We start from the raw sequence: 57,671 nt of genomic DNA, 5'->3' as shown, positions 1-57,671 counted from the left end.
CTTTGGTCAGCCCGCGTCGAGCAGGCTGATGCGCGGGCTGGGGTCGAGCATCTTTCCACGCAACGTCGATTACAGCGCCTTCAATGAAGTGCACTGGGTTGCCCCCGCCGAAGCGGTCTGGGCCTGCCGGTCCATGGCCGCTACCCACTACGCCAGCGGCGGATGGAGCGTCGGAGCGGTCGCCCTGGTCGCCGGATGGGCCGCGCGCACCTTGCCGTCGGACATCACTATCGCCGCGGTGTTTCCCGACGGTCCCCAGCGCTACTTCGACACGGTTTATAACGACGACTACTGCAACGAGCACGGGCTGCTTGGTCAGCGACCCGCGACTGAGCCGGAGGTGATCGCCTCACCCTCGGCCGCGGTGGTGCAACGTTGGACGCGTAGCGCGACGGTGATCGACCCGACCCAGGTAGCGGCGTGATGGGCTTCCTGGCGCAGTTCCGCAGCTTCAACCGGCCCAGCCGGGTGCTGATGATCAACCAGTTCGGCATCAACGTCGGCTTCTATATGTTGATGCCATACCTGGCCGACTACCTGGCGGGACCGCTCGGTCTGGCCGCATGGGCGGTGGGTTTGGTGATGGGCGTGCGCAACTTCTCCCAGCAGGGCATGTTCTTTGTGGGTGGGACGCTCGCCGACCGGTTCGGCTACAAGCCGCTGATCGTTGCCGGTTGTTTGATCCGTACCGGTGGGTTTGCGCTACTGGTGGTCGCGCACTCGCTGCCCAGTGTGCTGATTGCCTCGGCGGCAACGGGTTTCGCCGGAGCGCTGTTCAACCCCGCGGTGCGTGCCTATGTGGCCGCGGACTCCGGTGATCGCAAGCTCGAAGCGTTTGCGATGTTCAACATCTTTTATCAGGCCGGGATCCTGCTGGGCCCGCTGGTGGGGCTGGCCTTGCTGACGCTCGATTTCCGGATAACGGTGCTGGGGGCCTCGGTCGTCTTTGCGGTCTTGACCGCCGCTCAGCTGATGGCGTTGCCCCAGCATCTGGCCGACCCTGACACCAAGAACGAGTCGATTCTGCAGGGCTGGAAGGCGATTGTGCGCAACCGCTCGTTCCTGGGCTTCGTGGCCGCCATGACGGGTGCCTACGTGCTGTCGTTCCAGGTCTACCTCGCCCTGCCCATACAGGCATCGTTGCTGGCGCCTGGCCACTAATCAGTTTTGGTAGCGGCCATGTTCGCGGTATCCGGGCTGATCGCGATCGCCGGCCAGCTACGCATCACCCGCTGGTTCGCCGCGCACTGGAGGGTAAGTCGCAGCCTGGTGTTCGGGGCCGCGATCTTGGCCATGGCGTTCGTGCCGCTCGCGATGGTGCCTAACGCGCAACGTTTCGGCACCGGGGCCGCGGTCGCGGCGCTGTTGGTATCGGCGAGTTTGCTCGCTGTCGCTTCGGCGGCGTTGTTTCCCTTCGAAATGCGCACCGTGGTGGTGCTGGCCGAAGACAAACTCGTGGCGACACACTATGGCTTCTACAGCACGATAGTCGGCGTCGGAATCCTGGTCGGCAACCTTGCGGTGGGCTCGCTGATGAGCGTGGCACACCGTTTTGGCGCCGATGAACTCGTCTGGGGTGGATTGATTCTGATCGGTCTCGCTGCGGTGGTCGGCCTGTATCAGCTGGACCGGCAGGCGACGCGCGCCGAGCGACTGAGCCGCCGTCATCCACCGGCGCAGCTCTGCCAACAGGCGGCTAGGGCGTGTCTGCTTAATGTGAATGGTGTTTTGGCTGATGCTGTTTGGGTGATGCGGACGCATGCGATTTCTGATGATTTGTGGTCGCTGATCGTGGCGGTGTTGCCTGCGGGGCGGCGGCGTGGCCGGCCGTGGAACGATCATCGACGTACTCTGGAGGGCATTATCTGGCGTTACCGTACGGGATCTCCGTGGTGTGACCTGCCCGAGCACTTCGGTCCCTGGCAATCGGTGGCCGAGAGGCATCTACGCTGGTCGGTCGATGGCATCTACGCGCGGATCTTCGCGGCGATCGCCTCTGACCTCGACGCCGAGGACGCCGACCTGGGCGCACTGTTGTCGGTCGATTCGACCAGTGTGCGCGCCCACCGACACGCAGCCGGAGCGCGCTCCGGGCGCCGCACAGGGGGATCTGTCGAATTACAAGAAATATCTCGATGAGCCCGATGACCACGCCATTGGGCGTTCCCGCGGCGGGCTGACTACCAAGATCCACGCCTTGACCGACCAGCTGTGCAGTCCGGTCACCCTGGCACTGTCGGCCGGTCAAGCCGGTGATAATCCGATGCTTTGGCCACTGCTGGCCGCCCGGTGCAGCAACTCATACGCCCCGTTTCGCCTGCTGGCGGACAAGGCGTACTCCCATGACTCGACGCGGGCACAGCTGCGCCGGCTCAAGATCGCCCATACCATCCCCGAGCGCAGCGACCAGATCACCCGCCGCAAAGCCAAAGGCCGCAACAGAGGACGGCCTCCGGGGTTCTCAGGCCGAATCTACAAGCACCGCAACACCGTCGAGCGAAGCTTCAACCGGCTCAAACACTGGCGCGCGGTCGCCACCTGCTACGACAAATACGCCCTGACCTACCTCGGCGGTGTCACCCTGGCCGCCATCATCACCTACCACCGCGTCCGCAATTAGCAGACAGGACCTAGTCGCGCGCAGGAACCCCGAGTCGGCCCCGCCGCAGTGGCCTAGTGCGCTGGGCTAGCCCGCGGCCAGCCAGTCACTGAAGTGGGTGGGGTAGATGGTCACATCCTCGCCGTCGGTGGGGACGATGCTGTGCTCATCGAGCACTGCGCCGAAGTAGCGGGCGTTGGGATCGGTGCGTACCTGGCGGGAATCGCCATGTGCGGCAAGCCCCATTCGGACGAAGTCGTCCATGCCGAACTTGTCCGGGCCGGCGATGTTGGTGATCCCGTTGAGCGGATTGCTGATCGCAGCTCGAGTGACGCCGGTTGCCACATCGCTGGCCGCGATAGGCTGGATGGCCGCGGTGTGTGACAGGCGCACGGTGTCGCCATCGGTAGCCGAATCGGCAATTCCGATCACGAATTCGAAGAACTGGGTAGCCCGCACAATGGAATACGGCAGATCCGATTCCTCGATCAGCTTCTCCTGGGCGCACTTGGCCCGCAAGTAGCCGCTGTTGGGCACCCGGTCGGTGCCCACGATGGACAGCGCGACGTGGTGGCGCACACCCGCTGTTTGCTCCGCCGCGAGCAGGTTCTTGGTCGATGTGGTGAAGAAATGGAGTACGTCGTCGTCGGCAAAGGAGGGGGAATTGGACACGTCGACCACTGCGTCGGCTCCGGCAACGGCATCGGCCAGCCCCTCGCCGGTGAGCGTGTTGACGCCCGAGCGCGGCGATGCAGCGACGGCCTGGTGCGCTAGCCCGGTCAACTGGGCGACGACTTGCGATCCGATCAGCCCGCTGCCGCCGATAACCAGAATCTTCAGGGTCAAGCCCCTCCCGGTCCGCGTGATGGAATTGCTCAATCCAGCATCCTCCGTTTTCGGGCCGATGAAACAGGGAAAGTCCGTGGTTTTGGCGGGTCGCCGGGTGGCGTCAGGGTGATGACGGCTCCGTGTGACAGCAATGGAAACTAAATCAACTGCTTGACTTAACCTGGCGAGCGCGGATTAACTCGTTCTGTGGTCGACGAATTGGCCGGCAAAGTAGCGATCGTCACCGGCGGGGCCTCCGGTATCGGGCGCGCCACGGTGGCGCGGTTTATCGCCGAGGGTGCGCGGGTTGTGATCGCCGACGTCGAAGCGGAGCGTGGTGAGTCCTTGGCGGCCGCGCTGGGCGCCGATGCCATGTTCTGTCGGACCGACGTCTCCCAACCCGAACAGGTCGCGGCGGTGGTGGCGGCCGCCGTCGACAACTTCGGCGGCTTGCACGTGATGGTGAACAATGCCGGTGTCTCCGGCGCCATGCACCGCAGATTCCTCGATGACGACCTGGCCGATTTTCACCGCGTGATGACGGTCAACGTGCTGGGAGTGATGGCCGGCACCCGTGATGCCGCCCGGCAGATGGCCGCCCACGGCGGAGGATCGATCGTCAATCTCACCTCCATCGGCGGGATTCAGGCAGGCGGGGGAGTGATGACGTATCGGGCCTCGAAGGCGGCGGTGATTCAATTCACCAAATCGGCGGCGATCGAGCTGGCGCACTACGAGATTCGGGTCAATGCGATCGCGCCGGGCAACATCCCCACCCCGCTGTTGGCGTCGTCGGCGGCGGGAATGGATCAAGAGCAAGTCGAGCGGTTCACCGCGCAGATTCGCCAGACCATGCGTGAGGACCGGCCACTGAAGCGCGAGGGCACGCCCGAGGACATCGCCGAAGCGGCGTTGTACTTCGCCGGTGAACGGTCGCGATATGTCACCGGGACCGTTCTTCCCGTGGACGGCGGGACGTTGGCGGGCAAGGTGATTCGCCGCAGCAGGTAGGGCGGCCCGCCGCTCAGCGGGAGGATTCTCGGGTCGCCTCTTAGGCGAGTTTCACCCGGGAGGTGACCCCAAGCTTGGTGTACACGTGGGTCAGATGGGATTGGACCGTGCGCGGTGAAACGAAAAGCCTGGCGGCGATGTCGTTATTGCTGAGCCCGTCGCTGACCAGCCTGACCACGTCGCGCTCCGTGGGTGTCAGCGATGCCCAGCCGGTGGCGGGGCGTTTGTGCGCGCCGCGGCCGCGTTGGGCGTAGGCGATTGCCTCCTCATCCGACAGCCCGGCGCCCTCGGCCCAAAGAGCCGCAAAGTCGTCTTCCTCCAGAGCGTTACGCAGGGTTCGTAGCGACGAATCGTAGTGGGAGTCGTAGATCTTGAACCGTACCGATCCCATCCGTTCTCGCATTGCCGCTGCCGCGCCGAAGAACCGGGCCGCTTCGCGGTGGTTGTCGAACTCAGTGGCCACATCCGCGAGGAATTCCAAGATGTCGGGGACGCCCAAATAGGCGCGAACGCCGCAAGCGTGTATGAGTGCCTGGTGAACGTCCCGCTCAGCCCGGTCGTGCTCGCCCAACGCAAGCGCCACGCGTGCGCGCGTCGTGCGCGCCTCCATCGCGTAGAACGGACGAGACGCGGTTGCCGAGACCGCTTCATCTGCGCGACGTCGTGCCGTGTCGAAGTCCTCGGATGCCACGGCTGCTTGCGCGATTTGGTTGAAGAAGACCGCGGCCGTATCAGGCTGGACACTCGCGTGACGAAGCGCGGCCTCACCGGCATCCCGTGCCGTCGCGAGATCGCCGGCCGCCAGGGCCGCAGCGGAGAGCGCTCCATAGCCAATGCCCTGGTACAGGCCCCCGAGACTTTGGCCGGCTTCGATGGCCGCGCCGGCTGAGATGCGAGCCGCATCGGTATCTCCGCGATGGGCGAGTGACCAGCCGGCGATCGTCTGGCCGAGCACCTTCGAGATCTCGTCGTGAGCTGCCTCGGACTCGGAAACCACTTTCGCGCACTGCCTGGCGGCCGCGTCGAGTTCGCCGTTCCAGAGCTGTGCCCAGCCAAGCCACAAGCGGCATTCCCGCGAATGGAATCGGTCACCGATGGAGTCGGCGAAGTCGCGGCCTTCTTCGGCGGCGGTGCGGGCTTGGATGGGATCTCCGCTGATGATCCCGGAATAGGCTTGCGCGCCCAGGATCTGGCTCAACCTCCATCGGTCGTCCGTTGCGCGGGCTAGCTCGACCGCCTCGGCGAAGTATGGCCTGGCCAACTCGGGGTGATAGCTGGCGATTACCGAACAGGCGGCCAGTGCCCGCGTCAGCAGCGCCGGGTCGTCGAAATCGCGCGCGATCGATAGCGCTTGCCTAGCGTCGTCCATGCTGTCGGTGGCGCCCACCCATGCGTTGAGCACGGCCTTGTCCGCCAGGGCTCTGATCCGCACCGGCGTCGTAATGTCGACGTGTCGCGTGTCGAGATCGGCAAGTGCAGAGTTGAACCAGGTCAACCCTTCCTGGATGCGGCCGCGGGTGAGCCACAACGGCTGCAGCGACGCGGTCAATGTTAAAGCCTCATCGGGATTGGAGTTTTCGCGGCTCCAGGCGAATGTGGCGCGCAGGTTGTCGATCTCAATCTCGGCTTGTTCGAGGCGCTGCTCATGGTCGGTGTGCTTCGGCGAGTCGAGTCGCGCGGCCATTGTCGTGTAATGGTCGCGGTGGCGGGTCCGTACCGAATCGGCCTCGCCGGACTCGGCGAGCTTTTCCAAAGCATACTGGCGCACCGTTTCCAGTATTCGGTATCGTGCTCGGTCAATGAGGTTTTCGGCCACCACAAGCGATTTGTCGACCAGTAGGGTGAGTTGATCCAGCACCTGGAAGTGCTGCACGTCGGTGGTTCCAGCCACGGCCTGGGCTGCCTCGAGATCGAACCCGCCCAAGAAAACGGCCAGCTGGCGGAACAGGATCCGTTCTGGCTCACTGAGTAAGGCGTGTGACCAGTCCACGGATGCGTGCAACGTCTGTTGGCGTCGCACCGCGGTTCGTGCACCGCCGGTCAGCAATCGGAACCGGTCGTGCAGACCCACCACGATCTCAGGCAAGGACAGCGCCCGTACCCGCGCCGCCGCCAGCTCGATCGCCAACGGTATTCCGTCGAGGCGACGGCAGATTTCCGCGACCGCAGGAGCCGTATTGTCGTTGCTCGCGAAATCGGGTGCCACTCGACGCGCCCGATCGACAAACAGCTCCATGGCTTCGTCGGCCAACTACAGCGAAGGCACCCGCCAGGTCACCTCACCGGGAACCCCGATGGGCTCCCGGCTAGGTGGCAAGCAAGGTGAAGCTGCTGGAAGCGCCGAGCAGCGGGAGGACCGACTCCGCAATGGTGTCGAGCAGATGCTCACAATTGTCGAGCACGATGAGCATTTGGCGACCGGCGACGAACCGCAGCAGCGTGTCCACCGTCGAGCGGCCCGGCTGGTTCGGCAGGCCAAGTGCGCGGGTCATCGAAATCGGCACCGCGTCTGGGTCGGTGACCGATGCCAGATCGACCCACCAGACACCGCCGTCGTACTCGCCTGCGACCTCGCCCGCGATCTGCACCGCCAGCCGGGTCTTGCCAACCCCGCCGGCCCCGGTCAAGGTCACCAACCGCTGCTCGGCCAGCAGTTGGCGGACATGGGCCATCCCCGCATCACGGCCCACGAAATTCGTCAGCTGCACCGGTAGACCATGGGTGGCGGCGGCCTTCGACAGTCGTAAGGCTGGGAACTCATTGCACAGGTCTGGATGACACAGTTGCACCACGCGTTCAGGGCGAGGTAAATCCCGCAGCGGGTGGGTGCCCAGATCGCTTAACCAGGCTCCGGCCGGGAGCTGGTCCAAGACCAACTGTTCGGTGGCACCGGAAAGTACGGTTTGGCTGCCGTGCGCCAATTCGCGCAACCGTGCGGTTCGGTTGATGGTCGGGCCGATGTAGTTGGTCGGATCGTTTGGGTCACGCATCCGAACCTCGCTGGTGTGCAGTCCGATGCGTAGCCGGATCGGGGCCAGCGGGGCGCGCTGCAGCGCCAGGGCACAAGCCACGGCATCACTGGCGCGGGCGAACGCGACCACGAAGCTATCGCCCTCGCCCTGCTCGACCGGCCGTACTCCGTCGTGAGCCGCAATCACCTCGGCCAGAATCTGATCGAGCTGGGTGATTGCGGCTGCGGCTTGGTCGGGCTGGTTGTCCCATAGTCGGGTCGAGCCCTCGATGTCGGCCAGCAGCAACGTCACCGTTCCCGTCGGCAAACCGTTCATGCCTAGGTCGCTCCAATTCAGCTGCGGCGTGTCTGCTCGCGCTTCGATGTGGTCATGCTTACCAGCATGGATCGGTGGTCCGCCGCAAAACATCAGTAGAAATGCGCAGAGTGCGGAGGCCGGGTCGGGTAGCGCCACGGCGCAACCGGCCGATACGTCGCTGTGGCCCCTTCAGTCGCACCGGCCACAGCGGCTCTGTGCCGGGCTTTCGCGTTTTAAATCAATCGCTTGACTTAATACTTCGGTGCGCGGTTGACTAGGTGTCATGACCGCCGTTGGCAGGGCCGTTCGCGGTGAACGGGCCAGTTCCACGCAAGAGGCGATCCTGGTCGCGGCCGAGCGGCTGTTTGCCGAGCACGGTGTGTTCGCGGTCTCCAACCGCCAGGTCAGCGAGGCGGCGGGGCAGGGCAACAACGCCGCGGTGGGGTATCACTTCGGCACCAAGACCGATCTGGTTCGCGCTATCGAGCAGAAGCATCGCGTGCCGGTCGAACGGCTTCGCGAGCAAATGGTGGCAGCGGCCGCCGCCAAGGGTGCGGCCGCGACGATGCGGGATTGGGTGGCGTGTTTGGTGTGCCCGCTCACCGAACACCTTGCGGTCCTGGGTAATCCGACTTGGTACGCACGGTTTGCCGCGCAGGCGATGACCGATCCCGCCCACCACAACATCATCGTCAAAGATGCGCTGAGTTCGCCGTCGCTGGTTCAGGTCATCGACGGCATCAACAGCTGTCTACCGGATCTGTCCGTCGACGTGCGCTACGAACGCAACCTGATGGCGCGAAACCTTTTGATGCACACCTGTGCTGATCTCGAACGTGCGCTTGCCGCGGGCACCTCGGTGCCGCGACCCTCCTGGCGCGGGGCCGCGACCGGACTGATCGACGCGATAACCGGCCTATGGCTGGCGCCTGTGACAGCGCGCGAGTGAGAGGGGGGCAGATGAAAGTGATTGTCGATGAAAACGTCTGCGCATCGTCGGGCAACTGCGTGATGAATGCACCCGAGATATTCGACCAGCGTGACGAGGACGGTGTGGTCGTCCTGCTCAACGAGAATCCGCCCGCTGAGCTCGCCGAGGGTGCCCGCAGGGCGGCCGCGTCCTGCCCGGCGATGGCAATCAAGATCGAGGAGTGACCGTGTCCGACACGCTCGCAAGCCCCAGCCCCGAGACGGCGGCGGGAATCCCGGACTATCCGATGTCGCGGTCCGCGGGCTGTCCGTTCGCCCCGCCGCCAGGAGTCATGGCCCTGGCGGCAGCTAGGCCGCTAACCAGGGTGCGCATCTGGGACGACAGCACACCGTGGCTCATCACGGGATATGAGCAAGTGCGCGAGCTGTTTTCCGACTCACGGGTAAGCGTTGATGATCGGCTGCCGGGCTTCCCGCACTGGAATGCGGGCATGTTGTCGACCGTTCACAAGCGTCCCCGCTCGGTGTTCACCGCCGACGGCGAAGAGCACACCCGATTTCGGCGGATGCTGTCGAAACCGTTCACCTTCAAGAGGGTGGAAGCACTACGCCCCACCATCCAGCAGATCACCGACGAGCACATCGATGCGATGCTGGCCGGCCCGCAGCCAGCCGACCTTGTTGCCAAACTGGCCCTGCCGGTGCCGTCGTTGGTGATCAGTCAACTGCTGGGGGTGCCCTACGAGGACGCCGAGATGTTTCAGCACCACGCCAATGTCGGGCTGGCCCGGTAGGCGACCGGTGCGGACACCGTCAAAGGCGCGATGAGCCTGCACAAGTATCTGGCTGAGCTGGTCGAAGCCAAAATGGCGAGCCCGGCCGAAGACGCGGTTTCCGATCTGGCCGAGCGGGCCAAGGCCGGTGAGCTCAGCGTCAAGGAGGCCGCCCAGTTGGGCACCGGCTTGCTGATCGCCGGACACGAGACCACCGCAAACATGATCGGTCTTGGCGTGCTCGCGTTGCTGGTGAACCCCGACCAGGCTGGGATTCTGCGGAATGCCCACGACCCCAAGATCGTCGCGAATGCGGTCGAGGAACTGCTGCGCTACCTCAGCATCATTCAAAACGGCCAGCGCCGGGTCGCCCACGAAGACATTCACATTGGCGGAGAAACCATCCGCGCCGGCGAAGGCATCATCATCGATCTCGCTCCGGCGAACTGGGATGCGCACGCGTTCACCGAACCGGATCGGCTATATCTGCACCGCGCGGGCGCCGAGCGCAACGTCGCCTTCGGCTACGGCAGGCACCAGTGCGTCGGCCAACAGCTCGCCCGCGCCGAGTTGCAGATTGTCTACCGCACTCTCTTGCAGCGCATCCCCACGCTGACGCTGGCCACTGCGCTCGAAGACGTCCCGTTCAAAGACGACCGCCTGGCCTATGGGGTCTACGAACTACCCGTGACCTGGTGACCACTGTCTCAACCCGGATCCGAATGGAGGATCAATGATGTCGGCCCCCACCAGCTCCGTCTCGCTCTACCCGCCGGAAGGCTTTGGAGCACCGAAGAATCGCCGGGGACATGCCAGCGGCATCAATGTGGGGCTGCCCGAGGGCACGGTGGTGTTCTCGGCCGACAATCACATATCGCTGGCCGCCGACATCTTCTATGAGCGCTTCCCGGACGATCTGAAGGACAAGGCACCGCGTATCTGTTACGAAGACGGTGCTATTCAGGTCGGGCGCAAGGGCCAGTCGTTCCTTCCGGGCGACTTCAGCGCGGTCCTCATGCAATACGACGACCTGCCCGGGGCCGCCAGCACCAACATCGAGGCGAGGATCCAGGAACTTCGTGAGGACGGGGTCGACAAGGAGCTCGCCTTTCCCAACGCGGTGCTCGCCCTCTTTCACTACCCGGACAAGATGCTTCGGGAACTCGCATTCCGCATCTACAACGAGTACATCGCCGAACTACAGGAGCGCTCCGCCGGTCACTTCTACGGTGCCGGGCTGATCAACTGGTGGGACCCCGACGGAACTCGCCGCACCCTAGAGGAACTGAAATCGCTTGGACTCAAGACTTTTTTGATGCCGCTAAACCCGGGCAAGGACGACGACGGCAACCCTATCGACTACGCGAGCACGACCATGCGGCCAGTCTGGGATGAGATCGAGGCTTCCGGCATGCCGATCACCCACCACATCGGCGAGACCCCGCCCAAGAGCCCCTGTGAGTTCAACAGCGTCGTCGTCGGGATGATGATCAATATCGACGGATTCCGGGAGACGTTTTCCAAGTACATCTTCGGCGGCATCCTCGACCAGCATCCGGGTTTGCGGGTCGGCTGGTTCGAAGGCGGCATCGCCTGGGTGCCCTGGGCACTACAGGAGGCTGAGCATTTGGTGGCGTCCTATCAGCACATGTTCAACCGGCTACTCTAGCATGACGTTCGCTACTACTGGGACAAGCACATGAGCGCATCGTTCATGGTTGACCCGCTGGGACTGGAACTGATCGATCGCATCGGGGTCGGCAAGGTCATGTGGTCCTCGGACTATCCGCACAATGAGAGCACCTACGGCTATTCGGAGAAGTCGCTGGCCGCTGTCGTCGACGCGGTCGGGCCGCAGCATGCCGCCCGGATAGTCAGCGGCAACATCACCGAATTCCTAGGACTCTGAGGAGTTCTGATGACGACGTTCGCGCGGCCGCCCTCGCCTGAGATGCAGATTCCGGAGCGGCCGGACCTGACCCGGATGCGGCGCGAAACGGGGTCCAGGCTCCGCCGCGCGATGGCCGATCGCGGCGTCGACGCGATGATCTTGTTGGGCAACAGCGCCGTCGTCTACGCCACCGGCGCCAGTTGGCCGCTGGGAGACGCCGGGCTGTCCTACGTCGAGCGCCCGGTGGCGGTGGTGCTGGCCGGCGACCAGTGGCCGCACCTGTTTCTGCCGTTTCGGGAGGGCGCATCCCAGGAGTCGGAGTTGCCCGCCGATCACCTGCACGGTCCGGTCTACCTCGAATTCGACGAAGGAGTAGAGAATTTCGCGCGCCTGCTGTCGGAGCTGATCCCACCGGCAGCCACCATCGCGGTCGACGAGTTGACCGGTACCATGGCACGAGCCGCAAAGCTGCTGTTCCCCAGCGGTGCCCCCGTCGATGCGAGCGCCGTCGTGAGTGCCGCCAAGGTGATCAAGACCTCAGATGAACTCGCGTGCATCCGCAACGCCGTCCGAATCACCGATGCGGCGGTGGTGCAAGTGCACGAGGCGCTGGCGCCCGGGATTCGGCAGATCGAGCTATCCGCGCGCTTTCTGCGCCGGGCCTTCGAACTGGGCGCCACCGCCAGCATGCTCGAACCGATCTGGCAGGTCATGCCGGCAAGCAGGGCCGAGGGTGTGTGGACCACCCACGGCGACTTGGCGCTGCCGCTGCTGAGCACCGAGCGAGAACTCGCCGCAGGCGACGTGCTGTGGACCGACGTGAGCATCACCTACCAGGGCTACTGCTCAGACTTCGGGCGGACCTGGATCGTGGGGCGTGACCCGCAGCCACGGCAGCAGCAACAGTTCGACAGGTGGCGCGAGATCATGAGCGCCGTGGTCGGCGTGGCCCGCGCCGGCGCGACGGCAGCCGAGTTGGCCAGGGCCGCAACGGCGGCCAACGGCGGTGCTCGGCCCTGGTTGCCGCACTTCTATCTGGGCCACGGAATCGGTGTAAACGCGGCCGAAATGCCGATGATCGGAACCGATCTCGGCGACGAGTTCGATGAGAACTTCGTGCTGGATCCGGGCATGGTGCTGGTGCTCGAGCCAGTTGTGTGGGAAGACGGTACCGGAGGCTACCGCAGTGAAGAGGTTCTGGTGATCACCGAGGAGGGCTCGACGCGCTTGACCGACTACCCGTATGACCCTTATGTCGACTGAAGTACTGCCCGACAATAGAGCGCTGCGGTGCGGGCGCCGGCAACGTGCGCTCGAGCAGATGGCGGCCCACGATCTCGATCTCCTGGTTCTCGGTAGGCAGGCCAACGTCCGCTATGTCTCGGGCACTCCACAACTTTGGGTCGCCGGTACCAGGCCGTTCGGCCCCACCTGCGTCCTGGTCCGCGCGACAGGTGCCATTCATCTTCTCAGCACCTGGGATGAAGGCGTTCCCGATGACATCCCGCACGAGAACCTCTATGGCATCTCGTGGAACCCGATGAACACCATTTCGGTGCTCGAGCGCATCGACGACGCCGCCACCGCCCGGCGGGTGGGGACCGACGCGCTGTCACCGGTCTTCGCCCAGCTGCTGCCGCAGGCATTTCCCAACGCGGAGCTGGTCGACGGCGAGCTCGCGATGCGCGCCGCCCGGCGGATCAAGACGGACGAGGAGGTGGTCGCGCTGCGGGCAGCCATCGCGGTCGCCGAGTCCGGGCTGGCGGCGGCGGTAGCCGAGCTGCGAACCGGGGTCGGTGAACAGCTGCTGGCCGGCGTGCTGGTGGAAGCGGTGGCGGCCGGCGGCGTCAGCACTCCCTCCAATCAGGATGTGGCGTGGGTGACTTCGCGCGAGCACCCGTGGCGGCGGGCCAGCGGCGATCGCACCGTTCGGTCCGGGGACTTGGTGGCCTTCTCCGCGGGGGTCCTGGCCGGCGGATACATCGGCGAGGTGGGCCGAACCTGGCCCGCAGACGGTGTTGCGGGCGCCGCGCCGCTGTACCAACGATGGGCGAAGCTGTGGGAGGGGCTGCTTTTAGCGTGCCAGCCGGGTGCGGGGGCCGGCGAATTGCTGAATGCCTAACGGCAGGCCGGAGAACCGGCGCCGCCGATGCCGGTAGCGCGGGGCCTGGGAATGGGCTTTGACCCGCCGGTCATCTCCGCCCAGCTGCCCGCGACGGCGGCCAATGACCGATTGGAGCCGGGAATGGTTCTTGCCGTGACGGGTTACGTGTGGGAGGCCGGGGTGGGCGCCGTGTTTGGCCGCGAAGCGGTATTGGTCAACGCCGATGGACCCGAGGTGTTAACCGCCAGCCCGATGTGGCAGGCCTAGCCATGCCAAAATCGGAGCCGCCGGTGGACAAGGTGATCCGGTATGACAAGGACCCCGAGAGCCGAATCGCCACCATCACCTTCGATCGCCCAGGCCATCTGAATGCGCCGACGATAGCCGCGCGACTGCGCTACGCCGACCTGCTGCACCGGGCCAGCATCGATGACGAGGTCAAGGTACTGGTGATTCGCGGCGAGGGAGAGGATCTGGGCTCGGGTGCGGATCTCGAAGAGTTCATGGAGGTGATGAACTCTCCGGATCAGGGCCCGCGGCTTGCCGAATTCCGGGTCGGCGCTGAGGAAGTCAAGTATCCGCCGTTGGGCTCTTTTCGTCATGGCGCATCGGTCAGCCAGTGGTATGCCAATCCGAACGCCGGGATTCGTGGCCTGCAGGATTTCAAGAAGATCTCCATCCTGGAGGTCAAGGGTTACTGCTATGGCTGGCACTTCTATCAGGCGGCCGACGCTGATCTGGTGATCTCCAGCGATGATGCGCTCTTCGGGCATCCGTCATTCCGCTACTACGGCTGGGGTCCGCGGCTGTGGTGGTGGGCGCAGACCATGGGCATCCGCAAGTTTCAAGAAATGGTCTTCACCGGAAGGGCTTTCACCGCCGCGGAGATGCAGGACTGCAACTTTCTCAACAGCGTGGTACCGCGCGAGGAACTCGAAGCCGAGGTGGCCAAGTATGCGTTGGCCTGTGCGCGCAACCGGCCTAACGACACGGTGTTCATGCAGAAGGTCTTCTTCGAAATCATGAAACAGTTCCAGGGCGAGTACATGGGCAGCCTGCTCAGTGGCTTCTTCGAGTCGATGGGCAGCGGTGTGCGGGCCGACACCGATGACCTCATGCTCGATGACGCCATCGAGCAGGGTCTGGGCGATGCGGTCAAGGACAATGACAGCCGGTTCCCACCGGAGTGGCGCCTGAGCAAGAAATCGCGGGCCAAAGACGGCACCGGCAAGCCTGCCAAGCAGAAGAAGAAAAAAGGTTAGTGGAGGCCACACCGTCAGCTCAGCCGCCCCTGGCCGGTTACCGGGTGGTGGATCTGTCCACCGGTATCGCGGGCGCATATTGCACCAAACTGCTCGCCGACGGCGGTGCTGACATCGTCAAAGTCGAGCCACCAGAGGGTGATCCGTTGCGCTGGTGGTCGGCTTCGGGCACCGCCATACCCGAGGGCAACGACGGCGCCCTGTTCAACTTCCTGGCCGGTAGCCAGCACAGCGTCGTCGCGGCACCCGAATCCGATCGCGACCTGGCGTTGGTCGAGGCGCTCCTGGCCGCCGCCGACGCGGTGGTGGGTCGCCAGGTTCCAGAGTCGCTGAGCACCCGCGCCTTGGACCGCAAGAGCTGCACCGGCGCCATCCGCAGCTCACGGTCACGTCGATAACCCCGTTCGGGCTGGAGGGGCCCTGGCACGACCGGCCGACGACCGAGTTCACCCTGCAAGCGTGGTCAGGCGCAATCATCGGGCTCGGACGTGGCCTCGCCGATCGCGCGCCGGTCTTCGTCGGCGGGCAAGTCGGCGAATACCTGGCCGGAGCATATGCCAGCGTGGCCACCCTGGCCTCCCGGCACCGCCGGCTCAGCGATGGATGGGGAGAACTGATCGACCTATCCATGCAGGAGAACCAAATTCTCAGCCAGACTTACTATCCCGTCACCTATTTCGAAATGTTCGGCCGGCCATGGCGTGACGCTCGGCGGTTGACCGTACCGGGGGTGGCGTGTGCCCAAGACGGGCTGGTCGATCTGGGATGTGGAACCGCGCAGCAGTGGTTCGACCTGTGCGCGATGGTCGGTCACCCGGAGTGGATCGACGAGCAATCGCCGTTGTCGATCACCGAACAAGCCAACCTCCATGCCGAGGAGATCTACGACTGGCTGCGCAGCCATCCGTCCGACGAGATCCGGGAACTCGCGACGGCGTTCCGGATTCCCAACGCGCCGGTGGCCAATGGGGCCAACATCGCCTCGCTCGACCATTTTCAGGCGCGAGGTTCCTTTGTCCGCAACCCCCGCGACGGGTTCCTGCAACCGGCCCATCCGTACCGGATCAGTTCGGTGCACCTGCGCCGCCCCGGTCCGGCGCCGCGGCTCGGGGAACATGCGACCACTACCGGACGGCCGAACTGAAGCCCAGGCCGGTACCGACGCCGCAGGTTCTGACGCGACTGCCGCTGAGTGGCATTCGCGTGCTCGACCTGACCACATTCTGGGCGGGACCGTCGTGCACGCACCTGTTGGCCATGCTCGGCGCCGAGGTGATCCACGTCGAATCGACCCGCCGTCCCGACGGTACCCGGCTGATTGCCGGCGTACCCGTGACCGAAGACCAATGGTGGGAGAAGTCGCCCATTTTCGTGGCGCTGAACACCAACAAGAAGGGTGTGACGCTGGACCTGGGGGATTCGCGGGGCCGGGAAGTATTGCACCGGTTGATCGCAACCTGTGACGTGATAGCCGAGAACTTCACTCCGCGCGTCCTGGACCAGCTGGGTCTGGATTTCACCACGGTGCAGTCGATTCGGTCTGATGCCATCCTGCTACGCATGCCTGGATTCGGCCTGGACGGGCCGTGGCGCGACAATCCGGCGTTTGCTTATGTCATCGAGTCCGCGGCCGGAATAAGCTGGATGACGGGCTATCCCGACCTCACACCGTATGAGCCGTATTCGGTCGGCGACCCCAATGCGGGTGTGCATGCGGCCAATGCGCTGCTGCTGGCGCTCGAGCACCGGCGGCGCACCGGTCGGGGTGTGCTGGTGGAAGCGGCGATGGTGGACGCCGCGCTGAACATCGCTGCGGAGCAGGTCATCGAATACAGCGCGTACGGGCGGCTGCTGAAGCGCGCGGGCAACCGCGGCCCCGCCGCTGTGCCGCAAAACCTCTACCGCAGCTCTGACATCGACGAGTTCGGCCACCTGGACAGCTGGGTTGCCATTGCGGTCTCGACTGACCAGCACTGGCAGCAGCTGGGTGCTGCGCTCGGATCACCCTCTTGGGCAGCCGAACCACGCCTGGCCACAGCGCCCGGCCGGCGCACCCACGAAGACGTCATTGACGACCACTTGGCGGCGTGGTGCGGGCAGCGGGGCAGCGACGAGATCGTGGCCACCCTATGGCAAGCCGGTGTACCGGTGGCCAAGGTGATGCAACCGCATCGGCAGTCGGAGTTGGCCCAGTTGGCTTCGCGCGGCTTCTTCGAGGTGGTGGATCATCCGGTGAACGGCCCGGCCAGGCTCAGCACGGTGCCGATGCGGCTGTCCGGTTGGCCAGGACGATTTCACACCGAACCAGCGCCCCTGTTGGGTCAGCACAACCGTGAGTTGCTGACCGAGCTGGGCCTGACCGCGGCGGAGATATCCGAGCTGGAATCTGACGGTGTTGTCGGGGCGGCCCCGGCAATGTACTCGGCAACCTGAACAGCACCATGGCAATTGATCCCGCGGATGTCCTGCTCAACGGCCGGGTGGCGGTGGTGACCGGCGCGGGATCGGGGATTGGTCGTGGCGTCGCCGCTGGCCTTGCGGCGTTCGGTGCCTCGGTGGCGATATGGGAGCGGGACCCGCAAACCTGCGCGCAGGCCGCAGCCGAGGTTGGTGGCCTGGGCATCGCCATCGATGTACGCAGCGGCGACCAGGTGGACGCCGCCCTGCAGCGAACCCAGGCCGAACTGGGCGAGGTAACCATCCTGGTCAACAACGTGGGCGGGGTGTTCTGGTCGCCGCTGCTGCAGACCAGTGAGAAGGGCTGGGATGCGCTCTACCGCAGCAACTTAGGTCATGTGCTGCTGTGTACCCAGCGGGTGGCCCGGCGGCTGGTTGCCTCGGGGCTACCGGGCAGCATCATGGCGATCACCTCGATCGAGGGAGTGCGGGCCGCGCCTGGTTACGCGGCGTACGCCGCCGCCAAGGCGGGCGTTGTCAACTACACCAAGACCGCGGCACTGGAGCTGGCGCACCACGGCATTCGGGTGAATGCGATCGCACCCGATATCACGATGACCGAGGGGCTGGCGCAGCTGGGCGGCGCCGCGGCATTGGAGCACATAGGAAGTCTGGTCCCGTTGGGGCGCCCCGGTGATGTCGATGAGATAGCAAGTGTCGCCGTGTTTCTCGCCTCTGACATGGCGCGCTACGTCACCGGCCAGACAATTCACGTCGACGGTGGCACCCACGCCGCGGCGGGCTGGTACCGCGATCCGCAGACTGGCGAATACTGGCTGGGTCCGGGCTAGTGCCGCCAGCCTTCGGCGGCTTGCTCGTCGAATGTGCGGTCAATGCGGGCAAACCTGCGTTGAATCGAGGTGCGGGCGCCCTCGTGTGGCAGCACGTAGAGGCGGTTGGCCAGGATGGCGACGGCCGTCAGGCGTGCCAGCTCGTCGACGCGCAGGCTATCGTCCTGTGTCGGCAGGGAGCCCATGTCCCCGGTTACCTGCGGTGCGGATGACAGTCCGTAGTCCGCGCCGCGGATCCGCTCCGAGTTGGAGACCAGCCGGGTCTCGACGACCATCGGGCACAACACCGTTACCCCGACTCCGCGGTCTTTCATTTCGCGGGAGAGGGTTTCGGCCAATCCGACGACGCCGTATTTGGCTACGCCGTAGGCGCCGAGGCCGGCGTTGGGCACCAGTCCGGCAAAGGACGCCGTGAAGGCGATGTGTCCACCGTGTTCCAGCAGCTTCGGCAGGAACGCCTCGACGGTATGAATTGAGCCCCACAGATCGATGTCGATCACCCACCGCCAGTCGTCGTGCGTCATGTCGGCGATCGGACCCGCGACGACAATGCCGGCATTGCTGAACACCACGTCGATTTGCCCCAGCAGGCGGGCGGATTCGGCGGCGAGATGGTTGACCTCGCTCAGATGGCGGACGTCACACATCACGCCGTGCGCATCGAAACCCTTCCCGCGCAGATGTTCGACGGACCGCTCCAGTCCCGGCTTGTCGATGTCGGCCAGCACCACCTTGGCCCCGCGCCGAGCGAACTCGGTAGCCGTGGCCAAGCCGATGCCGCTCGCCCCACCCGTTATGACCGCCCCGCGTCCCGCAAATCCGTCCATGTGACGGAACCCTATTTCAGGCAGCCACCTGCATCGACGGGCAGGGTGACACCGGTTATGTAGCGGGACTCGTCGGAGGCCAGGAACAGTACGGCGTTGCTGATGTCTTCGGCCTCGACCCACGGAATCGGCAGGGTGTGGAAGAGCTGGCAGATCGGTGCCATGTCGTCGGGACCGGGATTATCCAGGTCCGGGCGAAACATCTTGAAGGTGCCCTCGTTGTGCAGCATGGGAGTCCGGACATGCGTTGCGTGTACCGAATTGACCCGAATCATGTGTTGCCCCAACTCAACTGTAAAGGACCGCATCAGGCCTACGACGCCGTGCTTGGCCGCCACGTAATTGCCGCAGTGCGGGTACGCCTTCATTCCGCCGACCGAACTGGTCAAGACGATCGAGCCCCCGTTGCCCCCGGCAATCAGATGCGGCACCGCGGCTTTGACGGATTTCCAGACCCCGGACAGGTTGACGTCGATCATCTCCTGCCAGTCGTGTTCACTGGTCTTGTCCAGCGTGGCGCCGCCGTTGCCGATGTCCGCGTTGGCCACGATGATGTCCAGCCGGCCCAGTTCGTCCACTCCGGCGTCCACCGCGGCTTTCAGCGCGTCGTAGTCACGCACATCGGCCTCGTCGGTGAAGATCCGGCGGTTGTGTCCCTTGACCAGATCGGCCGTCTCGGCCAGGTCCTCCGGGGTGGACGCCGGGATGGTGGTGTTCTCCACGATGGGTTTACACACGTCGACAGCGATGATGTCGGCACCCTCCTGCGCCAGACGTACCGCATGGCTGCGGCCCTGGCCGCGAGCCGCTCCGGTGATGAACGCGACTTTTCCCGCGACCCGCCCGCCAAGCTGCTCAGTCATGGATACCTCACTTCCTCAGGTGGGGGTGGCTCAATCGAAGACGGCCGGCAGGCTCTCCCAGCCTCGTACGGTGGAGGTCGGGGAGAGCTTGGCGTTACCAAGGTCGACATCCCATTCGGGGAAGCGCTTGAGGATCTCCTCGAGCGCGATCCGGCCTTCCAGCCGTGCCAGCGCCGAGCCCAGGCAGTAGTGGGTTCCGACGCTGAAGGTCAAGTGTTGGTGTGGCTCGCGCCGGATATCGAAAACGTCACCGTCCGGCGGGAATTGGCGATGATCGCGGTTGGCCGCCCCGATCAGCATCATCATGATGCTGCCTTCGGGCACCGATTGGCCGTAGTACCGCAGATCGCGGGTCACGTACCGGGCCACGTGTGGTGCGGGTGCCTCGTAGCGCAGCAGTTCCTCAACCGCCTGCGGAATCAGCGACGGGTCCTCGACCAGTGCTCGGCGCTGATCTGGATGCTCAGCCAACACCTTGCCGGCCCAACCGATCAGCCGGGTGGTGGTCTCGTTGCCCGCTCCGGACACCACACTGACATAGGTGAGAAGTTGATCGCGTCTGAGTCGACGCACGGTCCCGGTCTCGTCCTCGAATTCGGCGTTGAGAAGTTCGGTCATGATGTCGCTGGAGGGATGCTCGGCGCGCCAATCGATGTAGTGGGCGAAGAAGTCGCCGCTGACCATGCCGTCGGCGGAGGCCTTCATCGGTTTGCCGGCCTCGGTGCGCAGCTGGGCAGTGGCGAAATCGCGGGCGGCTTCCTGGTCCTCCTCTGGGACGCCCAGCAGCATGCCGATGACGCGCATCGGCATCTGGGCGCCGAGATCGGCGACGAAGTCGAACCTGCCGCTGCCCATCAGGGGGTCCAAACTGCGCGCGCAGAATTCGCGAATCTTGGGTTCTAGATCATTGATCTTGCGCGGGGTGAACATGCGCGACAACAACTTACGGTGAACGTCGTGGACCGGCGGATCCTCGAAGACGAGTACGCCCGCGGGGATGTCGATGTTGGCCTTGATGATCTCGAGGATTGCCCCCCTGGCCGAACTGAACGTTTGATAGTCGACGATGGCCCGGTCGACATCGGCGAACCTGCTCAGCGCGTAGAAGCCGTGCTGCGCGTTGTAGTACAGCGGCGCCTCTTCGCGGAGCCGGCGGAACATCGGGTAGGGGTCCGCGTTGAGCTCTACGTCGTACGGGTCGAAGTAGACGTCACTCGCTGCGGTCACTGTCACCCATGTCGCCTCTCGAAGGAACGTGCTTGCCCGTTCGCCCGTGCAACACGAGTCGTGCTGCACCTGAACTCTGTCATCACCCGCCAACGAGTGTCAACGAGGAATCCGTTTTAGCTAATCATAGTTCTTATATAGAGAGAATAGCGTTTTCGTTAGGCTGATTCAACGCGCGCGGGCATTATCACCGGCGGACGAAGCGGGCCGGTGACTCGGGCAGGCCTGTTCGGGTGGTGTTAGGAGGCGGCGAATCCGCGTGAACAGAAATCCCATACTTCATCTGCGGTGATGGGGTGGCTCGTCGCGTCGTCGGTGCCGCCGCTGGACTGCGCGATGAACATGACCGTCTGCATGGTCATGGCGGCTATCCGTCTTGGGTTGAGGTCTTCTCGCAGTTCGCCGGCCTCGGCCGCGGCCTCCATCAGCTCGGTGAGTAACGCCACCAGCGGCGCGTGCGCGACTTTGACCTCGGCTGGGTGGCTTACCAACAGGCGCGGCGCGAAGTCGGTAAACAGTGGTCGCTTGGCTGTCGGGTCGGGGCGCGACGCCTCATACAAGAGCTCGACCGCCACTTTCAGTCGCTCCAGCGGATCCGCGTGGGTTTCGGTGGCGGCGCGGATCTGGTCGGCGGACCGGCTCAGTGCGTCCTCGAAGAGCGCCAGCAATAGCTCGTGTTTGCCGTCGAACTGCAGGTAGAAGCTGCGCAATGACTGCCGTGACCGGTCCACGACTTCCTGCACGGTGAAGTCTGTGCTGCCCTTTTCGATGATGATGGCCTGTGCGGCGTCCAGGAAACGCTGAACGCGCTGCGCCGCTCGCAGTTTCGCGGTCTTGATCGACCGCTCGACGGCGCGCTGCTTCCAGGCGGGTTCTTCGCTCGGGTTCGTCACGGGCGGCTCAGATGATTGCCGCGAGGAGAAAACATGGTTGGACTGTACCGGAGAACGCCGTGCCATCGCTGCGCTCGACCTCCTCACAGACGGTGTACGAGAGATTGCAACTTCCTGAAAATGAGAATACTATTCTCTTGCGCACGTGTTTGGGAAGCAGAATCAACTTCAGTGGGCGGCGAGGAGTTCTGTGCAGCTGACCTTTGATGCCGACGTCGAGGCCTTCCGCGACGAATTCATCTCGTTTCTGGACCGGAATTTGCCCGATCAGGCGGCCGGGATGGAGCGGCCGCGGTCCTGCTCGCACGTGCCGGAGTGGGCGCGGCGTTGGCAACGCTTGTTGTTCGACAACGGGTGGTTGATCCCGGGCAATCCGCCGGAGTTCGGTGGTCGCAATGCCTCACTGCTGCAGCAGTACGTACATCTGCAGGAGTTGGCCCGGCGCCGCCTTTATCGCAGTTTCAACCCACAAGGCGTGGGCATCATTGCGGAGTCGCTGCTGTCGTTCGGAACGCCGGAGCAGAAGCGGCGCTGGGCAGTGCCGATCCTGCGGGCGGAGATGAACGCGTCGTTGGGTATGAGCGAGCCGGGCGCGGGCTCGGATCTGGCGTCGTTGAAGACGCGAGCAGTGCGCTACCGCGACGGCGAGGGGGACCGTTTTGTGGTCAATGGGCAGAAGGTGTGGACATCAGGTGCCCATGACGCCGATGTGCTGCTGACGTTCGTGCGTACCGATCCTGACGCCCCAAAGCACAAGGGAATCAGCGCTTTGCTGATTCCGACTGACACTCCCGGCGTGGTGCGGCGGCCATTCGCGTCGGTGTGCGACCACGACGATGTCGACTTCAATGAGGTGTTTTTCACCGACGCAGCGGTGCCGGCCGAGAACCTGGTGGGTGAGCTCAACGGAGGGTGGCGGGTGGCGACCGGCTCCCTTGGGCACGAACGCACGATGCTGTGGCTGGGATATGCCAACCTGTTGGGCGAATTGGCAACCGATTTCAATCCAGCGGGCGTGCTGCAACGGGATCGCTACGCCACGTTGGTGATGGATACCCAGGCGATGCGACTGCTCGGGTCCGCGACACTGGCCTCGGCGGCGCGTGGACAGGAGGATGTGCCCGCGCAGTCGGTGCTCAAGCTGCTGGGCTCGGAGGCTTTGCAGCGTGCCTGCGGAGATGCGCTCGACTCGGCAGGCGGCGACGGTCTGGTGCACCCCTCGATCACGGCACCCATCGCTGCGTTGAACCTGGACAACCACTATGGCAGCTGGTTCGACCGCTACGCGCGTAGCTTCGCCGGCACCATCGCCGGAGGCACCTCTGAAATTCAGCGCAACATCATCGCTGAACGGATACTCGGCCTGCCGCGCGGTTAGGCGGTATCGGCTCGCCTTACATCGGCATGCCGGAATTCATGGCTACGTTTGTCCCGAAAATGACTGTTTATGAACCGATTTAGCCGCCGACCCGGTGGCTGGGCTGGATCTGGTGGCGCCGTGATCTGGCCCACGAAATTCCAACTCTCCCCTCGGGAAAGGGTAGGATCCAGTCCGGCAGTGGGCCGATCCGAGTCATCTCGGACGGTCGTCCGCATTGGTGCGTCGACGCGTCTGCCGCCCAAATCGATCTTCGCGCCGCGCCGGGCCCTTGGCTACGCGCGAGCTGAACGGAGTGCTTTGTCTTCCCAACAGGTTTCGGCTGTCCCAACGATTCGCGAGGCGGGCGATCCCAGTACCGCGGTGCTGGCCGCACTGCGTTCGCCGACTCGTCTGCGGACCGAGGTGCTCGCCGGTTTGGTGGTTGCTCTGGCGCTGATCCCTGAAGCAATCTCCTTTTCGATCATCGCCGGGGTGGACCCTCGGGTGGGGCTTTTCGCCTCTTTCACCATGGCGGTGACCGTCGCTGTGGTGGGCGGGCGCCCGGCCATGATTTCCGCGGCCACCGGCGCCATTGCGTTGGTGATCGCGCCGCTGGCGCGTGAACACGGGGCCGACTACTTCATCGCCGCGGTGATCTTGGCGGGCCTTTTGCAGATCACGCTCAGCTTGCTGGGGGTCGCTCGGTTGATGCGGTTCATCCCACGCAGCGTGATGGTCGGCTTCGTCAATGCGCTCGCGATCTTGATATTCCTCTCACAGCTGCCCCACCTACTGGGGGTGCCGGCGGTGGTCTATCCGTTTGTCATCGTTGGTTTGCTGTTGATGGTGTTCCTGCCAAAACTGACCACGGTTGTCCCAGCTCCTTTGGTCGCGATCGTGGTCTTGACGGCCGCCGCGGTCGCGTTCTCCGTCGAGATTCCCAACGTCGGCGACGAAGGCCAGTTGCCGTCCAGCCTGCCGACCCTATTGGTGCCCCACGTCCCGTTCGCACTGGAAACCCTGTCCATCATCGGCCCGTATGCGCTGGCAATGGCGTTGGTCGGGTTGCTGGAATCGTTGCTGACGGCCAAGCTCGTTGACGACATCACCGACACCCACAGCAACAAAACCCGGGAGGCCTGGGGGCAGGGCGTTGCCAACGTTGTCACGGGCTTCTTCGGCGGAATGGGCGGCTGCGCAATGATCGGCCAGACGATGATCAACGTGAAGGTCTCCGGTGCTCGCACCCGGATCTCGACCTTCCTCGCCGGCCTGTTCCTGTTGGGCCTGGTCGTCGGCCTCGGCGACGTGGTCGCGCTCATTCCGATGGCGGCACTGGTCGCGGTGATGATCATGGTCTCGGTCGGCACGATGGACTGGCACAGCATTGCCCCCGCGACGCTACGGCGGATGCCGCGCAGCGAAACGCTGGTCATGCTTGCCACCGTGGTGGTCACCGTGGCAACCCACAACCTCGCTTACGGCGTCGTTGCCGGTGTCTTGACCGCGATGGTGCTCTTTGCGCGGCGTGTTGCTCACTTCATGACGGTGGAAAGAATCGTGGAATCAGACACCGGCGGCGCCGCTGACACGGTGGTCTACCAAGTTAGCGGTGAATTGTTCTTCGCCTCGAGCAACGACTTGGTTTACCAATTCAATTACGTCGACGACCCGGACAACGTGGTGATCGACATGTCGCAGTCCCACATCTGGGACGCCTCCACCGTGGCCGCACTCGACGCCATCATCACCAAATACCAAGCCAAGGGCCGATACGTCGAAATCATTGGCCTGAAACAGGATTCGGCAGAGCGCCACGGCCGGCTGTCCGGACAGTTCGGCGCAGAACACTAGGGGCAGGGCCAGTCGCGGGGTGGGCCCGGGGTCGGGCCACAACCGGTGATCGCCGCTGCTGCCACCTAGGTCCTGTCTGCTAATTGCGGACGCGGTGGTAGGTGATGATGGCGGCCAGGGTGACATCGCCGAGGTAGGTCAGGGCGTATTTGTCGTAGCGGGTGGCGACCGCGCGCCAGTGTTTGAGCCGGTTGAAGCTTCGCTCGACGGTGTTGCGGTGCTTGTAGATTCGGCCTGAGAACCCCGGAGGCCGTCCTCTGTTGCGGCCTTTGGCTTTGCGGCGGGTGATCTGGTCGCTGCGCTCGGGGATGGTGTGGGCGATCTTGAGCCGGCGCAGCTGTGCCCGCGTCGAGTCATGGGAGTACGCCTTGTCCGCCAGCAGGTGAAACGGGCGTATGAGTTGCTGCGCCGGGCGGCCAGCAGTGGCCAAAGCATCGGATTATCACCGGCTTGACCGGCCGACAGTGCCAGGGTGACCGGACTGCACAGCTGGTCGGTCAAGGCGTGGATCTTGGTAGTCAGCCCGCCGCGGGAATGCCCAATGGCGTGGTCATCGGGCTCATCGAGATATTTCTTGTAATTCGACAGATCCCCTGTGCGGCGCCCGGGCGCGCTCCGGCTGCGTGTTGGTGGGCGCGCACACTGGTCGAATCGACCGACAACAGTGCGCCCAGGTCGGCGTCCTCGGCGTCGAGGTCAGAGGCGATCGCCGCGAAGATCCGCGCGTAGATGCCATCGACCGACCAGCGTAGATGCCTCTCGGCCACCGATTGCCAGGGACCGAAGTGCTCGGGCAGGTCACACCACGGAGATCCCGTACGGTAACGCCAGATAATGCCCTCCAGAGTACGTCGATGATCGTTCCACGGCCGGCCACGCCGCCGCCCCGCAGGCAACACCGCCACGATCAGCGACCACAAATCATCAGAAATCGCATGCGTCCGCATCACCCAAACAGCATCAGCCAAAACACCATTCACATTAAGCAGACACGCCCTAATCGGGTGCGCCGCGCCGCGGGTGCGTTCGCGGCGATGGGCATCGACAAGGGGGACCGCGTTGCCGTCTGGGCGCCCAATTCGGCCGAGTGGATCATCGCCGCTTTCGGGCTGCTGACCGCTGGAGCGGTGCTGGTCCCGGTCAACACGCGCTTCAAGACGGACGAGGCCGCCGACATCATCCGGCGCAGCGGGGCCAGAGCGGTGCTTTTCGAAAAAGGATTCTTGGGAATGGATTTCACCGTTCCAGACGGCATCCCGGCGATCGATCTGCGCTCCGGCTTCCTGGAGTGCGGCAAGCCGTTCGAGCGTGCGGTCAGTGGATCCGACATCGCGGACATCGTCTACACATCGGGTACCACCGGGCGGCCCAAGGGCGTGATGATGGATCACGCGCAAACATTGCGCCACTACGCCCATTGGTGTGATCGCGCGGATCTACGCACCGGCGACCGCTACCTGATCGTCAACCCGTTCTTCCACATCTTCGGGTACAAGGCCGGCTGCATCGCGTCGCTGCTCAGGGGCGCCACCATCATTCCGGTACGTGTCTTCGTCCTCGACAACGTGCTGGAATTGATTGAACACGAGCGAATTACGATGCTTCCTGGGCCTCCGACGCTGTACCACTCGCTACTGTCCGCTCGAGGTCAGCGGGATCTGTCGTCACTGCGGGGGTGACCGGCGCCGCGGATATTCCGGTGGAACTGATTCGGCGGGTGCGCACCGAGTTGCCGTTCCAAACCATCATGACCGGCTACGGCCTTACCGAGGCCGGAACGGTCACCCTGTCCAAACCGGAGGATTCGTTCGAGGACATCGCCACCACCGCGGGTCTCGCCTGCGACGGCATCGAGCTGGCAACCGCCGACGACGGCGAGATCTTGGTGCGCGGATCCAACGTCATGAAGGGCTACCTCGACGATCCGGTTGCCACCGCCGAAGCCATCGATGGCGAGGGCTGGCTACATACCGGAGATCTCGGCACCATCGACGAAACCGTCCGGCTGCGCGTGGTCGGCCGCAAGAAGGACATGTTCATCGTCGGCGGCTTCAATGCCTACCCGGCCGAGATCGAGCGCTTTCTGATGGAGCACGAGGCGGTCGCACAGGTGGCCGTCATCGGCGTTCCCGACGAGCGGCTCGGACAGGTCGGTAAGGCGTTCGTGGTTCGCCAGAGCGGCAAAAGTGCGCTCAGCGCTGAGGATTTGCTGGTTTGGTGCCGGGAACGGATGGCGGGATTCAAGTTCCCGCGTTCGGTGCGCTTTGTCGATGCGTTGCCGCTGAATGCGACCGGAAAGGTGGTCAAGGACCTGCTCCGCTAGGGCGTGGCTTCGCGATATGCTGCGCGTCGAGAAGCATATTTCCGCAAGTAGAAGCTACTTTCATCAGTGGTGTAGCTTTGGGCTAGGAGCCGCCTTGGGGGCCAAACGACAACGTGGCTCTCCGAGGTTCGTCGAGACGAGGGGTCGATGCCGCGAGATGTGAAGTTGCGCAGCAGCGGAATCCGTCGTTGCGCGCCGGCGGTATCGAATCCGGGGGCCGGGCTCGACTCTGCCGATGACGGATTCGGGCTGGCGCAGTTGCGTATCCAGCGATGCACGCAGCGCTGCTGTCGGGCGGGCGTGGTTTGAGCACCGGCATCGGAAACGGCGCGGCTGATTCGAGATCGGCCCCGGTGGACGAGGACGAAATTGGCGGCACCGCTGCCGAAATGCGGGCGTTGGCCGAAGAGGCTGAGGCCGAAGCCGCAGAAGCGGAGGCCCTGGCGGCCGCCGCCGGTGCCCGTGCGCGCGCCCTGCAACTAGGTCCTGTCTGCTAATTGCGGACGCGGTGGTAGGTGATGATGGCGGCCAGGGTGACACCGCCGAGGTAGGTCAGGGCGTATTTGTCGTAGCAGGTGGCGACCGCGCGCCAGTGTTTGAGCCGGTTGAAGCTTCGCTCGACGGTGTTGCGGTGCTTGTAGATTCGGCCTGAGAACCCCGGAGGCCGTCCTCTGTTGCGGCCTTTGGCTTTGCGGCGGGTGATCTGGTCGCTGCGCTCGGGGATGGTGTGGGCGATCTTGAGCCGGCGCAGCTGTGCCCGCGTTGAGTCATGGGAGTACGCCTTGTCCGCCAGCAGGCGATACGGGGCGTATGAGTTGCTGCACCGGGCGGCCAGCAGTGGCCAAAGCATCGGATTATCACCGGCTTGACCGGCCGACAGTGCCAGGGTGACCGGACTGCACAGCTGGTCGGTCAAGGCGTGGATCTTGGTAGTCAGCCCGCCGCGGGAATGCCCAATGGCGTGGTCATCGGGCTCATCGAGATATTTCTTGTAATTCGACAGATCCCCTGTGCGGCGCCCGGGCGCGCTCCGGCTGCGTGTTGGTGGGCGCGCACACTGGTCGAATCGACCGACAACAGTGCGCCCAGGTCGGCGTCCTCGGCGTCGAGGTCAGAGGCGATCGCCGCGAAGATCCGCGCGTAGATGCCATCGACCGACCAGCGTAGATGCCTCTCGGCCACCGATTGCCAGGGACCGAAGTGCTCGGGCAGGTCACACCACGGAGATCCCGTACGGTAACGCCAGATAATGCCCTCCAGAGTACGTCGATGATCGTTCCACGGCCGGCCACGCCGCCGCCCCGCAGGCAACACCGCCACGATCAGCGACCACAAATCATCAGAAATCGCATGCGTCCGCATCACCCAAACAGCATCAGCCAAAACACCATTCACATTAAGCAGACACGCCCTAAGACGTCGCGCCGAACGCGCCGAGGCCGCAGCGGAAGTTGACGCTGCTTGTGAAGCCACCCATGAAGGCGCGGCGGATGGGCAGGCGACCGCTTCGCCCAACGGTGCCGAAGAGCCGTCTGCGAATTCGGCCGATGTCCTCGAGTCCGACGACGTCGCCGAAACCGAAGAGCTGAGCGCCGATGACGACGAGCCGGTAGCCGCCGGCTCGGCCGAGGCCGATGAGTCCGAGGCCGACGATCTTGCCGATGAGTCCGAGCGGTCACGGCGAGGTCTGCTGAGGCGCCCCAAACTGTCCACCCTCACCGCCGCGCTCGCCGTGCTCGTCATTCTCGCCGCGCTGGCCGGCAGCGCGTACATGGTGCTGCAGCATCGCGATGCGACCCGGCAGCGTGAGCGAGTGGCCGAATTCGCTGCAGCGGCGAGGCAGGGCGTGATCACCTTGACATCGCTGGACTTCCAGGACGCCAAGCAGGGGATAGGGCGCATCCTCGACAACTCCACCGGCTCGTTCAAAGACGAACTCCTCAAGTCCTCCGACGACTTCATCCAGGTGGTGCAACAGGCGCAGGTGGTCGAGCAGGGAACGGTCCAAGCCGTCGCCGTCGACAGGAACTCCATGACCGATGACTCGGCGGTGGTGCTGGTCGCCTCGACATCGGAAGTCACCAATGCCGCCGGGGCCAAGAAGGATCCCCGCAAGTACCGGCTGATCGTGACCATCACCCGAGACGGTGATCAGCTCAAGATGTCGAAAGTCGAGTTTGTGCCGTGACCGCAGAGCAGACCGCGGTCGAACAAAAGAAGCCCGGCGAGGATCCGGGGCCGGAGCCACTCGAGCGCCGTCGGGCCTGGTTGCACAAGCTGACGCCGGGCAAAGTGGTCGTTGCCGTGGTGGGGCTGCTGGTGGCGGCCGCACTGGGGTTGCTGGCCGCGCTGTTCGTGTTCTCCTACCGGCCAGATCGCGAAGTCGATGCCCAGGCCGCCGGGGCCGCCGTCTCGGCCGCCAGCGACGGGGCGATCGCCATCCTGTCCTATTCTCCGGACACCCTCGACCGCGATTTCTCCTCGGCCAGGTCGCACCTCACCGGCGAATTCTTGTCCTACTACGACCAATTCACGCAGCAGATCGTCGCGCCGGCGGCCAAGCGGAAGTCGGTGAGGACCAGTGCGGTGGTGCTTCGCGCCGCCATTTCCGAGTTGCACCCGGACTCGGCGGTGGTACTGCTGTTCGTCAACCAAACCACCCAGAGCGCAGATCGGCCCGAACCGGCATTGACCTCCAGCAGCGTCCTGGTCAAGCTGACGAAAGCTAATGGAAAATGGCTTATCTCATCGTTTGATCCGGTCTAGGTTAGGTCTGGAACCGGTGTAGGGGATGCTGCTGGTGACGGGAACTCGGCGATGACGAACGACATCCACTCGATGGTGATCGCATCGGACTATCGCGTGCCCGATCCAACCAGGGTGTGGCCGCTGCTGGGACGCAACAAGTCCGCGCTCGCCGATATCGGTGCACATCACGTTCTCGTGTACGCCTCAACACATGACTACGGCCGCGTCCTGGTGATGATCGGGGTGCACAGCCGCGAGCCCGTCGTTGAGCTACTTCGTTCGCGGATCTTCTTCGACTGGTTCGACGCGGTAGGCGTCGACGACATTCCGGCGGTCTTTGCCGGTGAGATTGTGGACAGGTTTGTCGTCGGGGCGTCGGGGTCCGGGGCAGCGGCGGCCCCGGGAGTCGTGGTGGCCGCGATCGCCTCGGTCGACGACGTGGCGACGCTGATCGCCGAAGTCGCCCCGGCGATGGAGCGCTTTGTTGCCGCCGGTATCCGAAAGACCTGGTTCTTTAAGGCTTTCGACGACAGCCACGAAGTGCTGATCCTGCAGGAGTTTCCCGACGAGCAGCGGGCTCGCGAGTGGATCGATCACCCCGACGCGGCGGCCCAATGGCTTCGGGGTGCCGGGATAGGCGCATAACCACCGCTGTTCGTGGGCCGGCTCTCCGAGATGATGCGGATCGATCCGCAGTGAGTTGACCGCCGCAATGTTCGTGTGCCTGTGCAACGGCGTCACCAGTCAGATGGTGGCCGATGCCGTTGTCGCCGGCGCCACGACTACCCGGGAGGTCGCGCGAGCCTGCGGAGCGGGCGCGGACTGTGGGCGCTGCCGTCGCACCGTTCGGGCGATCATCGCCTCGTCAAGTGGCGATCGGGCGGCCCACCCGGCCTAACCTGTCGGTGCTCGTCAGCTGCGTCCGCCGCACTCGGGTGGTGATAGCGATCCGACGAGTTCGTCGAGCAGCGGCGGAACGTCGAGCCGAGGCAACACCGCCTCGACGACGACCATGCGGTCCTGCTGCTCGGCGGCCGCGGTGAGTGCATCGTCCAGCTCGCCGTAGTTTGCGGCCCGCATCGCCAGGTGGTTGGTGACTCCCAGCGCACCGGGGACATCGGTCCATCTCCAGCTGACAATGTCGTTGTACGTAGCGGTCTCGCCGTGAATCGCCCGTTCGACGGTGTAGCCGTCGTTGTTGACCACCACGATGACCGGCGACAGGCCCTCCCGGGAGAAGATGCCGAGTTCCTGCACGGTCAACTGTGCGGCCCCGTCGCCGATCAATAACACCGTCCGGCGATCGGGATGGGCCACCGCCGCTCCCAGCGCCGCGGGCAGCGTGTAACCGATTGAGCCCCAGAGGGGTTGACCGATGAAGGTGACGCCCTGCGGCAATCGGTGGTCGGCCATGCCGTAGAACGACGTGCCCTGATCTGCCAGCACCACGTTGCCCGGTGTCAGGGCTTCGCAGAGCCGGTTCCACAGCATCTCTTGGTTGAGTGGCTCGTCGCGCCCCGGGGTGGGCGGGCCCGGCTCGGCCGGGGGCACCGCCACCGGGGGAGAGTTGATCCCGCGCTTGGTCAGGATTGTGGCCACGGCCTGCAGCGCGGCGCCCATCTCCAGTGGTGCGAACACCTGGTCCGCCACGCTGCTTTGGTACTGCCCGATATCGATGGTGCGGGCCGGGTCAATCCGCTGGCTGAAGAATCCGCTCACCATGTCGGTGAATACCACCCCGGCCGTGACCAGCACGGGCGCGCACTCGATGGCCGTGCGCACTGGCTCGGCGCTGGCGGCCCCGGCGTAGATGCCGAGGAAGTTGGCTGAACTCTCGTCGAGCAGGCTCTTTCCCCACATCAAGGTCGCATGGGGCACCACGTCGGCGGACAGCAATGCCTCTAGCTCCTTGATCGCTTGCAGGCGATGGACCAACAGGTCGGCCAGGACGGTCAGCTGGTGGTCACCGATCAGGTCGGTGGCAGCGCGGGTGAACAGCGACAGCGCGCGTGGGCTGGTTCCGCCGGCCAGCGGAGGCAACGGGGTGCCGGGCGGTTCGGTGGGGAACCGCGCCACGTCGGTGGACAGTAGTAGGTACCCGGGCCGTTTTTGCTCGCGCACCTCGCAGAGCACTCGGTCGATCTCCCGGCATGCCGTAGCTGGCATAAGATTGGCTTGCGCGCAGGTGATTTCGCGGCTGATTCGGAAGAAGTGCTCGAAGTCGCCATCGCCGAGCGAGTGGTGCAACGCCCGGCGGGCGCCCTGGGCGTCCTTGGAGGGGCCGCCCACGATGTGTACTACCGGTACGTGTTCGGCGTAGCTGCCCGCGATGGCGTTGGTCGCAGAAAGCTCGCCGACTCCGAAAGTCGTTACCACCGCCGACATTCCACGTAGCCGTCCGTATCCGTCGGCGGCGTAGCCGGCGTTGAGCTCATTGGCGCTGCCCACCCAGCGGATGATCGGATGGGCGACGATGTGGTCGAGGAATTCCAGGTTGTAGTCGCCGGGAACCCCGAAGATCTCCGAGACACCGAGTTCGGCCAGACGGTCGAGCAGGTAGTCGCCGACGGTGTCGACGGGGTCATTGGCGGCATCATTTTCGAGCAGGGTCACGACGACGACGCTACGCCGTTGAAACTATTCCGGTTGGGCCGCCGCTTCGCTATCGTGCGGGCCATGGCAATCAAAGAAACCCGCGACATCGTCATCGAAGCCAGCCCCCAGGAGATCTTGGACGTCATTGCTGACTTCGAAGCGATGCCCGGATGGTCTTCGCCGCATCAGAGCGCCGAAATTCTCGAGACCGGAGCCGATGGTCGGCCCAGCCAGGTGAAGATGAAGGTCAAGACCGCGGGTATCACCGACGAGCAAGTGGTGGCCTACAGCTGGGGCGACAACAAGGTGAACTGGTCGCTCGTCAGTTCGGGCCAGCAGCGTTCCCAGGAGGGGAGCTACCTCTTGACGCCGGAGGGCGACAAGACCCGGGTAAAGCTCGAGCTGGCCGTCGACGCGGTGGTGCCGCTGCCGGGATTCGTGCTCAAGCGTGCGGTGAAGGGCACGGTGGAGTCCGGCCTCGATGAGCTGCGCAAGCAGGTGCTGAAGGTGAAGAAGGGCTGAGTAGCCGCGGTGGCGGGTGGGGGACCCCTGGCGGGGGTGAAGGTCATCGAGTTGGGTGGCATCGGCCCCGGCCCACATGCCGGGATGGTGCTTGCCGACCTGGGTGCTGACGTGGTGCGGGTGCGCCGGCCAGGGGGTCTGCAGATGCCGGCCGAGGACCGCGATCTGCTGCATCGCGGAAAACGGATCGTCGACCTGGACGTCAAAAGCCAGCCGCAGGCCTTGTTGGAGCTGGCTGCTAAGGCCGACGTGCTGCTGGATTGTTTTCGGCCGGGCACCTGTGAACGGCTGGGAATCGGGCCCGATGACTGCGCCGCGGTAAACCCGCGATTGATCTTCGCGCGCATCACCGGCTGGGGGCAGGATGGCCCGCTGGCGCCGACGGCCGGCCACGACATCAACTATCTGTCGCAGACCGGTGCGTTGTCGGCGCTGGGCTATCGGGACCGGCCACCCACGCCACCGCTGAATCTGGTTGCCGACTTCGGCGGCGGTTCGATGCTGGTGCTGCTTGGCATCATGGCCGCGCTCTACGAGCGGGAGCAGTCGGGCAAGGGGCAGGTCATCGACGCCGCGATGGTCGACGGGGTCAGCGTGCTGGCTCAGATGATGTGGACCATGAAGGGAATTGGCAGTCTGCGCGACGAGCGCGAGTCCTTTCTCCTTGATGGGGGTGCCCCGTTCTACCGCTGTTACGAGACTTCTGATGGCAAGCACATGGCGGTGGGGGCCATCGAGCCGCAATTCTTCGCGGCGTTGCTGGCCGGACTCGGTCTGTCGGCCGCCGAGGTGCCGTCTCAGCTCGACATCGCCGCCTACCCCAAGATGCGCGAAATGTTTTCGGAGCGGTTCGCCAGCCGAACCCGCGACGAATGGGCCGCGGTCTTCGCCGGCACCGACGCATGCGTGACCCCGGTGCTGACATGGAGTGAAGCGGCAGCTAGCGATCATCTGCGGGCGCGCTCGACGGTGATTTCCGCGCACGGCGTGGAGCAGGCCGCGCCGGCGCCGCGGTTCTCCCGAACGCCGGCCGGGCCGGTGGGGCCACCGCCCGCCACGATCACGCGTATCGGCGAAATCAACTGGTAACTAGTTATTTGCACCGAACCCGGTTCGTGGCCCGGGCAGCGTTGCTAGCTTGAACTTGGTGGCCGTAAAAGCAGCGCGGGAATTCGTTATCGATGCGCCCCCGGAAGTGGTCATGGAGGCGCTGACAGACGTCGGCATCTTGGTCTCCTGGTCACCCCTGCACAAGAGTGTGGAAGTCATCGACTACTACCCGGATGGCCGTCCGCATCACGTGAAGGCCACCATCAATATTCTCGGGCTCGTGGACAAAGAGATCCTGGAGTACCACTGGGGCCCGGATTGGGTGTGCTGGGACGCGGATCAGACCTTCCAGCAGCGCGGTCAGCACGTCGAGTACACGGTCCGGCCCGAGGGACTCGACAAATCGCGGGTGCGGTTTGACATCACCGTCGAACCGTCTGGGCCGATCCCGGGATTCATCGTCAAGCGGGCTAGCGAGCACGTGCTCGACGCCGCGGCAAAGGGGCTCAGTGAGCTGGTCGCCAATCGCGACGCAACGGATCAGGCCAAGTAGCTTCGTCTGTCCTGAAACCTCGATTTTGGTTGCTAGTTTGGTGGCAGTGGCCATACAAGCGTCGGGTGAGATCGTCATTGATGCGCCCCCTGAGGTGATCATGGAGGCGCTAGCCGACATGGGCGCGGTGCCGTCGTGGTCGGTGGTGCACAAGCGCGTCGAGGTCGTCGACAATTATCCGGACGGCCGACCTCACCACGTGCGGGTCACCATCAAGGTCACCGGGATCGCCGACACCGAACTGCTCGAATATCACTGGGGGCCGGACTGGATGGTCTGGGATGCCCAGAGGACCGTCCAGCAACACGGCCAGCACGGCGAGTACAACCTGCGCCGCGAAGCGGACAATAAGACGCGAGTGCGCTTCAGCATCACGGTGGAACCCTAAGCTCCGCTACCCGAGTTCTGGGTTAATCGTGCGCGCCGAAAGATCCTGCACTCCGCGCTGGAGGGATTGCGCAAGCGCGTGATGGGTACGGCTGACTAGGGCGTGTCTGCTTAATGTGAATGGTGTTTTGGCTGATGCTGTTTGGGTGATGCGGACGCATGCGATTTCTGATGATTTGTGGTCGCTGATCGTGGCGGTGTTGCCTGCGGGGCGGCGGCGTGGCCGGCCGTGGAACGATCATCGACGTACTCTGGAGGGCATTATCTGGCGTTACCGTACGGGATCTCCGTGGTGTGACCTGCCCGAGCACTTCGGTCCCTGGCAATCGGTGGCCGAGAGGCATCTACGCTGGTCGGTCGATGGCATCTACGCGCGGATCTTCGCGGCGATCGCCTCTGACCTCGACGCCGAGGACGCCGACCTGGGCGCACTGTTGTCGGTCGATTCGACCAGTGTGCGCGCCCACCGACACGCAGCCGGAGCGCGCTCCGGGCGCCGCACAGGGGGATCTGTCGAATTACAAGAAATATCTCGATGAGCCCGATGACCACGCCATTGGGCGTTCCCGCGGCGGGCTGACTACCAAGATCCACGCCTTGACCGACCAGCTGTGCAGTCCGGTCACCCTGGCACTGTCGGCCGGTCAAGCCGGTGATAATCCGATGCTTTGGCCATTGCTGGCCGCCCGGTGCAGCAACTCATACGCCCCGTATCGCCTGCTGGCGGACAAGGCGTACTCCCATGACTCGACGCGGGCACAGCTGCGCCGGCTCAAGATCGCCCATACCATCCCCGAGCGCAGCGACCAGATCACCCGCCGCAAAGCCAAAGGCCGCAACAGAGGACGGCCTCCGGGGTTCTCAGGCCGAATCTACAAGCACCGCAACACCGTCGAGCGAAGCTTCAACCGGCTCAAACACTGGCGCGCGGTCGCCACCTGCTACGACAAATACGCCCTGACCTACCTCGGCGGTGCCACCCTGGCCGCCATCATCACCTACCACCGCGTCCGCAATTAGCAGACAGGACCTAATCCGCGTCACGCAGTGCGGCCAGCCGCTTGATCGCCTCGTCCAGGGTGTCTTCGCGTTTGCAGAAGGTAAAGCGCACCAAATGATTCCAGATATCGGCTTGGGTTGAAGCATGCTCGGCCACCGGATCGCAGAAGGCCGACATCGGGATGGCGGCCACCCCCACCTTCTCGGGCAGCGCGGCGCAAAACGCCGTGCTGTCGTCGTAGCCGAGCGGCCGCGGGTCGGCGCACAAGAAGTAGGTGCCGTGGCTGTCGTGTACCCCGAATCCGATCTCGCTCAGGCCGGCGGCCAGCCGATCGCGTCTGGCCTGTAACGAAGTCCGCAGCGCTGTGACCCAGGCATCCTCGGAATCCAGTGCCAGCGCCACCGCGGGCTGCAGCGGCGCCCCGCCGACATAGCTCATGTACTGCTTTGCCGCGCGCACCCCGGCGATGAGTTCTTTTGGGCCGCAAGCCCATCCGATCTTCCATCCGGTGCAGTTGAACATCTTGGCCGCGCTCGAGATCGTGACCGTGCGCTGCGCCATCCCGTCAAACCCGGCCAGGGGCAGGTGTTGGTGCCCGGTTGGCGAGGTGAACACCAGATGCTCGTACACCTCATCGGTGATCACCAATAGGTCTGCGGCCACCGCAATCTCTGCTATTGCCGCGAGTTCGGCGCGGCGCAGCACCGCACCGGTGGGATTGTGCGGGGAGTTGACGATTAGTGCGCGGGTCTTGGGTGTCACGGCGCGTCGCAGCGCATCGGCATCCAGCGCGAAGCCGCGGCCGTCGGGCACCAGCGGCACGGCAACTCGCTTCGCGCCGGCCATTGCTATCACCGGTGCATAGGAGTCATAGAACGGTTCGATCAACAGCACTTCCGAGCCGGGTTCGACCAGTCCCAGGACCGCGGCCGCGATGGCCTCGGTGGCGCCGACCGTGACCAGCACCTCGGTATCCGGGTCGTATTCGACACCGAAGCGTCGTCGACGCTGGGCGGCGATGGCCTGGCGCAGGGCCGGGATGCCCATTCCCGGCGGATACTGGTTGGCGCCCGCGGCGATGGCCCCTTGGGCGGCCTTCAACATCGCCGGCGGTCCGTCCTCGTCGGGAAAGCCTTGGCCAAGATTGACCGCATCAATGCGCGCGGCCAATGCCGACATTTCGGCGAACACCGTCGTCGCGTAGGGCTGTAGCCGCGACACCGTCATGTCGGTCGAGCCTAGCCCGAGCGGCGATGCGCGCCGTCGCGCGGCGTGGGGCGCACGCTGCCGCGGCCGGTGATCAGCGGCGCGGACCGCTCCAGCAACTCGGCCCAACCAACAGGTTGGCCGAGGCCCCTGTTAGTGTGCCTGTACTGGACCTAGTCTTGATGACGGATCTGAACCCCAATTTTTGTGAACAGGAAGTCGACATGTCCGAAGAAGCCTTCATTTATGAGGCCATCCGCACGCCGCGTGGCAAGCAAAAGAACGGATCGCTAAACGAGGTCAAGCCGATAAGCCTGGTCGTTGGCCTGATCGAGGAGCTGCGCAAGCGCAACCCTGACCTCGACGAGAACCTGATCAGCGACGTCATCCTGGGCTGCGTGTCGCCCGTCGGTGACCAGGGCGGCGACATCGCCCGCGCCGCGGTGCTGGCCTCCGGGATGCCGGTTACCTCCGGTGGCGTGCAGCTCAACCGGTTCTGCGCATCGGGTCTGGAAGCGGTGAACATCGCCGCCCAGAAGGTGCGTTCCGGGTGGGATGACCTGGTGCTGGCCGGTGGTGTGGAGTCGATGAGCCGGGTGCCGATGGGTGCCGACGGCGGCGCCATGGGGCTTGACCCGGTCACCAACTACGACGTCATGTTTGTTCCGCAGGGCATCGGCGCCGACCTGATTGCCACCATCGAGGGCTTCTCCCGCGACGACGTCGACGCCTATGCGCTGCGTAGCCAGGAGAAGGCCGCCGAGGCGTGGTCGGGCGGCTACTTCGCCAAGTCCGTGGTGCCGGTCCGCGACCAAAACGGTCTGCTGATCCTCGACCACGATGAGCACATGCGGCCCGAGACCACCAAGGAAGGCCTGGGCAAGCTCAAGTCGGCCTTCGAGGGCCTGGCGGCGATGGGCGGTTTCGACGACGTCGCGCTGCAGAAGTACCACTGGGTGGAAAAGATCAACCACGTGCACACGGGCGGCAACAGCTCCGGCATCGTCGATGGTGCCGCGATCGTGATGGTCGGTAGCGAAAAGGCGGGGGCAGCGATCAACGCGACCCCGCGCGCCCGCATCGTCGCCACCGCGACCAGTGGCGCCGACCCGGTCATCATGCTGACCGGCCCGACCCCTGCCGCCCGCAAGGTGCTCGACCGCGCCGGCCTGACGGTTGATGACATCGACCTGTTCGAGCTGAACGAGGCGTTCGCGTCGGTGGTGCTGAAGTTCCAGAAGGACCTCAACATCCCCGACGAGAAGCTCAACGTCAACGGTGGGGCCATCGCGATGGGTCACCCGCTGGGGGCGACCGGCGCGATGATCCTGGGCACCATGGTCGACGAGCTGGAGCGCCGCAACGCCCGGCGCGCATTGGTCACGCTTTGTATTGGTGGCGGCATGGGTGTCGCGACGATCATCGAGAGGGTTTAAGTAAATGGCCGACAACACAATTCAGTGGGACAAGGATGCCGACGGCATCGTCACGCTGACCATGGACGACCCGTCGGGGTCGGCCAACGTCATGAACGAGGCCTACATCGAGTCGATGGGCAAGGCGGTGGATCGCCTTGTCGCCGAAAAGGATTCGATTACCGGAGTGGTGATCACCAGCGCCAAGAAGACCTTCTTCGCCGGTGGTGACCTCACGTCCATGATCCAGGCCGGTCCGGAAGACGCCGGGCAGTCCTTCGACACGGTCGAGACGTTCAAGCGGCAGCTGCGAACCCTGGAGACGCTGGGCAAGCCCGTCGTCGCCGCGATCAACGGCGCGGCACTCGGCGGTGGCCTCGAGATTGCGCTGGCCTGCCACCACCGCATCGCGGCCGACGCCAAGGGCAGCCAGCTGGGTCTGCCCGAGGTGACCCTGGGCCTGCTGCCCGGTGGCGGCGGGGTGACCCGCACCGTGCGCATGTTCGGTATCCAGAACGCCTTCGTGAGCATCCTGTCCCAGGGCACCCGGTTCAAGCCGGCCAAGGCCAAGGAGATCGGGCTGGTCGACGAGGTGCTGCCGACGGTCGAGGAGCTGGTGCCCGCCGCCAAGGCGTGGATCAAGGCCAACCCGGATTCCCACGAACAGCCCTGGGACAAGAAGGGTTACAAGATCCCGGGCGGCACTCCGTCTTCGCCGGGGTTGGCTTCCATCCTGCCGTCGTTCCCGGCCTTGCTGCGCAAGCAGCTCAAGGGCGCTCCGATGCCGGCCCCGAAGGCCATTCTGGCCGCCGCGGTCGAGGGTGCTCAGGTCGATTTCGACACCGCCAGCCGCATCGAGAGCCGCTACTTCGCCTCGCTGGTCACCGGCCAGGTCGCCAAGAACATGATTCAGGCGTTCTTCTTCGACCTGCAGGCCATCAACGCCGGCAAGTCGCGGCCGGACGGCATCGGCAAGACCCCGATCACCAAGATCGGTGTGCTCGGTGCCGGCATGATGGGCGCGGGCATCGCCTACGTCTCGGCCAAGGCCGGCTACGACGTGGTGCTCAAGGACGTCAGTGCGGAGGCCGCCGCCAAGGGCAAGGGCTACTCCGAGAAGCTGGTGGCCAAGGCACTCGAGCGCGGTCGCACCACCCAGGAGAAGGGCGACGCGCTGCTGGCTCGCATCACCCCGACCTCCGACCCTGCCGACCTCAAGGGCGTGGACTTCGTCATCGAGGCCGTGTTCGAAAACCAGAAACTCAAGCACAAGGTGTTCCAGGAGATCGAGGACATCGTCGAGCCCAACGCGGTGCTGGGGTCGAACACCTCCACGTTGCCGATCACCGGTCTGGCCACCGGGGTCAAGCGCCAAGAGGACTTCATCGGTATCCACTTCTTCTCCCCGGTCGACAAGATGCCGCTGGTCGAGATCATCAAGGGTGAGAAGACCTCCGACGAGGCCCTGGCCCGGGTGTTCGACTACACCCTGGCAATCGGCAAGACCCCGATCGTGGTGAACGACAGCCGCGGCTTCTTCACCTCCCGGGTCATCGGCACCTTCGTCAACGAGGCGCTGGCGATGCTCGGTGAGGGTGTCGAGCCGTCGTCGATCGAGCAGGCGGGATCGCAGGCCGGCTACCCGGCCCCGCCGCTGCAGCTGTCCGACGAGCTCAACCTGGAGCTGATGCACAAGATCGCTACCGCTACCCGCAAGGGTGTCGAGGACGCCGGCGGCACCTACGAGCCGCACCCGGCCGAAGCGGTTGTCGAGAAGATGATCGAGGTTGGTCGGTCCGGTCGGCTCAAGGGCGCGGGCTTCTACGAGTACCCCGAGGGCAAGCGTGCCGGCCTGTGGCCGGGCCTGCGGGAGACGTTCAAGTCGGGCACCTCGGAGCCGCCGCTGCAGGACATGATCGACCGGATGTTGTTCGCCGAGGCGCTGGAAACCCAGAAGTGCCTCGACGAGAACGTGCTGATGTCGACGGCCGACGCCAACATCGGATCCATCATGGGCATCGGCTTCCCGCCGTGGACCGGTGGTAGCGCGCACTACATCGTCGGCTACGAGGGTGCGCTCGGCCGGGGCAAAGAGGCCTTCGTGGCCCGCGCCCGCGAGTTGGCCGCCAAGTACGGCGACCGCTTCCTGCCGCCGGACTCGCTGACCTAAGCGTCAGGCTTGGCGAGCAGACGCGGAATCGCGTGCGACTCACGGTCGCAATGCGATTCCGCGTCTGCTCGTGCCTATCCGGGCCGCGGTGGGGCGTATTCCTTGAACCGCATTGAGTCGTAGAGCCGCACACCCTTGGTGTTCAGCTTCGCGACCGCTTTGGTGAGGCCACCGGGCAGCATTGAAACCAGCTGCGCACCGTGGGTCAGCGCCCACACTCCGGCTTTCGATCGCGGAATGAGGCTCACGGCGACCCCGCTGGCAAAGGCGCGGCTGCGACTTACCGGGTCGGCCATCTCTCGCTCGTAGGCGGCGAATGCTCGCGCGTAGTCGCCGCCCGCTTGGGCCAGTTCCCCGGCCAGTATGTAGGCGCCGAGCACCGACAGGCTGGTGCTGCCGCCGACCGCGGGCCCCGGGCAGTAGCCGGCGTCGCCGACCAGTGTTACCCGCCCGCGCGACCAGGTGTCGAGCTGCAACTGGGTGATTGAGTCGAAGTAGAAAGCCGTTGTGCGGTCCAGCTTTTCGAGCCAAAGGTCCACCTGCGGATGCATTCCGGCGATCGCTTCACGCAATAATTCCTTTTGCCGCAAGACATCTCGGTAGTGGTATTGCAGTTCCTCCTGGGTGCGGAACAGGAACAGCAGGCGCGCGTCGTCGAGGGGCGCTGCGGTGTAGACCGCTGCCATCCGGCCGGGCCCGACGTGACCGACCATCTCGCCGTCGTGTGCCAGTCCTTTCGGCACTGACACCACCGCGAGGTATCCGCCGAGGAATTGAGTGTGTCCGGCGTCTTCGCCGAAGACCAGGCGCCGCACGTTGGAATGCAGACCGTCGGCGCCGACCACGATGTCGAAGCAGCGTGGCGCGGCGTGCTCGAAGCTCACCCGTCCGTCCGGCGAGATGGCTGTGATCGAGTCGCCGAACAGGTATTCGGCGTCATTACGGCTGGCCTCGTAGTAGATCTCACTGAGATCGTCGCGCATGATCTCGACATGCTGGTCGGACGTGGCGCTGAAGATCTTGGCGAGATTGACGCGAACTGGCCGCTGCGTGCCCTCGCGATACCAGGTCAGGGTTTCGGTCCCGGTGGCCAGCGCTTCGATCTTCGATAGCACGCCCATCTTCGCCGAGATCTCCATGGACGGCCGGAACAGGTCAACGGCATGGCCGCCGGCCTTGCGCAATTGTGGCGCCCGCTCGACGACGGTGACATCGAACCCGTAGCGGCTCAGCCAATATGCCAGTACCGGACCGGAGATGCTGGCGCCCGAAATCAAGATCCGCACGTCGGCCTCCTGCTTACTTAACGTTCGGTAAGGCTAACATGGGGTGCTTACCTAACGGTAGGTCAGATAGCCTCGTGTGGTGACCAAGCCCAGGTCGGACACCAGGCGGCGGATCCAGGAAGTCGCTCGCGAACTATTTCTGTGCCAAGGTGTGCGGGGTACCAGCTTGCAGGACATCGCGGACCGGCTGGGGATCACCAAGCCGGCGTTGTACTACCACTTCGCGTCACGCGAAGACCTGGTACGCAGCATCGTGGTGCCGTTGATCGAAGAGGGCGAGCGATTTGTCGCGGAGCGTGAGCGGCTTGCCGACGGCAATGTCCGCGGCCTGCTCGAGGGGTACTTCGATTTCCACTACCGGCATCGTCAGGACCTGATGCTGGTGGTGGTCGAACTGACGTTGCTGTCCGACCTCGGCCTGATCGACACCGTGCTGGCCTGGCGGGAGCGGCTTGGTCGGCTGCTGTTCGGCGCGGCGCCGACGCTCGGTCAGGCGACCCGGGCGGTGCTGGCATTTGGTGGATTGCAGGACTGTTGCATGCAGTTCCCGGACGCGCCCTATGCGCAACTGCGGCAGTACTCGGTGGAGGCGGCGTTGGCCGCGCTTGGTGTTTGACGCCGGGCTCGGGGCGGGTGCTTGGTGCCCGCTCCAAATTCGGTGGCCGCCGGGCATATAGTCCGAGCTATGCGCTTCGGTTTTTTCATTCCGCAAGGCTGGCGAATGGATCTCGTCGGCATCGCGCCCGAGCAGCATTGGGCGGTGATGCGCGACCTGGCTACCTACGCCGATGCCAGCGCCTGGGACTCACTGTGGGTCTATGACCACTTCCATACCGTGCCATTGCCCAGTGACGAGGCCACCCATGAGGCCTGGTCGTTGATGGCGGCCTACGCGGCGGTGACCTCGAGGATCAAGCTCGGCCAAATGTGCACCGCGATGAGCTACCGCAATCCGGTATATCTCGCCAAGGTGGCGGCCACCGCCGACATCATCTCGGGTGGGCGCATCCAGATGGGGATCGGGGGCGGCTGGTACGAACACGAGTGGCGTGCCTACGGCTACGGATTCCCTTCGGCCGGGGTGCGGTTGGGCCGGCTGGACGAAGGCGTGCAGATCATGCGGGACGCCTGGCGCGACGGCAAGGTCAGTTTCGACGGCAAGCACTATCAGGTCGACGGCGCGATCGTCGCGCCGAAGCCGTTGCAGAACAATGGAATTCCATTGTGGGTTGCCGGTGGCGGGGAGAAGGTGACGTTACGTATCGCCGCACAGTACGCGCAGTACACCAACTTCACGCCCCAGCCCGAACAGTTCGCGCACAAGTCGCAGGTGTTGGCGGAGCATTGTCGCAAACTGGGCACCGAATTCGACGCCATAGTGCGATCGGCCAACTTCACCGCCGTCCTGGGTACCTCGGAAGCCGACGTCAAAGATCGGATGGGGCGAGTCCGTGACCGTCTGGTCGGCTACGTGCCTGAGGCCGTGGCCGATTCGATGGTTGGCGGCCTGCCGGATTCGGCGACGGGCACGCCCGAACAGGTCATTGAGCGACTGGCGCAGATTCGCGACCTTGGGTGCGAATACGCGATCTGCCCTTTCCCGGAAGCCGCGTATGACCGCTCCGGCATCGAGTTGTTCGAGCGTGAAGTGATTCCCGCGCTGAGCTAGCGGCCAACGCGGCTGCTGGGCCCCGGTCTACTGATTCGGGATCGAAGCCGGGCCGCGCACCGTGCCCTCGACATAGCCGTCGTGCAGTCCGCGATCGATCTCGCGTTCCGTTGCGCTCGGAATGTGAACTGGCAGTTCGGTACAGCCGTTGCTCAGGCTCTGCAACGGGCTGGCGTCGGCGCCGCCAGGCGCGGTTCCGGCAATGCAGTCAGCCGCGCTGGCCGATGCCGCTGCGCTCACACCGAAACCGACAGCGATGGCAGCGCCGACAAGTAGTTTCGCGACCAGGGCGGTGGACTTTTGGTTGAGTGATCCCAAGGGCAGAGTGCGCGCATTCGGGTAGGACATGAAGACTCTCCTTTCGGGGCCGGCACGGCCCGGGCGAGTTGGTGTGGGAAACGCCAGATCTGCCTACGGGCGAGATGGCGCTGGTGGTTGTGAGGGCGGTCCCGGCGAAACGGTGCCGGGCGGCCAGGCGGACACAGGTGCGATGGTCGCGTCGAAGCGGCGGGTCTGAGCGGCGGTGGGTATGCGGTGCTACGTCACAGCGGCGCGATTAGCGCTGCGCCATCAGCAACGGGCCACGCAGAGCCGCGTCAGCGAATCTCGACCGCCCGCAGCATCGGCGGGCTTGGCGGTATGGGTGAGGTTGGGCGCCAATTCCATTGCGAAAAGCGATGCCGGCTGCGGCGACCAGACCAAGGCCGGTGATAAAGGAATCCAGCTCGGCGGCCGACCACGCGTCATCCACATGCTGTGGAACGGCTTGGTGTGGGTTGGTACCGAGCCTGATGCCGTGGCGTTGCCGACATGGCTCACGGCTGGGGAATCGGCATGTAGTTGTGTTGACCCGAGGAGCTCGGAATGCGGGCCGTGAACTGAAATTCCGTGTGACCATGTCACCGGCTCGGGCAGCGAGGCCGCAGAGAACTTGGGGCGCAACGCCCAACCTGCGATCAACGCAACAAACACACTCAGCGCCGCGGCAACCACGATGGCTGACTGCCATCGCTGGATGCGCCGATCGCTGCGGGTGCTCATAAACGCCCGAATGTACAACACGACTCTTGGGCGGCCAATGCCCTGAGCTGTGAAAACGAGCAAAGTCAGGTGTGTGTTCTACCTACCCCGGCGCGAGCAGACGCAAAATCGCACCAAACGGGGCTCCGTTGGTGCGATTTTGCGTCTGCTCGCCAGGCTAGATCGCCGGGCCCAACAGGTCGTCGGTGTCGCGGATGATGTAGCCATAGCCCTGCTCGGCCAGGAATCGTTGCCGGTGTGCGGCGTATTCGGCGTCCAGGCTGTCGCGGGCAACCACCGAATAAAACATTGCGCCACCGCCGTCGGACTTGGGGCGCAGCAACCGGCCCAACCGCTGTGCTTCCTCCTGGCGCGAGCCAAAGGTCCCCGAAACCTGCACCGCCACAGAGGCCTCCGGCAAGTCGATGGAGAAGTTGGCGACCTTCGACACCACCAGGGTGGCTATCTCGCCACGCCGGAAGGCGTCGAACAGCGCCTCTCTTTCCCGAGTTTTTGTCGCTCCCTGGATGACCGGAGCATCAAGTTCGGTGCCCAGCTCTTCGAGTTGATCCAGGTAGGCCCCGATCACCAGGGTTTGCTCGCCGGGGTGCTTGTGCAGAATCGACTTCACCACAGCGATCTTGGTGTGCACCGTCGAGCACAGCCGGTAGCGCTCTTCGGGCTCGGCGGTGGCGTACGTCATGCGTTCGCTGTCGGTCATGGTGACCCGGACTTCGACACACTCCGCCGGGGCGATCCAGCCCTGCGCTTCGATGTCCTTCCACGGTGCGTCGTAGCGCTTGGGGCCGATGAGGGAGAAGACGTCGCCCTCGCGGCCATCTTCGCGGATCAGCGTCGCGGTCAGGCCCAGTCGCCGCTTGGACTGCAGGTCGGCGGTCATCCGGAACACCGGTGCCGGCAGCAGATGCACCTCGTCGTAGATGATCAGGCCCCAGTCGCGGCTGTCGAAGAGCTCGAGGTGGCGGTATTCGCCCTTGGAGCGGCGGGTGATCATCTGGTAGGTCGAGATGGTGACCGGCCGAATTTCCTTGCGTTCTCCGGAGTACTCGCCGATCTCTTCCTCGGTGAGCGAAGTGCGGGCCACCAGTTCGCGTTTCCACTGCCGCGCGGCGACGATGTTGGTGACCAGGATCAGCGTGGTCGCCTGGGCCTTGGCCATTGCGGCCGCGCCGACCAGTGTCTTGCCCGCCCCACACGGCAGCACCACCACGCCGGAACCGCCGGCCCAGAAGGAGTCGGTGGCCAGCTCTTGGTAGTCGCGCAGCTCCCACCCGTCGGGCTGCAGGCTGATCGAATGTGCCTCGCCGTTCACGTAGCCGGCGAGATCTTCCGCGGGCCAACCGATCTTGAGCAGCAGCTGCTTGACCCGGCCTCGCTCGCTGGGGTGGACGATAACGGTGTCATCGTCGATGCGGGCGCCCAGCATCGGCGCAATCTTCTTGTTGCGCAGCACTTCTTCGAGCACGGCCCGATCCAGGCTGATCAGCGTCAAACCATGCGCAGGGTGCTTGACCAGTTGCAGCCGGCCATAGCGGGCCATGGTGTCGACGATGTCGACGAGCAGGGGCTGGGGTACCGCGTAGCGCGAGTGGGTGACCAGCGCGTCGACCACCTGCTCGGCGTCGTGGCCGGCCGCCCGGGCGTTCCATAGGGCCAGCGGTGTGAGCCGGTAGGTGTGCACGTGTTCTGGCGCGCGCTCGAGCTCGGCGAACGGCGCGATGGCTGCGCGTGCGGCACCGGCCTGCTCGTGGTCGACCTCGAGCAGAACCGTCTTGTCGGATTGCACGATCAGGGGTCCGTCGGTCATGCCCGCCGCCCTCCGTCACAGCAGGGTGCTACCTGCACCGCATCGCCATCTGGGTGGTAGCCGAAGTGGATCATGGCATCCATTATTGGCCGTCGGCCGAGACGACCGACGTGATGCGGCGCACAGCGAAGTCACGCAGCTTTCCCGACGTGGAATCGAAGGCGGTCAACTGACCGCCCCGGATGACGATGGGGGACACCACCCGCTGGGTGGCCACGCCCGCCGCGTCGAGGTAGCCGATCACCAGCGTGGCCTTGTCCTTTGCGGCGCGTTGCAGCAGCGACATCGCGACGGCCGGATCGATGCGGATATTGCCGAACGGTGCCGAGGTCACCTTGCGCAGCACCTCGATGATGCCGTTGAGCGTCTCACCGCTGGGCCGTGCCGGGGGCCGATAGGGCCGGCGTTGGTTGGGAGCGGGAACCCGGGAGCCGCGGGGCCGGACGTCGACAATCGCGCCGGTGGAATCCTCGGCCGCGGGTGCGAAGCCCGCACTGCGCAGGGCGACGAGGACCTCGCCGATCGGGGCGGGTGACACCGCCACGGTCGGGGCCAGCGCGCGCAGCTGCACCGCCTCCGCGGCGGGTGCCGCTACGGCTTGGGCCAGCAACGCGGGGTCTTCGCAGCGCACGAACGAGGTCGCCATGCCGATACGGAGCTGGCCGTGCCGGCGCGCCATGTCGTCGATGAGGTAGGTGAGTCCCTGCGGGACCGGCGTCTTGGAGTGGTCCGCGAAAAACGTGTGCATCCAGCCGCGGGTCTTGCCGATGTCGAGCGCATGCCGGATGGATTGTTCGCTGACCCGGTACACCATCGCCGCACCGGCCGATTCGATGGTCGCCACGGTCGCCAGTTCATCGGCGAGGTCGCGCTGCAGCGGACCGGGCACCACGACGGTCAGGTCCGCTTGGACCAGAAAATGGTCGATCGGCTTCGGCAGCGCCGCGGCCATTGTGGCAATCACGGCGGCGGGGTCGCCGCCGTGTTCCAGCAGGGTGCGCCCGGGCTTGCTGATCGCGCCGCGCCCGACCAGCCCCAGGACCTCGCTCTCGGCCAGCAGATCCGAGATCGGCTCCGGCTGCAGTCTTCGGCTCCATCGCGGGCGCTGCCAGATCAAAGCGGCCGAAGCCGTCACCGGATCGACACCGGCGCCGGCGGGTAGCTCAGCGAGCATGCCCAGAAGCAGCCGGCGATCCAATGGCGCCGCAGTCGAGAACAGCGAATCAGACAAGGCGCTATAGGGCTTGGCGTCGGGGCCGCGGCTGCCGATCAACGCCGGTCGGCCGGGCAGATCGAGCCACGCGGTGGCCAGTAGCTGCCACCGCTCGGCCGGTGACATCGTGGTGAACCGGTCGGCGGTGGCCGTCGGCGCCCAGTACGGTCCGTCACCGTGGTCGGGCAGCGGATCGGGCATGCCGCTGGCGATCAGTCCGGCCGCCGCCGCCACCTCGAGGATCAGGCCCAGGCGCGCCTCGTCGATTCCGACCGCCTTGGCGATCCGCTTCATCTCACGCACCCCAAGTCCACCGCTGCGCAGCTCGACAACCGGCATGGTGCCGAGGTTTTCCAGCAGTGCTTCCACCTCACGCAGCAGGTCGATCACCGCTCCGGCGGCCGCCGCGTCCACGTCCTCGGGGGTGGTGGTGGAAACCACCGGGTCGGGTGCGCTGAGCTGCATCGGACCGGGCCGTTCGCCGCGGAGCACCTGGCCGACGTGGCGGGGCAAAATCACGGTGTCGGCGTCGATGCGCCGCAGCAGTCCCATCGTCAAGAGCTGCGGCACCGGTCGGTCCGGGGCGGCGCCGGGTGCGGCGTCGCGGGTGCGGCCCATCGGCGACCCCTCGAGCAGTTTGTCCAGCACGTCGCGTTGCGGCTGGTCCAGCCCGGCGATCAGTTCGGCAATTTGCTCGCCGGTTCGCGAGTTGTCCTCGAGAGTGGCCTGTCCCGGGTGCCATGGCAGCGCGGTGCCGGCGTCGGCGGCGATCCGGACGGTGGTGTCGCCCCAGGCCAGGGCGCGCAGTTTGAGGTCGGTGAGCGCTTCGGTCAGTTCGGCCTGGGTGGCGCGCTCACCGATCAGCGACACCAGCTTTGCGATCGGCACCGGCTCGGTGTCGGCCAGCAGCACCAGCAACGCATCGAGCACCGCCAACCGCAGGAAGTCGAGTTGTTCGGTCGCAGCCTTGACCGATTGACGGGCCTGGGCCCGCGCGGCTAGCGCGGCGATGCTGCCAGGTGGCGGCTGGGCAAGGTCCGGCCGCAGCTCGAGTAGCGTGATCAGCCGCTCGTCGGGCAATTCGGCCAGCCAGGACCCCAGCGGGATTTCCGGGGTGTGTTCGGTCATTGCTGATCAGCGTAGGGCCCGACCGGTGACCTTGCGCCGCGGACGGCAGGTAAACCTGTCAGAATGGACGCCGTGGCTGACATTGCTGAAGGCAAGGCGGGTAAGAGCAAGTACGTGGACAACGGCTGGCCGACCACGGATCCGGATGACCACGCCGTGAGCGAGCTGGTGACCGACCGAACAGGGGCGTTGTCTCCGTTCGGTGAGGTGGTGTTTCCGCTGGCCGCAGACGATCTGCCCTACCTGCACCCGGTGACAGTCGTCAACAGGTAGTCGTTGGGATGGCCGAGCCCCCCAACGCATCCAAGGCCCCCGAGGCATCGGCGACACCCGGGGCAGGCTCTTATCCCTCAGGTGGGCTATCGCATCTGGATGAGCGGGGAGCCGCGCACATGGTCGACGTCACCGAGAAGGGGGCCACCAGACGCACGGCTGTTGCTGCGGGCTTTCTGCGCACCTCGACGGAGGTGGTGGCGTTGATCTCGAGCGGCGGCCTGCCCAAGGGGGATGCGCTGGCCACCGCGCGGGTGGCGGGAATTCTGGCGGCCAAACGCACCAGTGACTTGATCCCGCTGTGTCATCAGCTCGCCCTGACCGGTGTCGACGTTGATTTCATCATGGCTGAGGCTGATGTCGAGATCACCGCGACGGTGCGCAGCACCGACCGAACCGGTGTCGAGATGGAGGCACTGACCGCTGTCAGCGTCGCGGCCCTTACGCTCTACGACATGATCAAAGCGGTCGACTCAGCCGCTCGTATCGACGATGTCCGAGTGCTCAGCAAACAGGGCGGGCGCAGCGGAAGCTGGTCGAGGTGAGCACGGCTCGCTCGGCCCAAATCATCATCGCTTCAACGCGTGCGGCATCCGGTGTGTACACCGATGAATGCGGGCCGATTATCGCTGAATGGCTTGAGCAACGCGGCTTTTCGCCGGTGGAATCCAAGGTGGTCGCCGACGGTAACCCGGTCGGCGAGGCGCTGCAGGACGCGGTCGAGGCCCAGGTGGACCTGATCATCACCTCGGGCGGCACTGGGATTTCGCCTACCGACTCGACCCCGGAACAGACCGTGGCGGTGCTGGACTTTGTGATCCCGGGATTGGCCGACGCCATCCGCCGCGCCGGCTTGCCGAAGGTTCCGACATCGGTGTTGTCCCGAGGCGTGTGTGGTGTAGCCGGCCAAACCTTGATCGTCAACTTGCCTGGTTCACCTGGCGGCGTTCGGGACGGGTTGGATGTGCTCGCCGACGTCGTGCACCACGCGCTCGATCAAATCGCTGGCCAAGACCACCGGCGATGACGCAGGTGGTGCGGGCCCTGCTGACCGACCAGCCGATCTCTCTGGCCGAACACGAGGAACTGGTGGGCCGGCCCTCGGCGGGAGCTGTCGTCGGTTTCGTCGGGGTGGTGCGCAACCACGATGGCGGCCGGGAAGTGTTGCGGCTGGAGTACTCCGCGCACCCGTCGGCCGGCCAGGTGCTAGCCGAGGTGGTGGCCGATGTTGCCCAACACGCCGCCGGTGTGCGCGCGGTCGCGGCCAGCCACCGAATCGGGGTCCTGCACGTGGGCGATGCAGCCTTGGTGGCCGCCGTGGCTGCCGATCATCGCGAGGCCGCGTTCACCACGTGCGCGAAGTTGGTCGACACGATCAAGGCGCGGCTCCCGGTGTGGAAGCACCAGTTCTTCGGTGATGGTTCCGAAGAATGGGTGGGTTCGGCCTAACCCGCTCGGCTTTCCGCGCCGGTCGGGTTAGGGGTGACCCTGTCTCAGGCGAAGACGGCCGGCTGCGCGAGCGCGTCGAGCGCGTCGTTGCCGCTGATGTTCTGTCCCACGATCGCCTGCCACAACTTCTTGGTGTAGGCGACGGTCGAAGCCTCGTGGACGTCCACCGGCGGGTTGTCGGCGTCGGCCGACGGCGGCAGGTCTTCGGGAGCCGGCGGCAGGTCGGCCGGGGCCGGCGGTGCCAGGTCTTCGGGGGCCGGCGGCAGGTCCTCCGGGGCGGGCGGCAGGTCGGCCGGCGCGGGCGCGGCCACATCCTCAGGCGCGGGCGGGAGGTCCTGCGGCGCGGGCGGCAGGTCTTCCGGGGCGGGGGGCAGGTCGGCCGGGGCCGGGGGTGCTAGGTCTTCGGGGGCCGGCGGTAAGTCTTCCGGGGCGGGCGGCAGGTCGGCCGGCGCGGGCACGTCGTTGGCCGCCAGCTCTACCGGGGGTGCCGGGTCAGCCGGGGGCGGGACGTCATCTCCGGGGGGCGGGGCCAGCGGTGCCGGCTCGCCGTTGATTCCGGGGGCGTCGAGCGGCGCATCCAGCGCGGCCGGAGCGGGGACGTCGCGGGGAGTGGCGGCCGACAGGCGGTGTCCGCATACCGGCCAGGCTCCGCGGCCCTGAGTGGCCAGGACGCGCTCGGCGACCGCGATCTGCTCTTCGCGACTGGCCAGCTGCGCGGATGGCGCATATTCGCCGCCACCGTGGGAGGCCCAGGTGCTCGGCGCGAATTGGACGCCGCCGTAGTAGCCGTTGCCGGTGTTGATCGCCCAGTTGCCGCCAGACTCGCAACGGGCCACCTGGTCCCATTCGCCGTCGGTGGCCGCGGCCGCGTGGCCGGCAAGGGCGATACCACCGCCGCCGAGCACCGCGCCGGTGAAGGCGATCTTGGCGACGCTGACGTTCGAGTTAGTGGGCTTACGGTGACGTCCACTCATACGTTCAGTAATTCCTCTCGGTACACGCCTGCGAGGTCAGCTGTCGGGTTCGGGTTGGAGAGGTTACCCGGCCAGCGTCATACTACATCTGTGGGACGACGTCGGCTTCACCCCAAGGGCCGTGAAGGGCACGGTCCGATCTAGGTGGACCTGGTGGGTCCCCCGCCTCCATCCGTGGGTCGGAATCCCCCGCCTACCGGATGGAGCTCGGCGCGTTGTAGGGAGGGCAGGCAAGTCAGTTGGGTTCGGTTGACCAGCCCTGAGAGACGGTAGCGGTTTCAGACGTTCTCGTCACGCACGAAGTAATGAGGTGTTTTCCGCGCAACCGTGGGCTAAAAGGCCAGGAAAGACCACTGTTTCCGCAGCTCATAGCGTCCCGACATCACCTCGTGTCCCGGTCGTTATCGTTCCGTTACGTGAGGCAATTCACAGGGCTTAGCCGCCGGCGAATGGCGGGAGTACGTCAACCGTGTCGCCGGTGGATAACGCGGTGGCGTCATTTCGGACAGCAATTCCGTCCCTGAGGTAAGAGCATCGGCCCAACACCGTCGCCAGCCGCGTGCTCCGGCCGGCCAGCGTGTCGACCAACTCGGCAACGGTGGCGTCAGGCCGCAACCCGACCGTTTCGCACTCGATCCCCGCCGCCGCCCGTGCGGCCGCGAAGTAACGAACGGTGACCTCGATCCCGGCGGGCTGATCGGGCACGGGCGCCTTCGGGCTAGCCACCGATCGCGCTCATGGGGCGCTGGGGCTGGACGAAATCCGGGTTGTTGATCCCGTGGCCGGCCGGTTTGGCCCACATCGCGCTTCGCCACGCCGTTTCGAGCGCCTCGTCGCCGGCACCGGCGCGCAGCAACCCGCGAAGGTCGGTTTCCTCGGTGGAGAACAGGCAGCTGCGGACCTGACCGTCGGCGGTCAGCCGGGTGCGGTCACACGTCGAGCAGAACGCGTGCGAAACCGAGGCGATGACCCCGAACTTACCGGCGGGCGTGTCAGGACCGGCGTCGACCAGCCAGAGCTCGGCAGGAGCCGAGCCGCGTGGCGCTGGATCAGGCCGAAGCCGGAAATGGGGTTGCAGCGCCGCCAACACATCGTCGGAGCCCAGCAGCGCGTTGCGCCGCCACTGGTGTCCGGCGTCGAGTGGCATCTGCTCGATGACCCGCAGCTGGTAGCCCTGCTCCAAACAGAATCTCAGCAACTCGACGACGTCTTGGCGGCCCGTCTCGGGGTCCAGCACGGCGTTGACCTTGACCGGAGTCAAACCGGCAGCCCTGGCGCCGCCCAGGCCGTCCAGCACATCGGTCAACCGGTCCCGGCGGGTGACGGCCGCGAAGTGGGCGCGGTCCACGGTGTCCAGCGACACGTTGACCCGGTCCAAACCCGCCTCCGCCAATGCCGCTGCACGCTTCGCCAGACCCACACCATTGGTCGTCAACGAGATTTCCGGGCGGGGCCGCAGTTGGGCCGCCGCCGCGACCACCTCTTCGAGATGCCGGGCCAACAGCGGCTCGCCGCCGGTGAACCGCACGCTGGTGATCCCGAGCCGGGTAACCGCGATGCGGAGCAGCCTGGCCAGCTCCGCCGGTCCAAGCAGCTGCTCGCCGGGCAGCCAGTTCAGGCCTTCCGCGGGCATGCAGTAACCGCAGCGCAGATTGCAGCGGTCGGTTAGTGACACCCGCAAGTCGGTGGCGGACCGGCCAAAGCGATCCAGCAGCGGACCATCGCCCGGTGCGTCGGATGCGATCGCCGAGCCTTCCGACCGGCCACGCACCGTCGGGACGCCCAGCGCGGTCACCGTCATCGGGCCACCCGCTCGTATCGGGTCGGCCAGTCGGCGGAAACAATCTCCTTGCCCAGCGGAACCAGTGACACCGGGATCAGCTTGAGGTTGGCCAGCGCCAAAGGGATCCCGATGATCGTTATCGCCATCGCCACCGCGCTGACCAGGTGCCCGATGGCCAGCCAAAGCCCGAACAGCAGGATCCAGATGACGTTGCCGATCAGGGCGCCGGTTCCAGCGCTGGGCTTTTCGACGATCGTTCTGCCGAACGGCCACAATGCGTAGGACGCGATCCGCAACGCCGCGAAGCCGAACGGGATGGTCACGATGAGCAGAAAGCAGATCAGCGCCGCGACCAGGTAACCCAGGGCCAGCCAAAGGCCGCCGAACACCAGCCAGATAACGTTCAGTATTAGGCGCATATCTCCTCCAGCAGTGGTGCCAGCCTACCGAGTGCCGGATAAACAGGGATGCTTGGCGGGCCAGCATCCGAGTAGGATCTGTGATCGTCCTCGCGTCCTGCACATGCGGGACGAATCTTTTTGTTGTAAACCCAGTGATCCGTCAGACAAGCAGGTGAGAGCAGTGCCGACCGGCAAGGTGAAGTGGTACGACTCCGACAAGGGGTTCGGCTTCCTGTCGCAGGAGGAGGGCGAGGACGTCTACGTTCGTTCCTCTGCGTTGCCGGCAGGCGTCGAGGGGCTTAAAGCGGGGCAGCGGGTGGAATTCGGTATCGCGTCCGGGCGGCGCGGACCGCAGGCGTTGAGCCTTAAATTGCTCGACCCGCCACCGAGCCTCACCCGCACCCGCCGCGAGGCCGTTGAGCACAAGCACAGCCCCGACGAGCTACACGGCATGGTCGAGGACATGATCACGCTGCTGGAGAGCACCGTGCAGCCAGAGCTGCGCAAGGGGCGCTACCCGGACCGCAAGACCGCCCGGCGGGTCTCCGAGGTGGTCAAGGCCGTGGCGCGGGAGCTCGACGCTTAACCGTTGGCGCAATACGTCCGCTCGGGCATCGAATCGGGTTGACGTCAGGGCTTTTTCAAAGTGGCTGGCCCGCTGGCCGCGTTCGTCATCGTCGGGCACTTCCACTTGCCGTTGTGCGCCGTAGTATTGCCTGTGTACGGCACCAGGTTTTCCTATCGCGGTGAAGTCGTAGCGCGGAGGCAACGATGGCACAGCAGGCGCAGGTCACCGAGGAGCAAGCGCGAGCTCTTGCCGAGGAATCCCGTGAAAGTGGCTGGAATAAGCCATCTTTCGCGAAGGAGCTATTCCTTGGGCGCTTTCCCCTGGAGCTGATAAATCCCTTCCCCCGGCCGTCGGACGCCGAGGAGGCGCGCACCGCGACGTTTCTGTGCCGGCTGCAGGAGTTTCTCGGCACCATCGACGGCAGCGTCATCGAGCGAGACGCTCAGATTCCCGATGAATACGTCAAGGGCCTGGCCGAACTGGGTTGCTTCGGCATGAAAATTCCGTCCGAGTATGGCGGATTGAGCATGTCGCAGGTTGCCTACAACCGCGCGCTGATGCTGGCATCGACGGTCCACACCAGCCTCGGCGCGCTGCTGTCGGCGCACCAATCGATCGGTGTGCCTGAGCCACTGAAACTCGCCGGAAGCCCCGAGCAGAAGAAGAAATTCTTGCCGCGGTGCGCCGCCGGTGCCATCTCGGCCTTCCTGCTCACCGAGCCCGACGTTGGATCCGATCCGGCCCGGCTGGCCTCGACGGCCACACCGATCGACGACGGTCAGGCCTACGAACTCGAGGGGGTCAAACTGTGGACCACCAACGGTGTGGTTGCCGAATTGCTGGTGGTGATGGCCCGGGTGCCCAAGAGTGAGGGGCACCGGGGTGGAATCAGCGCATTCGTGGTCGAGGCCGATTCACCCGGAATCACCGTCGAACGGCGCAACAAGTTCATGGGACTGCGCGGCATCGAGAACGGCGTAACCAGGCTGCACCGCGTGCGGGTGCCCAAGGAGAATCTGATCGGTCGGGAGGGGGACGGTCTGCGGATCGCTCTGACCACCCTCAACGCCGGGCGGCTGGCGATACCCGCGATGGTGACGGGGGCGGCCAAATGGTCGCTGAAAATTGCGCGTGAGTGGTCCGGCGAGCGAGTGCAATGGGGCAAGCCGCTGGGCAAGCACGAGGCGGTCGCCGGCAAGATCTCGTTCATCGCCGCCACCACGTACGCGCTTGAAGCGGTGGTGGAGATATCGGGTCAGATGGCTGATGAGGGCCGCAACGATATCCGCATCGAGGCGGCGCTGGCCAAGCTGTGGTCCAGTGAGATGGCGTGCCAGGTCGCCGATGAGCTGTTGCAGATCCGGGGCGGGCGTGGCTATGAGACCGCCGAGTCACTGGCAGCGCGGGGTGAGCGTGCGGCACCGGTGGAGCAGTCGTTGCGTGATGTTCGGATCAACCGGATCTTCGAGGGATCCAGCGAGATCATGCGGTTGCTCATTGCCGACGAAGCGGTAGACGCGCACCTGACCGCCGCTGGGGATCTGGCCAAACCCAACACCGATCTTCGGAAGAAGGCGGCAGCCGCGGTTGGCGCCAGCGGGTTCTATGCAAAATGGTTGCCGCAGCTGGTATTTGGTGAGGGACAGCGGCCCAAGGCGTATCACGAGTTCGGCCCGCTGGCCGCTTATCTGCGATTCATCGAACGCTCGACTCGCAAGCTGGCCCGAAACACCTTCTACGGGATGGCCTGCTGGCAGGCCAAGCTGGAACAAAAGCAGGGCTTTCTCGGTCGCATCGTCGACATCGGTGCGGAATTGTTCGCCATGTCCGCGGTATGCGTGCGGGCCGAAGCCCAACGGGTCGCTGATCCGATCGTCGGACGGCAGGCCTACGAGCTGGCGGAGGCATTCTGCGGACAGGCGACTCTGCGGGTGGAAGCGCTGTTCCACGGGTTGTGGACCAACACCGATGTCGGCGATGTCCGCCTGACCAACGACGTGTTGGAGGGTCGGTATGCCTGGCTGGAGGACGGAATCATCGATCCTTCCGAGGGCACCGGACCCTGGATTGCGCATTGGGAGCCCGGGCCGTCCACGCAGCCGAATGTGGCTCGGCGCTTCCTGCCTGACTCGACGTCAGCCGAGGCGAAGCTGTAAGGCTGTCCACCCATGGGCTCATATGTTGCCGGCGCCGGTGAATTCAGCCGCGACACCAACTACATCACCACTCGCATCACCGCCGACGGGCGCGACGGCTATGCGGTGCAGCCCGGTCGCTATCGCCTCATCGTTGCCCGGGCTTGTCCGTGGGCCAACCGCGCCATCATCGTGCGCCGTCTGCTGGGTTTGGAACCCGTTCTTTCCATAGGCTTTTGCGGACCCACCCATGACGCGCGCAGCTGGACCTTCGACCTTGATCCCGAAGGTCTGGACCCGGTGTTGCAGATCCCGCGACTACAGGACGCCTACTTCAAGCGCTTCCCGGAGTACCCCAAGGGCATCACCGTTCCGGCGATCGTCGATGTACCGACCGGCGCGGTGGTCACCAACGACTTCGCGCAGATGACCTTGGACTTGTCCACGCAGTGGGCCGCCTACTATCGCGACGGCGCCCCGCAGCTGCACCCGTCACGGTTGCGACTCGAGATCGACGAGGTGAGTCAGCGGATCTACACCGAAGTGAACAACGGTGTGTACCGCTGTGGCTTTGCCGACTCACAGCAGGCGTACGAGGCCGCTTTCGATCGGCTGTTCGGCGCATTGGACTGGTTGAGCGATCGTCTGGCGAGTCGACTCTATCTGGTGGGGGACACCATCACCGAGGCCGACGTGCGGCTGTTCACCACGCTGGCCCGTTTCGATGCGGTGTACCACGGTCATTTCAAGTGCAATTGGTACAAGCTTAGCGAGATGCCCGCGTTGTGGGCGTACGCTCGTAATCTGTTCCAGACCCCGGGATTCGGCGATACCGTGGACTTTGTCCAAATCAAGCAACACTACTACATCGTGCACGCTGACATCAACCCCACCGGGATTGTTCCCAAAGGCCCCGATCTGGCTGGCTGGTTGGCGCCGCACGGACGGGAAGCTCTGGGCGGCAGGCCCTTCGGTGATGGCATGCCGCCCGGGCCGCCGGTCGCAGGGGAGCGCGTCCCGGCCGGTCACGGAGCCT

Annotated in this window: 44 protein-coding genes, 13 pseudogenes and 1 riboswitch (3 of these 58 only partly in view); of the genes and pseudogenes, 38 read left to right on the top strand and 19 right to left on the bottom strand. The window is 65.1% G+C overall.

The window, feature by feature from the left end; genetic code table 11:
- The 3 genes and pseudogenes from G6N41_RS25850 to G6N41_RS25840 form a co-directional block, all read left to right on the top strand.
- On the top strand, positions 1-424 hold the 3' end of the coding sequence (locus tag G6N41_RS25850) for a PLP-dependent cysteine synthase family protein (RefSeq protein WP_198968026.1). 698 nt of this gene lie to the left of the window's left edge; only the last 424 of its 1,122 coding nucleotides appear in the window; the start codon falls outside the window, past its left edge; the stop codon is at positions 422-424.
- Positions 424-1,665, top strand: a pseudogene (locus G6N41_RS25845) (MDR family MFS transporter); the annotation flags it as partial. The gene G6N41_RS25850 and the pseudogene G6N41_RS25845, both read left to right, overlap by 1 nt.
- 81 nt (positions 1,666-1,746) lie before the next feature.
- Positions 1,747-2,620 (top strand): annotated as a pseudogene (locus tag G6N41_RS25840) (IS5 family transposase).
- Positions 2,621-2,686: 66 nt separating this feature from the next.
- Here G6N41_RS25840 and G6N41_RS25835 read toward each other — a convergent pair.
- Complete coding sequence (locus tag G6N41_RS25835) at positions 2,687-3,439, bottom strand: SDR family oxidoreductase (protein WP_020729492.1); 753 nt, start codon at positions 3,437-3,439, stop codon at positions 2,687-2,689.
- 195 nt (positions 3,440-3,634) lie between these two features.
- Between G6N41_RS25835 and G6N41_RS25830 the strand changes: the two genes are divergently transcribed.
- On the top strand, positions 3,635-4,438 hold the full coding sequence (locus G6N41_RS25830) for an SDR family NAD(P)-dependent oxidoreductase (protein WP_198966053.1): 804 nt from the start codon (positions 3,635-3,637) through the stop codon (positions 4,436-4,438).
- A gap of 40 nt (positions 4,439-4,478) precedes the next feature.
- Here the strand turns inward: G6N41_RS25830 and G6N41_RS25825 are convergent.
- A pseudogene (locus G6N41_RS25825) lies at positions 4,479-7,725 on the bottom strand (LuxR C-terminal-related transcriptional regulator).
- Positions 7,726-7,990: 265 nt separating this feature from the next.
- Between G6N41_RS25825 and G6N41_RS25820 the strand changes: the two are divergent.
- The 10 genes and pseudogenes from G6N41_RS25820 to G6N41_RS25780 all read left to right on the top strand — a co-directional run bounded on the left by G6N41_RS25820 (position 7,991) and on the right by G6N41_RS25780 (position 17,915).
- The gene (locus G6N41_RS25820; RefSeq protein WP_198966052.1) at positions 7,991-8,656 is read left to right on the top strand and encodes a TetR/AcrR family transcriptional regulator; all 666 of its coding nucleotides are present in this window, start codon (positions 7,991-7,993) and stop codon (positions 8,654-8,656) included.
- A gap of 11 nt (positions 8,657-8,667) precedes the next feature.
- A complete protein-coding gene (locus G6N41_RS25815; RefSeq protein WP_020729496.1) occupies positions 8,668-8,862 on the top strand; it encodes a ferredoxin in 195 nt (64 codons plus the stop codon).
- A gap of 62 nt (positions 8,863-8,924) precedes the next feature.
- Positions 8,925-10,109, top strand: a pseudogene (locus G6N41_RS25810) (cytochrome P450).
- Between the two features lie 148 nt (positions 10,110-10,257).
- A pseudogene (locus G6N41_RS25805) lies at positions 10,258-11,319 on the top strand (amidohydrolase family protein).
- Between the two features lie 9 nt (positions 11,320-11,328).
- Positions 11,329-12,564 carry a M24 family metallopeptidase gene (locus G6N41_RS25800; protein WP_198966051.1) on the top strand — a complete coding sequence of 412 codons (1,236 nt, stop codon included), beginning with the start codon at positions 11,329-11,331 and terminating at the stop codon, positions 12,562-12,564.
- Positions 12,554-13,672: pseudogene (locus G6N41_RS25795) on the top strand (M24 family metallopeptidase). The gene G6N41_RS25800 and the pseudogene G6N41_RS25795 overlap by 11 nt, the downstream one beginning before the upstream one ends.
- Positions 13,673-13,674: 2 nt before the next feature.
- Positions 13,675-14,667, top strand: a complete 993-nt coding sequence (locus G6N41_RS25790; RefSeq protein WP_198966050.1) for an enoyl-CoA hydratase/isomerase family protein — start codon at positions 13,675-13,677, stop codon at positions 14,665-14,667.
- Positions 14,592-15,811, top strand: a pseudogene (locus G6N41_RS30215) (CoA transferase). Before G6N41_RS25790 ends, G6N41_RS30215 begins: the two are co-directional and overlap by 76 nt.
- A gap of 59 nt (positions 15,812-15,870) precedes the next feature.
- Positions 15,871-17,100 carry a CaiB/BaiF CoA transferase family protein gene (locus G6N41_RS30210; RefSeq protein WP_407663699.1) on the top strand — a complete coding sequence of 410 codons (1,230 nt, stop codon included), beginning with the start codon at positions 15,871-15,873 and terminating at the stop codon, positions 17,098-17,100.
- Positions 17,101-17,108: 8 nt separating this feature from the next.
- The gene (locus G6N41_RS25780) at positions 17,109-17,915 is read left to right on the top strand and encodes an SDR family NAD(P)-dependent oxidoreductase (RefSeq protein ID WP_198966049.1); all 807 of its coding nucleotides are present in this window, start codon (positions 17,109-17,111) and stop codon (positions 17,913-17,915) included.
- Here the strand turns inward: G6N41_RS25780 and G6N41_RS25775 are convergent.
- The 4 genes from G6N41_RS25775 to G6N41_RS25760 all read right to left on the bottom strand — a co-directional run bounded on the left by G6N41_RS25775 (position 17,912) and on the right by G6N41_RS25760 (position 21,725).
- Positions 17,912-18,742 (bottom strand): SDR family NAD(P)-dependent oxidoreductase, encoded by an 831-nt coding sequence (locus G6N41_RS25775; protein WP_198966048.1) that lies wholly within the window; start codon positions 18,740-18,742, stop codon positions 17,912-17,914. The two genes, G6N41_RS25780 and G6N41_RS25775, sit on opposite strands and share 4 nt — an antisense overlap.
- Positions 18,743-18,753: 11 nt before the next feature.
- Positions 18,754-19,605, bottom strand: a complete 852-nt coding sequence (locus tag G6N41_RS25770) for a mycofactocin-coupled SDR family oxidoreductase (RefSeq protein ID WP_198966047.1) — start codon at positions 19,603-19,605, stop codon at positions 18,754-18,756.
- Positions 19,606-19,635: 30 nt separating this feature from the next.
- Positions 19,636-20,838, bottom strand: a complete 1,203-nt coding sequence (locus G6N41_RS25765) for a cytochrome P450 (RefSeq protein ID WP_198966046.1) — start codon at positions 20,836-20,838, stop codon at positions 19,636-19,638.
- A gap of 233 nt (positions 20,839-21,071) precedes the next feature.
- Positions 21,072-21,725 carry a TetR/AcrR family transcriptional regulator gene (locus G6N41_RS25760; protein ID WP_020729506.1) on the bottom strand — a complete coding sequence of 218 codons (654 nt, stop codon included), beginning with the start codon at positions 21,723-21,725 and terminating at the stop codon, positions 21,072-21,074.
- A 190-nt stretch (positions 21,726-21,915) separates the two neighbouring features.
- Between G6N41_RS25760 and G6N41_RS25755 the strand changes: the two genes are divergently transcribed.
- Both G6N41_RS25755 and G6N41_RS25750 read left to right on the top strand, forming a co-directional pair.
- Positions 21,916-23,103, top strand: a complete 1,188-nt coding sequence (locus G6N41_RS25755; RefSeq protein ID WP_198966045.1) for an acyl-CoA dehydrogenase family protein — start codon at positions 21,916-21,918, stop codon at positions 23,101-23,103.
- A 300-nt stretch (positions 23,104-23,403) separates the two neighbouring features.
- Complete coding sequence (locus tag G6N41_RS25750; protein WP_198966044.1) at positions 23,404-24,939, top strand: SulP family inorganic anion transporter; 1,536 nt, start codon at positions 23,404-23,406, stop codon at positions 24,937-24,939.
- A gap of 79 nt (positions 24,940-25,018) precedes the next feature.
- Here the strand turns inward: G6N41_RS25750 and G6N41_RS25745 are convergent.
- Positions 25,019-25,889 (bottom strand): annotated as a pseudogene (locus G6N41_RS25745) (IS5 family transposase).
- On the opposite strand from G6N41_RS25745, the pseudogene G6N41_RS25740 reads away from it, so the two are divergent.
- Together G6N41_RS25740 and G6N41_RS25735 are read left to right on the top strand one after the other, a co-directional pair.
- Positions 25,875-27,262, top strand: a pseudogene (locus tag G6N41_RS25740) (FadD3 family acyl-CoA ligase). The pseudogenes G6N41_RS25745 and G6N41_RS25740 sit on opposite strands and share 15 nt — an antisense overlap.
- 272 nt (positions 27,263-27,534) lie before the next feature.
- A complete protein-coding gene (locus G6N41_RS25735; RefSeq protein ID WP_231608713.1) occupies positions 27,535-27,759 on the top strand; it encodes a hypothetical protein in 225 nt (74 codons plus the stop codon).
- Here G6N41_RS25735 and G6N41_RS25730 read toward each other — a convergent pair.
- Positions 27,756-28,627, bottom strand: a pseudogene (locus G6N41_RS25730) (IS5 family transposase). The gene G6N41_RS25735 and the pseudogene G6N41_RS25730 sit on opposite strands and share 4 nt — an antisense overlap.
- Between G6N41_RS25730 and G6N41_RS25725 the strand changes: the two are divergent.
- The 4 genes from G6N41_RS25725 to G6N41_RS25710 all read left to right on the top strand — a co-directional run bounded on the left by G6N41_RS25725 (position 28,623) and on the right by G6N41_RS25710 (position 30,908).
- Positions 28,623-29,450, top strand: coding sequence for a hypothetical protein (locus tag G6N41_RS25725; RefSeq protein WP_407663848.1), 828 nt, complete (start codon positions 28,623-28,625; stop codon positions 29,448-29,450). The pseudogene G6N41_RS25730 and the gene G6N41_RS25725 overlap by 5 nt on opposite strands.
- Positions 29,447-30,028: a twin-arginine translocation pathway signal gene (locus tag G6N41_RS25720; RefSeq protein WP_198966043.1), complete on the top strand. Its 582-nt coding sequence runs from the start codon at positions 29,447-29,449 to the stop codon at positions 30,026-30,028. Before G6N41_RS25725 ends, G6N41_RS25720 begins: the two co-directional genes overlap by 4 nt.
- 51 nt (positions 30,029-30,079) lie before the next feature.
- A complete protein-coding gene (locus G6N41_RS25715) occupies positions 30,080-30,655 on the top strand; it encodes a fatty-acid--CoA ligase (protein ID WP_198966042.1) in 576 nt (191 codons plus the stop codon).
- A gap of 67 nt (positions 30,656-30,722) precedes the next feature.
- The gene (locus G6N41_RS25710) at positions 30,723-30,908 is read left to right on the top strand and encodes a (2Fe-2S)-binding protein (protein ID WP_011738661.1); all 186 of its coding nucleotides are present in this window, start codon (positions 30,723-30,725) and stop codon (positions 30,906-30,908) included.
- 14 nt (positions 30,909-30,922) lie between these two features.
- Here G6N41_RS25710 and G6N41_RS25705 read toward each other — a convergent pair whose 3' ends face one another.
- The gene (locus tag G6N41_RS25705) at positions 30,923-32,623 is read right to left on the bottom strand and encodes an alpha-keto acid decarboxylase family protein (protein WP_198966041.1); all 1,701 of its coding nucleotides are present in this window, start codon (positions 32,621-32,623) and stop codon (positions 30,923-30,925) included.
- A gap of 63 nt (positions 32,624-32,686) precedes the next feature.
- On the opposite strand from G6N41_RS25705, the gene G6N41_RS25700 reads away from it, so the two are divergent.
- The 5 genes and pseudogenes from G6N41_RS25700 to G6N41_RS25680 all read left to right on the top strand — a co-directional run bounded on the left by G6N41_RS25700 (position 32,687) and on the right by G6N41_RS25680 (position 36,137).
- Positions 32,687-33,127 (top strand): SRPBCC family protein, encoded by a 441-nt coding sequence (locus tag G6N41_RS25700; protein WP_012396222.1) that lies wholly within the window; start codon positions 32,687-32,689, stop codon positions 33,125-33,127.
- A 9-nt stretch (positions 33,128-33,136) separates the two neighbouring features.
- Positions 33,137-34,216 carry a CaiB/BaiF CoA transferase family protein gene (locus G6N41_RS25695; protein WP_198966040.1) on the top strand — a complete coding sequence of 360 codons (1,080 nt, stop codon included), beginning with the start codon at positions 33,137-33,139 and terminating at the stop codon, positions 34,214-34,216.
- Between the two features lie 58 nt (positions 34,217-34,274).
- A complete protein-coding gene (locus tag G6N41_RS25690; RefSeq protein WP_198966039.1) occupies positions 34,275-34,730 on the top strand; it encodes an SRPBCC family protein in 456 nt (151 codons plus the stop codon).
- 46 nt (positions 34,731-34,776) lie between these two features.
- Positions 34,777-35,217, top strand: a pseudogene (locus G6N41_RS25685) (SRPBCC family protein).
- Positions 35,218-35,263: 46 nt separating this feature from the next.
- Positions 35,264-36,137 (top strand): annotated as a pseudogene (locus G6N41_RS25680) (IS5 family transposase).
- 10 nt (positions 36,138-36,147) lie between these two features.
- Here G6N41_RS25680 and G6N41_RS25675 read toward each other — a convergent pair.
- Positions 36,148-37,344, bottom strand: coding sequence for a pyridoxal phosphate-dependent aminotransferase (locus G6N41_RS25675; RefSeq protein WP_198966038.1), 1,197 nt, complete (start codon positions 37,342-37,344; stop codon positions 36,148-36,150).
- A gap of 203 nt (positions 37,345-37,547) precedes the next feature.
- Here G6N41_RS25675 and G6N41_RS25670 point away from each other — a divergent pair, with 203 nt between their 5' ends.
- Together G6N41_RS25670 and G6N41_RS25665 are read left to right on the top strand one after the other, a co-directional pair.
- Positions 37,548-38,759, top strand: coding sequence for an acetyl-CoA C-acetyltransferase (locus G6N41_RS25670; protein ID WP_041325507.1), 1,212 nt, complete (start codon positions 37,548-37,550; stop codon positions 38,757-38,759).
- A gap of 4 nt (positions 38,760-38,763) precedes the next feature.
- Entirely contained in the window at positions 38,764-40,908 is a 2,145-nt protein-coding gene (locus tag G6N41_RS25665) for a 3-hydroxyacyl-CoA dehydrogenase NAD-binding domain-containing protein (protein WP_198966037.1), read from the top strand.
- A 74-nt stretch (positions 40,909-40,982) separates the two neighbouring features.
- Here G6N41_RS25665 and G6N41_RS25660 read toward each other — a convergent pair whose 3' ends face one another.
- Entirely contained in the window at positions 40,983-42,194 is a 1,212-nt protein-coding gene (locus G6N41_RS25660; protein WP_198966036.1) for an FAD-dependent monooxygenase, read from the bottom strand.
- A gap of 79 nt (positions 42,195-42,273) precedes the next feature.
- Between G6N41_RS25660 and G6N41_RS25655 the strand changes: the two genes are divergently transcribed.
- Both G6N41_RS25655 and G6N41_RS25650 read left to right on the top strand, forming a co-directional pair.
- Entirely contained in the window at positions 42,274-42,810 is a 537-nt protein-coding gene (locus G6N41_RS25655) for a TetR/AcrR family transcriptional regulator (RefSeq protein ID WP_198966035.1), read from the top strand.
- A 69-nt stretch (positions 42,811-42,879) separates the two neighbouring features.
- The gene (locus G6N41_RS25650; protein ID WP_198968025.1) at positions 42,880-43,863 is read left to right on the top strand and encodes an LLM class F420-dependent oxidoreductase; all 984 of its coding nucleotides are present in this window, start codon (positions 42,880-42,882) and stop codon (positions 43,861-43,863) included.
- Between the two features lie 27 nt (positions 43,864-43,890).
- Here G6N41_RS25650 and G6N41_RS25645 read toward each other — a convergent pair whose 3' ends face one another.
- The 3 genes from G6N41_RS25645 to G6N41_RS25635 form a co-directional block, all read right to left on the bottom strand.
- Positions 43,891-44,211 carry a hypothetical protein gene (locus G6N41_RS25645; protein ID WP_020729576.1) on the bottom strand — a complete coding sequence of 107 codons (321 nt, stop codon included), beginning with the start codon at positions 44,209-44,211 and terminating at the stop codon, positions 43,891-43,893.
- Positions 44,212-45,061: 850 nt separating this feature from the next.
- A complete protein-coding gene (locus G6N41_RS25640) occupies positions 45,062-46,711 on the bottom strand; it encodes a DNA repair helicase XPB (protein ID WP_198966034.1) in 1,650 nt (549 codons plus the stop codon).
- 82 nt (positions 46,712-46,793) lie between these two features.
- Positions 46,794-49,052, bottom strand: coding sequence for a helicase-associated domain-containing protein (locus tag G6N41_RS25635; protein ID WP_198966033.1), 2,259 nt, complete (start codon positions 49,050-49,052; stop codon positions 46,794-46,796).
- Positions 49,053-49,124: 72 nt separating this feature from the next.
- Here G6N41_RS25635 and G6N41_RS25630 point away from each other — a divergent pair, with 72 nt between their 5' ends.
- Genes G6N41_RS25630 through G6N41_RS25615 form a run of 4 tightly spaced genes read left to right on the top strand, consistent with a single transcriptional unit; the run spans position 49,125 to position 50,774 of the window.
- A complete protein-coding gene (locus tag G6N41_RS25630; protein ID WP_172607222.1) occupies positions 49,125-49,325 on the top strand; it encodes a hypothetical protein in 201 nt (66 codons plus the stop codon).
- Between the two features lie 8 nt (positions 49,326-49,333).
- Positions 49,334-49,870: a cyclic pyranopterin monophosphate synthase MoaC gene (gene moaC, locus G6N41_RS25625; RefSeq protein WP_198966032.1), complete on the top strand. Its 537-nt coding sequence runs from the start codon at positions 49,334-49,336 to the stop codon at positions 49,868-49,870.
- Positions 49,867-50,352, top strand: a complete 486-nt coding sequence (locus G6N41_RS25620) for a MogA/MoaB family molybdenum cofactor biosynthesis protein (RefSeq protein WP_012396206.1) — start codon at positions 49,867-49,869, stop codon at positions 50,350-50,352. Before moaC ends, G6N41_RS25620 begins: the two co-directional genes overlap by 4 nt.
- On the top strand, positions 50,349-50,774 hold the full coding sequence (locus G6N41_RS25615; RefSeq protein ID WP_011738644.1) for a molybdenum cofactor biosynthesis protein MoaE: 426 nt from the start codon (positions 50,349-50,351) through the stop codon (positions 50,772-50,774). The genes G6N41_RS25620 and G6N41_RS25615 overlap by 4 nt, the downstream gene beginning before the upstream one ends.
- 44 nt (positions 50,775-50,818) lie before the next feature.
- On the opposite strand, the gene G6N41_RS25610 is transcribed toward G6N41_RS25615, so the two are convergent.
- The 4 genes from G6N41_RS25610 to G6N41_RS25595 all read right to left on the bottom strand — a co-directional run bounded on the left by G6N41_RS25610 (position 50,819) and on the right by G6N41_RS25595 (position 53,950).
- Positions 50,819-51,748, bottom strand: coding sequence for a transglycosylase family protein (locus G6N41_RS25610; protein ID WP_198966031.1), 930 nt, complete (start codon positions 51,746-51,748; stop codon positions 50,819-50,821).
- 9 nt (positions 51,749-51,757) lie between these two features.
- Positions 51,758-51,971: riboswitch (cyclic di-AMP (ydaO/yuaA leader) on the bottom strand.
- A 212-nt stretch (positions 51,972-52,183) separates the two neighbouring features.
- Positions 52,184-52,453: a MoaD/ThiS family protein gene (locus G6N41_RS25605; RefSeq protein WP_012396204.1), complete on the bottom strand. Its 270-nt coding sequence runs from the start codon at positions 52,451-52,453 to the stop codon at positions 52,184-52,186.
- A 13-nt stretch (positions 52,454-52,466) separates the two neighbouring features.
- Positions 52,467-53,549, bottom strand: a complete 1,083-nt coding sequence (gene moaA / locus G6N41_RS25600) for a GTP 3',8-cyclase MoaA (RefSeq protein ID WP_198966030.1) — start codon at positions 53,547-53,549, stop codon at positions 52,467-52,469.
- Positions 53,546-53,950, bottom strand: coding sequence for a YccF domain-containing protein (locus tag G6N41_RS25595; RefSeq protein WP_011738640.1), 405 nt, complete (start codon positions 53,948-53,950; stop codon positions 53,546-53,548). Before G6N41_RS25595 ends, moaA begins: the two co-directional genes overlap by 4 nt.
- Before the next feature lie 163 nt (positions 53,951-54,113).
- Here G6N41_RS25595 and G6N41_RS25590 point away from each other — a divergent pair, with 163 nt between their 5' ends.
- The 3 genes from G6N41_RS25590 to G6N41_RS25580 all read left to right on the top strand — a co-directional run.
- Complete coding sequence (locus G6N41_RS25590; protein WP_012396202.1) at positions 54,114-54,518, top strand: cold-shock protein; 405 nt, start codon at positions 54,114-54,116, stop codon at positions 54,516-54,518.
- A gap of 185 nt (positions 54,519-54,703) precedes the next feature.
- On the top strand, positions 54,704-56,656 hold the full coding sequence (locus tag G6N41_RS25585; RefSeq protein ID WP_198966029.1) for an acyl-CoA dehydrogenase family protein: 1,953 nt from the start codon (positions 54,704-54,706) through the stop codon (positions 56,654-56,656).
- 12 nt (positions 56,657-56,668) lie between these two features.
- Positions 56,669-57,671: the 5' portion of a glutathione S-transferase family protein gene (locus tag G6N41_RS25580; RefSeq protein ID WP_198966028.1), read on the top strand. It continues 2 nt past the right edge of the window; only the first 1,003 of its 1,005 coding nucleotides appear in the window; its start codon is at positions 56,669-56,671; only part of the stop codon is in view: it crosses the right edge, with 1 base visible at position 57,671.
- Positions 57,670-57,671, bottom strand: a pseudogene (locus G6N41_RS25575) (hypothetical protein) (it continues 853 nt past the right edge of the window). The gene G6N41_RS25580 and the pseudogene G6N41_RS25575 overlap by 4 nt on opposite strands.

Source organism: Mycobacterium shottsii (assembly GCF_010728525.1).
Taxonomy (GTDB): domain Bacteria; phylum Actinomycetota; class Actinomycetes; order Mycobacteriales; family Mycobacteriaceae; genus Mycobacterium; species Mycobacterium marinum.
Note: the sequence above shows the minus strand (reverse complement) of the source record. Positions and strands in the feature narration are given on the sequence as shown.

Coding starts and splice junctions, on each gene's coding strand:
- G6N41_RS25820 (WP_198966052.1), top strand. CDS start 7,991: ATGACCGCCGTTGGCAGGGCCGTTCGCGGTGAACGGGCCAGTTCCACG.
- G6N41_RS25815 (WP_020729496.1), top strand. CDS start 8,668: ATGAAAGTGATTGTCGATGAAAACGTCTGCGCATCGTCGGGCAACTGC.
- G6N41_RS25800 (WP_198966051.1), top strand. CDS start 11,329: ATGACGACGTTCGCGCGGCCGCCCTCGCCTGAGATGCAGATTCCGGAG.
- G6N41_RS25790 (WP_198966050.1), top strand. CDS start 13,675: ATGCCAAAATCGGAGCCGCCGGTGGACAAGGTGATCCGGTATGACAAG.
- G6N41_RS25780 (WP_198966049.1), top strand. CDS start 17,109: ATGGCAATTGATCCCGCGGATGTCCTGCTCAACGGCCGGGTGGCGGTG.
- G6N41_RS25775 (WP_198966048.1), bottom strand. CDS start 18,742: ATGGACGGATTTGCGGGACGCGGGGCGGTCATAACGGGTGGGGCGAGC.
- G6N41_RS25770 (WP_198966047.1), bottom strand. CDS start 19,605: ATGACTGAGCAGCTTGGCGGGCGGGTCGCGGGAAAAGTCGCGTTCATC.
- G6N41_RS25735 (WP_231608713.1), top strand. CDS start 27,535: ATGCACGCAGCGCTGCTGTCGGGCGGGCGTGGTTTGAGCACCGGCATC.
- G6N41_RS25715 (WP_198966042.1), top strand. CDS start 30,080: ATGACGAACGACATCCACTCGATGGTGATCGCATCGGACTATCGCGTG.
- G6N41_RS25710 (WP_011738661.1), top strand. CDS start 30,723: ATGTTCGTGTGCCTGTGCAACGGCGTCACCAGTCAGATGGTGGCCGAT.
- G6N41_RS25700 (WP_012396222.1), top strand. CDS start 32,687: ATGGCAATCAAAGAAACCCGCGACATCGTCATCGAAGCCAGCCCCCAG.
- G6N41_RS25675 (WP_198966038.1), bottom strand. CDS start 37,344: ATGACGGTGTCGCGGCTACAGCCCTACGCGACGACGGTGTTCGCCGAA.
- G6N41_RS25670 (WP_041325507.1), top strand. CDS start 37,548: ATGTCCGAAGAAGCCTTCATTTATGAGGCCATCCGCACGCCGCGTGGC.
- G6N41_RS25665 (WP_198966037.1), top strand. CDS start 38,764: ATGGCCGACAACACAATTCAGTGGGACAAGGATGCCGACGGCATCGTC.
- G6N41_RS25650 (WP_198968025.1), top strand. CDS start 42,880: ATGCGCTTCGGTTTTTTCATTCCGCAAGGCTGGCGAATGGATCTCGTC.
- G6N41_RS25645 (WP_020729576.1), bottom strand. CDS start 44,211: ATGTCCTACCCGAATGCGCGCACTCTGCCCTTGGGATCACTCAACCAA.
- G6N41_RS25640 (WP_198966034.1), bottom strand. CDS start 46,711: ATGACCGACGGACCCCTGATCGTGCAATCCGACAAGACGGTTCTGCTC.
- G6N41_RS25635 (WP_198966033.1), bottom strand. CDS start 49,052: ATGACCGAACACACCCCGGAAATCCCGCTGGGGTCCTGGCTGGCCGAA.
- moaC (WP_198966032.1), top strand. CDS start 49,334: ATGGCCGAGCCCCCCAACGCATCCAAGGCCCCCGAGGCATCGGCGACA.
- G6N41_RS25615 (WP_011738644.1), top strand. CDS start 50,349: ATGACGCAGGTGGTGCGGGCCCTGCTGACCGACCAGCCGATCTCTCTG.
- G6N41_RS25610 (WP_198966031.1), bottom strand. CDS start 51,748: ATGAGTGGACGTCACCGTAAGCCCACTAACTCGAACGTCAGCGTCGCC.
- moaA (WP_198966030.1), bottom strand. CDS start 53,549: ATGACGGTGACCGCGCTGGGCGTCCCGACGGTGCGTGGCCGGTCGGAA.
- G6N41_RS25595 (WP_011738640.1), bottom strand. CDS start 53,950: ATGCGCCTAATACTGAACGTTATCTGGCTGGTGTTCGGCGGCCTTTGG.
- G6N41_RS25585 (WP_198966029.1), top strand. CDS start 54,704: ATGGCACAGCAGGCGCAGGTCACCGAGGAGCAAGCGCGAGCTCTTGCC.